48 protein-coding genes and 2 pseudogenes (2 of these 50 only partly in view) are annotated in these 57671 nt (G+C 68.9%); 37 read left to right on the top strand and 13 right to left on the bottom strand.

Annotated elements, in window-relative coordinates:
* The 12 genes from AB0H84_RS02890 to AB0H84_RS02835 form a co-directional block, all read left to right on the top strand.
* On the top strand, positions 1 to 122 hold the 3' end of the coding sequence (locus AB0H84_RS02890) for an NADH-quinone oxidoreductase subunit D (RefSeq protein WP_357597165.1). 1204 nt of this gene lie to the left of the window's left edge; 122 of the gene's 1326 nt are visible here — the last part of the coding sequence; its start codon lies off the left edge, out of view; its stop codon occupies positions 120 to 122.
* Positions 119 to 775, top strand: coding sequence for an NADH-quinone oxidoreductase subunit NuoE (nuoE, locus tag AB0H84_RS02885; RefSeq protein WP_357597162.1), 657 nt, complete (start codon positions 119 to 121; stop codon positions 773 to 775). The genes AB0H84_RS02890 and nuoE overlap by 4 nt, the downstream gene beginning before the upstream one ends.
* On the top strand, positions 772 to 2061 hold the full coding sequence (gene nuoF, locus AB0H84_RS02880) for an NADH-quinone oxidoreductase subunit NuoF (protein ID WP_357597160.1): 1290 nt from the start codon (positions 772 to 774) through the stop codon (positions 2059 to 2061). Before nuoE ends, nuoF begins: the two co-directional genes overlap by 4 nt.
* Entirely contained in the window at positions 2058 to 4445 is a 2388-nt protein-coding gene (locus tag AB0H84_RS02875; RefSeq protein WP_357597158.1) for an NADH-quinone oxidoreductase subunit G, read from the top strand. The genes nuoF and AB0H84_RS02875 overlap by 4 nt, the downstream gene beginning before the upstream one ends.
* A complete protein-coding gene (gene nuoH, locus AB0H84_RS02870) occupies positions 4442 to 5743 on the top strand; it encodes an NADH-quinone oxidoreductase subunit NuoH (protein ID WP_357597155.1) in 1302 nt (433 codons plus the stop codon). The genes AB0H84_RS02875 and nuoH overlap by 4 nt, the downstream gene beginning before the upstream one ends.
* Positions 5730 to 6245: an NADH-quinone oxidoreductase subunit NuoI gene (nuoI, locus tag AB0H84_RS02865; protein ID WP_357597153.1), complete on the top strand. Its 516-nt coding sequence runs from the start codon at positions 5730 to 5732 to the stop codon at positions 6243 to 6245. Before nuoH ends, nuoI begins: the two co-directional genes overlap by 14 nt.
* Positions 6238 to 7050, top strand: coding sequence for an NADH-quinone oxidoreductase subunit J (locus AB0H84_RS02860; RefSeq protein ID WP_357597150.1), 813 nt, complete (start codon positions 6238 to 6240; stop codon positions 7048 to 7050). Before nuoI ends, AB0H84_RS02860 begins: the two co-directional genes overlap by 8 nt.
* A complete protein-coding gene (nuoK, locus tag AB0H84_RS02855; RefSeq protein WP_344998565.1) occupies positions 7047 to 7343 on the top strand; it encodes an NADH-quinone oxidoreductase subunit NuoK in 297 nt (98 codons plus the stop codon). Before AB0H84_RS02860 ends, nuoK begins: the two co-directional genes overlap by 4 nt.
* 73 nt (positions 7344 to 7416) lie before the next feature.
* On the top strand, positions 7417 to 9261 hold the full coding sequence (gene nuoL, locus AB0H84_RS02850) for an NADH-quinone oxidoreductase subunit L (protein ID WP_357597900.1): 1845 nt from the start codon (positions 7417 to 7419) through the stop codon (positions 9259 to 9261).
* Entirely contained in the window at positions 9261 to 10820 is a 1560-nt protein-coding gene (locus AB0H84_RS02845; protein ID WP_357597147.1) for an NADH-quinone oxidoreductase subunit M, read from the top strand. Before nuoL ends, AB0H84_RS02845 begins: the two co-directional genes overlap by 1 nt.
* A complete protein-coding gene (nuoN, locus tag AB0H84_RS02840) occupies positions 10817 to 12400 on the top strand; it encodes an NADH-quinone oxidoreductase subunit NuoN (RefSeq protein WP_357597145.1) in 1584 nt (527 codons plus the stop codon). Before AB0H84_RS02845 ends, nuoN begins: the two co-directional genes overlap by 4 nt.
* Positions 12401 to 12410: 10 nt before the next feature.
* Positions 12411 to 13400, top strand: a complete 990-nt coding sequence (locus AB0H84_RS02835) for a polyprenyl synthetase family protein (protein WP_357597142.1) — start codon at positions 12411 to 12413, stop codon at positions 13398 to 13400.
* On the opposite strand, the gene rarD is transcribed toward AB0H84_RS02835, so the two are convergent.
* Positions 13368 to 14291 carry an EamA family transporter RarD gene (gene rarD / locus AB0H84_RS02830; RefSeq protein WP_357597139.1) on the bottom strand — a complete coding sequence of 308 codons (924 nt, stop codon included), beginning with the start codon at positions 14289 to 14291 and terminating at the stop codon, positions 13368 to 13370. The genes AB0H84_RS02835 and rarD overlap by 33 nt on opposite strands.
* 122 nt (positions 14292 to 14413) lie before the next feature.
* Here rarD and msrA point away from each other — a divergent pair, with 122 nt between their 5' ends.
* The 3 genes from msrA (at position 14414) to AB0H84_RS02815 (ending at position 17333) form a co-directional block, all read left to right on the top strand.
* Positions 14414 to 15076, top strand: coding sequence for a peptide-methionine (S)-S-oxide reductase MsrA (msrA, locus tag AB0H84_RS02825; RefSeq protein ID WP_357597137.1), 663 nt, complete (start codon positions 14414 to 14416; stop codon positions 15074 to 15076).
* Positions 15077 to 15264: 188 nt separating this feature from the next.
* Positions 15265 to 16692 (top strand): AAA family ATPase, encoded by a 1428-nt coding sequence (locus AB0H84_RS02820; protein ID WP_357597134.1) that lies wholly within the window; start codon positions 15265 to 15267, stop codon positions 16690 to 16692.
* Complete coding sequence (locus tag AB0H84_RS02815; RefSeq protein ID WP_357597131.1) at positions 16689 to 17333, top strand: hypothetical protein; 645 nt, start codon at positions 16689 to 16691, stop codon at positions 17331 to 17333. The genes AB0H84_RS02820 and AB0H84_RS02815 overlap by 4 nt, the downstream gene beginning before the upstream one ends.
* 343 nt (positions 17334 to 17676) lie before the next feature.
* Here AB0H84_RS02815 and AB0H84_RS02810 read toward each other — a convergent pair whose 3' ends face one another.
* The 3 genes from AB0H84_RS02810 to AB0H84_RS02800 all read right to left on the bottom strand — a co-directional run bounded on the left by AB0H84_RS02810 (position 17677) and on the right by AB0H84_RS02800 (position 19701).
* Positions 17677 to 18459, bottom strand: coding sequence for a transposase family protein (locus tag AB0H84_RS02810; protein ID WP_357597129.1), 783 nt, complete (start codon positions 18457 to 18459; stop codon positions 17677 to 17679).
* Between the two features lie 123 nt (positions 18460 to 18582).
* Positions 18583 to 19002, bottom strand: a complete 420-nt coding sequence (locus AB0H84_RS02805; RefSeq protein ID WP_357597126.1) for a hypothetical protein — start codon at positions 19000 to 19002, stop codon at positions 18583 to 18585.
* Between the two features lie 201 nt (positions 19003 to 19203).
* Complete coding sequence (locus AB0H84_RS02800) at positions 19204 to 19701, bottom strand: helix-turn-helix domain-containing protein (RefSeq protein WP_357597123.1); 498 nt, start codon at positions 19699 to 19701, stop codon at positions 19204 to 19206.
* A 974-nt stretch (positions 19702 to 20675) separates the two neighbouring features.
* Between AB0H84_RS02800 and AB0H84_RS02795 the strand changes: the two genes are divergently transcribed.
* Genes AB0H84_RS02795 through AB0H84_RS02785 form a run of 3 tightly spaced genes read left to right on the top strand, consistent with a single transcriptional unit; the run spans position 20676 to position 22909 of the window.
* Positions 20676 to 21917 (top strand): helix-turn-helix transcriptional regulator, encoded by a 1242-nt coding sequence (locus AB0H84_RS02795; RefSeq protein WP_357597120.1) that lies wholly within the window; start codon positions 20676 to 20678, stop codon positions 21915 to 21917.
* A 7-nt stretch (positions 21918 to 21924) separates the two neighbouring features.
* A complete protein-coding gene (locus tag AB0H84_RS02790) occupies positions 21925 to 22401 on the top strand; it encodes a hypothetical protein (protein ID WP_357597117.1) in 477 nt (158 codons plus the stop codon).
* A 52-nt stretch (positions 22402 to 22453) separates the two neighbouring features.
* Positions 22454 to 22909: a hypothetical protein gene (locus AB0H84_RS02785; RefSeq protein WP_357597114.1), complete on the top strand. Its 456-nt coding sequence runs from the start codon at positions 22454 to 22456 to the stop codon at positions 22907 to 22909.
* 143 nt (positions 22910 to 23052) lie between these two features.
* Here the strand turns inward: AB0H84_RS02785 and AB0H84_RS02780 are convergent, their stop codons facing one another.
* Entirely contained in the window at positions 23053 to 23949 is an 897-nt protein-coding gene (locus AB0H84_RS02780; protein ID WP_357597111.1) for a LysR family transcriptional regulator, read from the bottom strand.
* A 36-nt stretch (positions 23950 to 23985) separates the two neighbouring features.
* Between AB0H84_RS02780 and AB0H84_RS02775 the strand changes: the two genes are divergently transcribed.
* The 7 genes and pseudogenes from AB0H84_RS02775 to AB0H84_RS02745 form a co-directional block, all read left to right on the top strand.
* Complete coding sequence (locus AB0H84_RS02775; RefSeq protein WP_357597108.1) at positions 23986 to 24723, top strand: SDR family oxidoreductase; 738 nt, start codon at positions 23986 to 23988, stop codon at positions 24721 to 24723.
* A 73-nt stretch (positions 24724 to 24796) separates the two neighbouring features.
* A complete protein-coding gene (locus AB0H84_RS02770; RefSeq protein ID WP_357597105.1) occupies positions 24797 to 25720 on the top strand; it encodes an NADP-dependent oxidoreductase in 924 nt (307 codons plus the stop codon).
* Positions 25721 to 25879: 159 nt separating this feature from the next.
* A pseudogene (locus tag AB0H84_RS02765) lies at positions 25880 to 26059 on the top strand (helix-turn-helix domain-containing protein); the annotation flags it as partial.
* A gap of 304 nt (positions 26060 to 26363) precedes the next feature.
* Complete coding sequence (locus AB0H84_RS02760; RefSeq protein WP_357597102.1) at positions 26364 to 27038, top strand: DUF2306 domain-containing protein; 675 nt, start codon at positions 26364 to 26366, stop codon at positions 27036 to 27038.
* Positions 27039 to 27213: 175 nt separating this feature from the next.
* Positions 27214 to 27522: a type II toxin-antitoxin system prevent-host-death family antitoxin gene (locus tag AB0H84_RS02755; RefSeq protein ID WP_357597099.1), complete on the top strand. Its 309-nt coding sequence runs from the start codon at positions 27214 to 27216 to the stop codon at positions 27520 to 27522.
* 3 nt (positions 27523 to 27525) lie between these two features.
* A complete protein-coding gene (locus tag AB0H84_RS02750) occupies positions 27526 to 28044 on the top strand; it encodes a type II toxin-antitoxin system RelE/ParE family toxin (RefSeq protein ID WP_357597096.1) in 519 nt (172 codons plus the stop codon).
* A 21-nt stretch (positions 28045 to 28065) separates the two neighbouring features.
* Positions 28066 to 28173: pseudogene (locus AB0H84_RS02745) on the top strand (peptide-methionine (S)-S-oxide reductase); the annotation flags it as partial.
* A 16-nt stretch (positions 28174 to 28189) separates the two neighbouring features.
* On the opposite strand, the gene AB0H84_RS02740 reads toward AB0H84_RS02745, so the two are convergent.
* On the bottom strand, positions 28190 to 29008 hold the full coding sequence (locus AB0H84_RS02740; RefSeq protein ID WP_357597094.1) for a DeoR/GlpR family DNA-binding transcription regulator: 819 nt from the start codon (positions 29006 to 29008) through the stop codon (positions 28190 to 28192).
* Between the two features lie 318 nt (positions 29009 to 29326).
* Between AB0H84_RS02740 and AB0H84_RS02735 the strand changes: the two genes are divergently transcribed.
* The 6 genes from AB0H84_RS02735 to AB0H84_RS02710 are packed head-to-tail and all read left to right on the top strand — an operon-like array spanning position 29327 to position 35485.
* The gene (locus tag AB0H84_RS02735; RefSeq protein ID WP_357597092.1) at positions 29327 to 30595 is read left to right on the top strand and encodes a sugar ABC transporter substrate-binding protein; all 1269 of its coding nucleotides are present in this window, start codon (positions 29327 to 29329) and stop codon (positions 30593 to 30595) included.
* 55 nt (positions 30596 to 30650) lie between these two features.
* Positions 30651 to 31592: a sugar ABC transporter permease gene (locus AB0H84_RS02730; RefSeq protein ID WP_357597089.1), complete on the top strand. Its 942-nt coding sequence runs from the start codon at positions 30651 to 30653 to the stop codon at positions 31590 to 31592.
* A gap of 5 nt (positions 31593 to 31597) precedes the next feature.
* Complete coding sequence (locus tag AB0H84_RS02725; RefSeq protein WP_357597086.1) at positions 31598 to 32443, top strand: carbohydrate ABC transporter permease; 846 nt, start codon at positions 31598 to 31600, stop codon at positions 32441 to 32443.
* A gap of 33 nt (positions 32444 to 32476) precedes the next feature.
* A complete protein-coding gene (locus AB0H84_RS02720; RefSeq protein ID WP_357597083.1) occupies positions 32477 to 33340 on the top strand; it encodes a ketose-bisphosphate aldolase in 864 nt (287 codons plus the stop codon).
* A gap of 1 nt (position 33341) precedes the next feature.
* Positions 33342 to 34538 (top strand): ADP-dependent glucokinase/phosphofructokinase, encoded by a 1197-nt coding sequence (locus tag AB0H84_RS02715; protein ID WP_357597080.1) that lies wholly within the window; start codon positions 33342 to 33344, stop codon positions 34536 to 34538.
* On the top strand, positions 34535 to 35485 hold the full coding sequence (locus AB0H84_RS02710) for a class I mannose-6-phosphate isomerase (protein ID WP_357597078.1): 951 nt from the start codon (positions 34535 to 34537) through the stop codon (positions 35483 to 35485). Before AB0H84_RS02715 ends, AB0H84_RS02710 begins: the two co-directional genes overlap by 4 nt.
* Positions 35486 to 35491: 6 nt before the next feature.
* On the opposite strand, the gene AB0H84_RS02705 is transcribed toward AB0H84_RS02710, so the two are convergent.
* Positions 35492 to 36979 carry a hypothetical protein gene (locus AB0H84_RS02705; protein ID WP_357597076.1) on the bottom strand — a complete coding sequence of 496 codons (1488 nt, stop codon included), beginning with the start codon at positions 36977 to 36979 and terminating at the stop codon, positions 35492 to 35494.
* Between the two features lie 353 nt (positions 36980 to 37332).
* Between AB0H84_RS02705 and AB0H84_RS02700 the strand changes: the two genes are divergently transcribed.
* Positions 37333 to 42792, top strand: coding sequence for a carboxyl transferase domain-containing protein (locus AB0H84_RS02700; protein WP_357597074.1), 5460 nt, complete (start codon positions 37333 to 37335; stop codon positions 42790 to 42792).
* Between the two features lie 7 nt (positions 42793 to 42799).
* Here the strand turns inward: AB0H84_RS02700 and AB0H84_RS02695 are convergent, their stop codons facing one another.
* From AB0H84_RS02695 to AB0H84_RS02675, 5 genes are all read right to left on the bottom strand, one after another.
* Positions 42800 to 44215: an EF-hand domain-containing protein gene (locus AB0H84_RS02695; protein WP_357597071.1), complete on the bottom strand. Its 1416-nt coding sequence runs from the start codon at positions 44213 to 44215 to the stop codon at positions 42800 to 42802.
* Positions 44212 to 44949 carry a polyprenyl diphosphate synthase gene (uppS, locus tag AB0H84_RS02690; protein ID WP_357597068.1) on the bottom strand — a complete coding sequence of 246 codons (738 nt, stop codon included), beginning with the start codon at positions 44947 to 44949 and terminating at the stop codon, positions 44212 to 44214. Before uppS ends, AB0H84_RS02695 begins: the two co-directional genes overlap by 4 nt.
* 52 nt (positions 44950 to 45001) lie before the next feature.
* A complete protein-coding gene (locus AB0H84_RS02685) occupies positions 45002 to 46099 on the bottom strand; it encodes an FAD-dependent oxidoreductase (protein ID WP_357597065.1) in 1098 nt (365 codons plus the stop codon).
* Positions 46100 to 46101: 2 nt separating this feature from the next.
* On the bottom strand, positions 46102 to 47493 hold the full coding sequence (locus AB0H84_RS02680; protein ID WP_357597062.1) for a cytochrome b N-terminal domain-containing protein: 1392 nt from the start codon (positions 47491 to 47493) through the stop codon (positions 46102 to 46104).
* 105 nt (positions 47494 to 47598) lie between these two features.
* Positions 47599 to 48750, bottom strand: coding sequence for a methyltransferase (locus tag AB0H84_RS02675; protein WP_357597059.1), 1152 nt, complete (start codon positions 48748 to 48750; stop codon positions 47599 to 47601).
* Positions 48751 to 48956: 206 nt separating this feature from the next.
* On the opposite strand from AB0H84_RS02675, the gene AB0H84_RS02670 reads away from it, so the two are divergent.
* From AB0H84_RS02670 to AB0H84_RS02650, 5 genes are all read left to right on the top strand, one after another.
* Positions 48957 to 49889, top strand: a complete 933-nt coding sequence (locus AB0H84_RS02670) for an ABC transporter ATP-binding protein (RefSeq protein WP_357597056.1) — start codon at positions 48957 to 48959, stop codon at positions 49887 to 49889.
* Complete coding sequence (locus AB0H84_RS02665) at positions 49886 to 50578, top strand: ABC transporter ATP-binding protein (RefSeq protein ID WP_357597053.1); 693 nt, start codon at positions 49886 to 49888, stop codon at positions 50576 to 50578. The genes AB0H84_RS02670 and AB0H84_RS02665 overlap by 4 nt, the downstream gene beginning before the upstream one ends.
* A gap of 16 nt (positions 50579 to 50594) precedes the next feature.
* Positions 50595 to 53891 (top strand): FtsX-like permease family protein, encoded by a 3297-nt coding sequence (locus AB0H84_RS02660; protein WP_357597051.1) that lies wholly within the window; start codon positions 50595 to 50597, stop codon positions 53889 to 53891.
* Positions 53888 to 56722: an ABC transporter permease gene (locus AB0H84_RS02655; protein WP_357597048.1), complete on the top strand. Its 2835-nt coding sequence runs from the start codon at positions 53888 to 53890 to the stop codon at positions 56720 to 56722. Before AB0H84_RS02660 ends, AB0H84_RS02655 begins: the two co-directional genes overlap by 4 nt.
* Positions 56723 to 56864: 142 nt before the next feature.
* Positions 56865 to 57284: a VOC family protein gene (locus AB0H84_RS02650; RefSeq protein WP_357597045.1), complete on the top strand. Its 420-nt coding sequence runs from the start codon at positions 56865 to 56867 to the stop codon at positions 57282 to 57284.
* A 35-nt stretch (positions 57285 to 57319) separates the two neighbouring features.
* On the opposite strand, the gene AB0H84_RS02645 is transcribed toward AB0H84_RS02650, so the two are convergent.
* On the bottom strand, positions 57320 to 57671 hold the end of the coding sequence (locus tag AB0H84_RS02645; protein ID WP_357597042.1) for a serine/threonine-protein kinase. Its footprint extends 3269 nt past the window's final position; 352 of the gene's 3621 nt are visible here — the last part of the coding sequence; its start codon lies off the right edge, out of view; it ends in the stop codon at positions 57320 to 57322.

The following is a 57671-nucleotide window of genomic DNA, read 5'->3' as shown; positions in this document are numbered from 1 at the left end:
TCCGCGAGCCGTCCTTCTGCAACCTGCAGGGCTTCCCCGCGATGGCGGAGGGCGGCCAGGTCGCCGACGTGATCGCCGCGGTGGCTTCTATCGACCCCGTCATGGGAGGTGTGGACCGGTGACATATTCACCGGAAATCCGTGAGCGTCTCGAAAGGGACGCCAAGGAGATCATCGGGCGCTACCCGAAGACGCGGTCGGCGCTGCTGCCGCTGCTCCACCTCGTGCAGTCGGAGGACGGCTACGTCTCCGACGACGGGCAGGAGTTCTGCGCGGAGATGCTCGGCATCAGCAAGGCCGAGGTCACGGGCGTCGCGACCTTCTACACCATGTACAAGCGCAAGCCCGCCGGCGACTATCACGTCGGCGTGTGCATCAACGCGCTGTGCGCGGTCATGGGCGGCGACCAGATCTGGGAGGAGCTGTCGGAGCACGTCGGCGTCGGCCACGACGAGGCGACCCCGGACGGCAAGATCTCGCTGGAGCGCCTCGAGTGCAACGCGGCCTGCGACTTCGCCCCGGTCATGATGGTCAACTGGGAGTTCTTCGACAACCAGACCCCCGAGTCGGCCAAGCAGCTCGTCGACGACCTGCGTGACGGCAAGGAGGTGCGGCCGACCCGCGGTCCGAAGAAGCTGTGCACCTTCAAGGAGGCCTCGCGCGTGCTCTCCGGCCTGCCCGACGACCTGGCGGGCGACGGCCCGTCGGCCGCCGGCGCCTCACTCGAGGGCCTGAAGGTCGCCAAGGCCAATGGATGGAAGGCCCCCGAGGCATGAGCACGACTTTGACTCCGGTCCTGACAGCGAACTGGGACCAGCCCAACTCCTTCACCCTCGACGTCTACGGCGAGTACGAGGCGGCGAAGAAGGCCCTGGGCATGGAGCCCGACGCCGTCATCCAGGCCGTCAAGGACTCCGGCCTGCGCGGCCGCGGCGGTGCGGGCTTCCCCACCGGCATGAAGTGGGGCTTCATCCCGCAGGGCGACGGCAAGCCGCACTATCTCGTCGTCAACGCCGACGAGTCGGAGCCGGGCACCTGCAAGGACATCCCGCTGATGATGGCCAACCCGCACGCGCTGGTCGAGGGCATCATCATCACGTCCTACGCGATCCGGGCCAACCACGCCTTCATCTACGTGCGCGGCGAGGTGCTCCACGTCATCCGGCGGCTGCACGCGGCCGTGCGGGAGGCGTACGAGAAGGGCTACCTGGGCGCCGACATCTTCGGCTCCGGCTTCGACCTCGAGCTGGTCGTGCACAGCGGCGCGGGCGCCTACATCTGCGGCGAGGAGACGGCGCTGCTCGACTCGCTCGAAGGCTTCAGAGGTCAACCGCGACTCAAGCCCCCGTTCCCCGCCGTGGCGGGCCTGTACGCCTCGCCTACTGTGGTGAACAACGTCGAGTCGATCGCCAGTGTTCCCTCCATCATCGCCAACGGCGCCGACTGGTTCGCCGGGATGGGCACGGAGAAGTCCAAGGGCTTCGGCATCTTCTCGCTGAGCGGCCACGTCACCAGGCCCGGCCAGTACGAGGCGCCGCTCGGCATCACGCTGCGCGAGCTCCTCGACATGGCGGGCGGCATCAGGGCCGGCCACCAGATCAAGTTCTGGACGCCGGGCGGATCGTCCACGCCGATCTTCACCGACGAGCACCTCGACGTGCCGCTCGACTTCGAGGCGGTCGGCGCCAAGGGCTCCATGCTCGGCACCCGCGCCCTGCAGATCTTCGACGAGACCACCTGCGTGGTCCGCACGGTGCTGCGCTGGACCGAGTTCTACGCCCACGAGTCCTGCGGCAAGTGCACGCCCTGCCGCGAGGGCACGTACTGGCTCAAGCAGGTGCTCAAGCGCCTGGAGAAGGGCCAGGGCACCGAGGACGACCTGACCACGATCACCGACATCGCGGACAACATCCTGGGCCGGTCGTTCTGCGCCCTGGGCGACGGCGCGACCAGCCCGATCCACTCCTCCGTGAAGTACTTCCGCGACGAGTACCTCAAGCACTTCGAGATCGGCGGCTGTCCGTTCGACCCGAAGAAGTCCACTCTCTGGGGTGAGCAGTGACAGTCGTAGAGACCGAGACGAACCTGGTGACCCTGACCATCGACGGGTTCCAGGTCAGTGTCCCCAAGGGCACGTTGATCATCAGGGCAGCCGAGCTGCTGGGCATCCAGATCCCCAGGTTCTGCGACCACCCGCTGCTCGACCCGGCGGCCAACTGCCGCCAGTGCCTCGTCGACATCCCCGACGCGGGCAACGGCCGCGGCTTCCCCAAGCCGCAGCCGTCGTGCGCGATCGAGGTGGCCGAGGGCATGGTCGTGCAGACGCAGCTCACCTCGCCGGTCGCCGAGAAGGCGCAGCGGTCGGCGATGGAGTTCCTGCTGCTGAACCACCCGCTCGACTGCCCGGTCTGCGACAAGGGCGGCGAGTGCCCCCTGCAGAACCAGGCCATGTCGAACGGCCGCGGCGAGTCCCGGTTCCAGGAGCAGAAGCGGACCTTCCCCAAGCCGCTGCCGCTGTCCACGCAGGTGCTGCTCGACCGCGAGCGCTGCGTCCAGTGCGCCCGGTGCATCCGCTTCTCCGACCAGATCGCCGGTGACCCGCTCATCGAGTTCTTCGAGCGCGGGGCCAAGGAGCAGGTGCGGACCGCCGACGGCAAGCCGTTCAACTCCTACTTCTCCGGCAACACGGTGCAGATCTGCCCGGTCGGCGCGCTGACCGGCGCCGCCTACCGGTTCCGGGCCCGCCCCTTCGACCTGGTCTCCACGCCGAGCGCGTGCGAGCACTGCGCCTCCGGCTGCGCCCAGCGCACCGACCACCGGCGCGGCCGCGTCACCCGCCGCCTGGCGGGCAACGACCCGCAGGTCAACGAGGAGTGGAACTGCGACAAGGGCCGCTGGGCCTTCACCTACGCCCAGCAGCCCGACCGGCTCAAGACGCCGCTGATCCGCAACGAGGAGGGCGTGCTGGTGCCGGCCTCGTGGCCGGAGGCGCTCGCGGTGGCCGCCGAGGGCCTGGCCAAGGCGCGCGGTAAGGCCGGCGTGCTGGTCGGCGGCCGGGTCACGGTCGAGGACGCGTACGCGTACGCCAAGTTCGCCCGGATCGCCCTGCACAGCAACGACATCGACTTCCGCGCCAGGCCGCACTCCGTGGAGGAGGCGCAGTTCCTGGCCCACGCGGTGGCCGGCAAGGGCATCGAGATCAGCTACAGCGACCTCGAGAACGCCCCCCACGTGCTGCTCGTCGGGTTCGAGCCCGAGGACGAGTCGCCGATCGTCTTCCTGCGCCTGCGCAAGGCGTGGATGAAGAAGGGGCTCAAGGTCACCTCGATCGCCCCGTTCGCCTCGCTCGGGCTGGAGAAGATGGGCGGCACGCTCATCCGCACCGCGCCGGGCGGCGAGGCCGACGCCATCGGCGAGCTGGTCGGAAAGCTGGCCGAGGGCACGATCGTGCTCGCGGGCGAGCGCCTCGCCACCGTGCCGGGCGCCCTGTCCGCCCTCGTACGGCTCGCCAACGCCTCCGACGCCCGGATCGCCTGGATCCCGCGCCGGGCCGGCGAGCGCGGCGCCATCGAGGCCGGCGCGCTGCCCAACCTGCTGCCGATCGGCCGCCCGGTCGACGACGAGAGCGCCAGGGCCGAGGTCGCCAGGGCGTGGGACGTGACCTCGCTGCCCGCCACGCCGGGCCGCGACACCTCCGCCATCCTGGCGGCCGCCCGCGCCGGCGAGCTGGAGGCTCTGGTCGTGGGCGGCGTCGACCCCTACGACCTGGCCGACCCGGCCGCGGCGCTCGACGCGCTCGAGCACACGCCGTTCATCGTCAGCCTGGAGATCCGCGCCAGCGCCGTCACCGACCGCGCCGACGTGGTGCTGCCCGTCGCTTCCGTCCAGGAGAAGAGCGGCACGTTCGTCAACTGGGAGGGCCGGGGCCGCTCGTTCGAGGCGCCGCTCAAGGTGCCGGGGCTGCTCTCCGACCTCGCCGTGATCGGCAACCTGGCCGACCGGATGGACGTCCACCTGGGCCTGCCGGACGCCAAGGCCGTGCGGCGCGAGCTGTCCGGCCTGGGAGCGTGGCGCGGCACCCGCGTCGCCGCCCCGTACACCGCCACCCGCGCCCAGGCCGCCCCGGCGGCCGGCGAGGCGCTGCTGGCGACCTGGCACCTGCTGCTCGACGAGGGCAGGCTGCAGGACGGCGAGCCGTACCTCGCGGGCACCGCCCGCGCCGCCGAAGCACTGGTCTCCGAGAGCACGGCAGCCGAGCTCGGCGTCGTCGACGGCGACAAGCTCGTCGTCGGCGGCCCAGGAGCCGACACTGTGACGCTGCCCGTGCGCGTCGCGGACCTGCCGGACCGCGTGGTCTGGGTGCCCACGAACTCCGGCGGCTGCTCGGTCACGCGCGACCTGCGCGCGGTGGCCGGCGACATCGTCACGATCGGGAGCGCCTCATGACCCACGTTCTCGCGGCCGATCCCACCCTTGCCGACTTCGGCAAGGACCCGCTGTGGATCACGATCATCAAGGCCGTGCTGATCTTCGTCTTCCTGATGCTGGGCATCCTGTTCGGCGTCTGGTTCGAGCGGAAGCTCATCTCCAGGATGCAGAACCGCTACGGCCCCAACCGGGCCGGCAAGTTCGGCCTCCTGCAGTCGGTCGCCGACGGCCTGAAGATGGGCCTGAAGGAGGACCTCTTCCCGCGGACCGTGGACAAGGTGCTCTACCTGCTGGCGCCGGTCATCATGGTGGTGCCGGCGTTCCTAGCCTTTTCGATCGTGCCGTTCGCGCCGATGGTCAACCTGTTCGGCGTGCGCACGCCGCTGCAGCTGGTGGACCTGCCGGTGGCGGTGCTGTTCATGCTGGCCATGGGTGCCGTGTCGGTCTACGGCGTGGTGCTGGCCGGATGGTCGTCGCGCTCGCCGTACGCGCTGCTGGGCGGTCTGCGGTCGGCGGCTCAGGTGGTCTCGTACGAGATCGCCATGGGCCTGTCGTTCGTGGCCATCTTCCTGTTCGCCGGGACGCTGTCCACCTCGGAGATCGTCAAGGCGCAGGGCGACACCTGGTTCGTCTTCCTGCTGATCCCGTCGTTCCTGGTCTACGTGATCTGCATGTTCGGCGAGGCCGCGCGCATCCCGTTCGACCTGCCCGAGGGCGAGGGCGAGCTGGTCGGCGGCTTCCAGACCGAGTACTCCTCGTCGCTGAAGTTCGCGCTGATCATGATGGGCGAGTACCTGCACACCTTCACCGCCTCCGGCATCGCCGTGACGCTGTTCCTCGGCGGCTGGCGGGCGCCGATCCCGATCTCCTGGTGGGACGGCGCGAACCAGGGCTACTGGCCGGTGCTGTGGTTCCTCATCAAGTTCGTGCTGACCTTCAGCTTCATCATCTGGGTACGGGCCTCGCTGCCGCGCGTGCGTTACGACCAGCTGATGTCGCTGGGCTGGAAGGTGCTGATCCCGGTCAACCTGGCGTGGATCCTGATCGTGGCCGGCGTACGCGGCGTGGTGATCAACAAGGACGCCCGGATGATCGCCCTCGGGATCACCGCGGTCATCGTGATCGGGGCGCTGGCCATCTGGATGCGGTTCGACACCGTCAACCAGCGGCGCAAGGAAGCCAGAAAGGCCCAGGTCGAGGCCGAGTTCCAGGAACTGTCCGAAGAGCCTACGGCCGGCGGCTTCCCGGTGCCGCCGCTCGATCTGCCGCACTACCACGGGGTGCAGCACAAGGAGATTCCCAGTGGGACTAACTGATTGGCTGAACCCCGTCAAGGGCTTCGGGGTCACCTTCCACACCATGTTCAAGAAGCCCGTCACGGTGAACTACCCGGAGGAGAAGCGGCCGACGGCCCCTCGCTTCCACGGGCGTCACCAGCTCAACCGCTGGCCCGACGGGCTGGAGAAGTGCGTCGGGTGCGAGTTGTGCGCCTGGGCGTGTCCGGCCGACGCGATCTACGTCGAGGGCGCGGACAACACCGAGGAGGAGCGCTTCTCGCCGGGCGAGCGTTACGGGCGCACGTACCAGATCAACTATCTGCGGTGCATCCTGTGCGGCCTGTGCATCGAGGCCTGCCCGACCCGCGCGCTCACCATGACGAACGAGTACGAGCTCGCCGACACCACGCGTGAGAGCCTCATCTACACCAAGGAGATGCTCCTCGCGCCCCTGACCCCGGGCATGGAGCAGCCGCCGCACCCCATGCGGCTCGGTGAGACCGAAGAGGACTACTACCGGCTGGGGCGGACCAATGGGTGAGACCGTCACGTTCTGGGTCCTCGCCGTCGTCTCCGTCGGCGCGGCACTCGGCATGGTCTTCAACAGGAAGGCCGTGTACTCCGCGCTGATGCTCGGCACGGTGATGCTCTGCCTCGCGGTCCTGTACGCCGTGCAGGACGCGCCCTTCCTGGCCGCGGTGCAGATCATCGTCTACACCGGCGCGATCATGATGCTCTTCCTGTTCGTGCTCATGCTGGTGGGCGTCGACTCCTCCGACTCCCTCGTCGAGACGCTGAAGGGCCAGCGCTTCTGGGCGGCCATCGCGGCCGTCGGCTTCGTGGTCCTGATCGTCCTGGCCATCGGCAACGCGATGTTCGCCGACCAGGCCGGGCTGGCGCAGGCCACGGCGCAGGGCGGCTACATCCGCTCGATCGCGCTGCAGCTGTTCACCAGGTACGTGTTCGCGTTCGAGATCACCTCGGCGCTGCTGATCACGGCGGCGCTGGGCGCGATGGTGCTGGCGCACCGCGAGCGGCTCACCGACAAGCCCACGCAGAAGGACCTGTCCCGCGCCCGGTTCCTCGGCGACCGCCCGTCGCCGCTGCCGGGCCCCGGCACCTACGCCAGGAGCAACGCCATCGACATGCCGGCGCTGCTGCCCGACGGGACGGCCGCCGAGTCCTCGGTCAACCGCTACATCGCGCGCTACGACGTCGAGCACGGCCACCTGCCCGAGGACCCGAGGCTCGCCGAGGCCATCCAGCACACGGCCGAGGAGGACGCCGACGAACGCGGCAGCATCGAGCCGCGCGGCGTCGAGCAGAACAATGAGGTGACCAAGTGACGACGCACTACCTCGTACTGTCCGGCCTGCTGTTCGGCATCGGCGCCCTGGGCGTGCTGATCAGGCGTAACGCGATCGTGGTGTTCATGTGCGTGGAGCTCATGCTCAACGCCTGCAACCTCGCGTTCGTCACCTTCTCCAGGCAGGTCGGCAACCTGGAAGGCCAGATCATCGCGTTCTTCGTGATGGTGGTGGCCGCGGCCGAGGTCGTGGTCGGCCTGGCCATCATCGTGACGATCTTCCGAACCCGCAGGTCCGCGTCGGTCGACGACGCGAACCTGCTGAAGTACTAAGAGGTGACTGGTGGAATCTCATGTTGCTGAGATCGTCCAGCACACCGGCGGGGTGATCGGCAACGCCTGGCTGATGATCGCCTTCCCCTTGGTGGGGGCGTTCATCCTGCTGGTGTTCGGCCGGTTCACGAACCGCTGGGGCCATCTGCTGGGCGTGGCCATGTCCCTCGCCTCGTTCGTCGTGGCGGTGCTGGCGTTCTTCCAACTCATCGGGTTCGGGGAAGAGGAGCGCCGGCGGGCCGTCGAGCTGTACGACTTCATCCCCGGCCTGGTCAAGATGGGGCTGCTGATCGACCCGCTGTCGATCAGCTTCGCGCTGCTGATCACGGGTGTGGGCTCGTTGATCCACATCTACTCGATCGGCTACATGGCCCATGACGAGCACCGGCGCAGGTTCTTCTCCTACCTGAACCTGTTCGTGGCCGCGATGCTCCTGCTGGTGCTGGCCGACAACTACGTCGGCCTGTTCATCGGCTGGGAGGGCGTCGGTCTGGCTTCTTACCTGCTGATCGGGTTCTGGCAGTTCAAGCCGTCGGCGGCGGTCGCGGCCAAGAAGGCGTTCATCGTCAACCGCGTCGGCGACTTCGGCCTGCTGGTCGGCATGTTCGTCATCTGGACGACGTTCGGCACGCTCGCCTTCAAGGACCTCGCGGCCAAGACGACCGGCGTCGAGAACGGCACCACGCTGGCCATCGGCCTGCTGCTGCTCCTCGGCGCGTGCGGCAAGTCCGCGCAGCTCCCGCTGCAGTCCTGGCTCCTCGACGCCATGGAGGGCCCGACCCCCGTGTCGGCCCTGATCCACGCCGCGACCATGGTGACCGCCGGTGTCTACCTGGTGGTCCGCTCCGGAGCGTTCTTCTTCCACCCCGGCTCGGGCGCGGCGCTCGCGGTGTCCATCGTCGGCGCGGCCACGCTGCTCGCCGGTGCGATCATCGGTTGCGCCAAGGACGACATCAAGAAGGGCCTGGCCGGTTCGACGATGTCGCAGATCGGCTACATGATGCTCGGCGCCGGCCTCGGCCCCGCCGGGTACGCGTTCGCGATCGGCCACCTGATCACGCACGGCTTCTTCAAGGCCGACATGTTCCTCGGCGCCGGCTCGGTCATGCACGGCATGAACGACGAGGTGAACATGCGGAAGTACGGCGCGCTCCGCAAGGTCATGCCGGTCACCTTCATCACGTTCTTCATCGGCTACCTGGCGATCATCGGCTTCCCGCTGCTGTCGGGTTACTTCACCAAGGACGGCATCATCGAGACCGCCGTCGAGCACAACCAGGTCCTGGGCTGGCTGGCCGTGCTGGGCGCGGGCATCACCGGCTTCTACATGTCGCGGATGGTCTTCATGACCTTCTTCGGCGAGAAGCGCTGGGCCGAGGACGCCCACCCGCACGAGTCGCCGGCCGTCATGACCTGGCCGCTGATCATCCTGTCGATCGGCTCGATCTTCCTGGGTGGCTACCTCATCCTGAGCAACCGGCTCATGGACTTCCTCGCCCCGGCCGTCGGGGCGCCGGAGGAGCGGCCGGTGTTCCACTTCGCCAGCACGCCGGGTCTCGCCACCCTCGCGCTCGTCGCGGTCGGCGCGGCCTTCGCCTGGATGAAGTACGGCCGGGCCGAGGTACCGGTCGTGCAGCCGCGCGGCTCGTTCCTCACCACGTTCGCCCGGCGCGACCTGTACGGTGACGCGCTCAACGAGTCGCTCTTCATGCGTCCCGGCCAGTGGCTGACCCGGATCGCGGTGTTCTTCGACAACCGCGGCATCGACGGTCTCGTCAACGGCCTGGCCGCGGGCATCGGCGGCAGCTCCGGGCGCCTGCGGAGACTCCAGACGGGCTTCGCCAGAACGTACGCGCTGTCCATCTTCATCGGTGCCGCCCTGCTGACCGGCGCCCTGCTCCTCGTTGGGAACATCTGATGTCACCCTGGCTTCCGATACTCATGGCGGTGCCCGTGGTGGGCGCCATCGTGGTGGCCCTGCTTCCCAAGGGCAGTGACAAGCTGGCCAAGCAGGTAACGCTGCTGGTCTCGCTGCTGACGCTGGTCCTCACGGGCGTCATGGCCGCCGGGTACAAGCCGTCGGGCCCTCGGTTCCAGTTCACGGCCGAGTACAACTGGATCCCGAGCTTCGGCGTGAAGTTCGGGGTCGGTGTCGACGGCGTCGCGCTCGTGCTGATCGCCCTGTCGGTGGTGCTGGTGCCGCTCGTGGTGCTGGCCTCCTGGCACGACGCCGACGGCGTCAAGACCGCCGACGGCACGCTCATCACGCCCAAGCGGTCGGTGAAGACGTACTTCTCGCTGCTGCTGGTGCTGGAGACGATGATGATCGGCGTCTTCGCGGCGACCGACATCTTCCTCTTCTACGTCTTCTTCGAAGCCATGCTGATCCCGATGTACTTCATGATCGGGTCGTACGGTGGCGCCCAGCGGTCCTACGCGGCCGTCAAGTTCCTGCTGTACTCCCTCTTCGGCGGCCTGCTCATGCTGGTCGCGGTCATCGGGCTGTACTTCGCGGCGGCCAAGGGAACGTTCATGTTCCCCGAGCTGATCGGGGCCATCAAGGACCCGGGCATGCAGAAGTGGCTGTTCGGCGGCTTCTTCATCGCCTTCGCGATCAAGGCCCCGCTCTGGCCCGTGCACACCTGGCTGCCCGACGCGGCCGCGCAGGCTCCCGCCGGCGCCGCCGTGCTGCTGGTGGGCGTGCTGGACAAGGTCGGCACGTTCGGGATGCTCCGCTTCTGCCTGGAGCTCTTCCCCGACGCCTCCAAGGCGTTCACGATGCCGATCGTCGTGCTGGCGGTCATCAGCATCATCTACGGCGCCATCGTGGCCATCGGGCAGACCGACATGAAGCGGCTCATCGCGTACACGTCGATCTCGCACTTCGGCTTCATCGTGCTCGGCGTGTTCGCCATGTCGTCCGTGGCCCAGTCCGGCGCCACCCTCTACATGGTCAACCACGGCTTCGCCACCGGCGCGCTGTTCCTGGCCGCGGGCTTCCTCATCGCCAGGCGCGGCTCGCCGTTCATCGGCGACTACGGAGGCGTGCAGAAGGTCGCGCCGCTGCTCGCCGGCTTCTTCCTGGTCGCCGGTCTGGCCGGTCTCTCGCTGCCCGGACTCTCGTCGTTCGTGAGCGAGTTCATGGTCATGATCGGCACGTACTCCAGCCAGGCCCACGGCTCGGGGGCTCTGACGGTGGCCGCGGTGGTCTCCGCGGTGGCCGTGATCCTCGCCGCCGTCTACATCCTGTGGATGGTCCAGCGCACCCTGAACGGTCCCACGGCCGAGCCGGTCAAGGCGTTCAAGGACCTGAACGCCCGCGAGGTCTGGGTCCTGGCTCCGCTGGTCGCACTGATCATCGGGTTCGGCTTCTTCCCCAAGCCGCTGCTCGACGTGATCAACCCGTCGGTGCAGCAGACGCTGACCAACGTGCACGTGCCGACCTCCACCATCGCTGAGAAGGGGACAGGTCAGTGAACTCCATCCCAGCGCCGACGATCGAGTACGGCACGCTGGCGCCGCTGCTGGTGGTCTTCGGCGCGGCCGTCATCGGCGTGCTGGTCGAGGCGTTCGCGCCCCGATACCTGCGCAAGTCGATCCACGTCCCGCTCACCCTGCTGAGCCTGTTCGGCGCGTTCGTGCTGGTGCTCGTGCAGGTCCTGCGCGGCAACGTGCCGACGGCGCCGGTCGCCATGGGCGCGGTCGCGGTGGACGGGCCCGCGCTGTTCATCTGGGGCGTCATCCTCGTCCTGTCGTTCGTGTGCGTACTGCTGATCAACGACGAGGGTCACTTCGTCGCCTCGGCCGCGGCCGTGCCCGGCAGCGCCGACGAGGAGGAGGCCGAGGCCGAGGGCGGCGGGCACACCGAGGTGTACCCGCTGGTGCTCTTCGCGGTGGGCGGCATGCTGCTCTTCCCGGCCTCCCACGACCTGCTGATGATGTTCGTGGGCCTCGAGGTCATGTCGCTGCCGCTCTACCTGCTGTGCGGCCTGGCCCGCCGGCGCCGCCTGCTGTCGCAGGAGGCGTCCATGAAGTACTTCCTGCTGGGCGCGTTCTCCTCGGCCTTCTTCCTGTACGGCACCGCGATGGTGTACGGCTTCGCGGGCACCGTCTCGCTGCCCGGCATCAACGCGGCCATGGCCAAGAGCGCCTCGCTCGACCCGATCCTGATGCTCGGGCTCGCGCTGCTCGGCGTGGGCCTGCTGTTCAAGATCGGCGCAGCGCCGTTCCAGGCCTGGAAGCCGGACGTCTACCAGGGCGCTCCGACCCCGATCACCGCTCTGATGGCCTCCGGCACGCTGGTCGCGGCCGTGGGCGCCGTCCTGCGGGTGTTCTGGGTGGGTCTGGGCAACCTCGACTGGAACTGGCGGCCGATCATCTGGGGCGTCGCCGCGCTCACCATGATCGTCGGCTCGATCCTGGCGATCACGCAGACCGAGATCAAGCGGATGCTGGCGTACTCGTCCATCGCGCACGCGGGCTTCCTGCTCGTCGGCGTAATGGCCACGTTCGGCTCCGCGGACCAGAACGTCGTCTCCCTGAAGGCGATCCTGTTCTACCTCGCGGTCTACGGCATCACCACGGTGGGCGCGTTCGCGGTGGTCACGCTCGTACGCGACCCGGGCGGTGAGGCCGGGCACCTGTCGCGCTGGGCCGGGCTCGGCAAGCGCGCGCCGGTGCTGGCCGGAGTGTTCGCGTTCTTCCTGCTGGCCTTCGCGGGCATCCCGATGACGAGCGGCTTCTTCGGCAAGTACGCCGTCTTCGCGGCCGCCCTGAACAGCGGGACGCAGCCCGGCGACTCGATGGGCGGCTGGATGGCCGGCCTGGTCGTGGTGGGCGTGGTGGCCTCGGCCATCGCCGCGTTCTTCTACGTCCGCGTCATCGTGCTGATGTTCTTCAGCGAGCCCGCGGCCGACGGCCCCGCCATCGCGGTGCCCAGTATGGGGACCGTGGCCGTCATCGCCATCTCCCTGCTGGTTACCGTAGGGGTGGGGCTCTACCCGGAGTCCGTGCTCGGTGTTGCCAACGACGCTGCTCGCAGCCTGTTCATCAGATAAGGGGTCCTGTATGTCTGCGCCTCCCGTGGTTGACCTTCCCATCGAGGACGAGCGGTTGGCGCAGGATCTGGCCACCGGAATGGCCGCGGTCGAGAAACTCCTGCGCTCGTCCGTGGAGAGCGAGGACGCCTTCGTCACGGAGGCGTCCAAGCACCTCATCGAGGCCGGCGGCAAGCGGTTCCGTACGCTGATGCTGCTGCTCGCCGCGCAGTTCGGCGACCCGTCCGCGCCGGGTGTCGTGCCCGGCGCGGTGGTGATCGAGCTGACCCATCTGGGCTCGCTCTACCACGACGACGTCATGGACGAGGCCCCGGTACGCCGGGGCTCTCCCTCCGCCAACGCCCGGTGGGACAACACCGTGGCCATCCTCACCGGCGACTACCTGTTCGCCCAGGCGTCCGACCTCCTGGCGGACCTCGGCCCCGAGCTGATCCGCATCCAGGCGCAGACGTTCTCCCGCCTCGTGCAGGGGCAGATCCGCGAGACCGTGGGCCCGCGTGACGGTGAGGACCCGATCACCCACTACCTGGGCGTGCTGGCCGACAAGACCGGCTCCCTGATCGCCGCCTCCGGCCGCTTCGGCGCGCTGCTGTCCGGCGCCCCCGCCGACGTCGAGGAGCGGCTCAGCCGGGCGTGCGAGGCCATCGGCGTGGCCTGGCAGCTCGGCGACGACCTGCTGGACGTGGCCTCCACCGGCGCGCAGTCGGGCAAGACGCCGGGGACGGACCTGCGGGAGGGCGTCAAGACCCTGCCGGTCCTGTACGCGCTGGCGTCGGACGCCTCTTCCCGGCTGGGTGAGCTGCTGTCGGGGCCGGTGGCGGAGGAAGATGTGGACGAGACGCTGACCTTGCTCCGCGCCCACCCCGCGATGGGGCAGGCGCGGGCGGAGCTGGAATCGTGGGTGGACCGGGCTCGTACCGACATCTCCGGCCTCCCCGACATTCCCGCCAGGTCCGCATTTTTGGCGCTATGTGACTACGTGGTCGAGCGTTCTGGCTGACAGCCGGACGCGCCGGGCGGCGCGAGCCGCCCTGATGCTGTCGTACGTGAAGATCGCCAAGGCCAGCCAGACGATCGAGAAGCCGATCCACCGGCTGGACGGCATCGTCTCCTTGGCGATCAGCACGCCGCAGGCGAACTGCAGGACCGGCGCGATGTACTGCAGGAGCCCCATGGTGCTGAGCGGCACCCGGATGGCCGCCGCCCCGAACCAGATCAGCGGCACGGCGGTGGCCACCCCGCTTCCGATCAGCAGCAGAGCGTGCCCGAGTCCCTGTCCGGCGAACGTTCCCTGCCCGCCCGTCTGCAGGAAGAGGATGTAGCCGAGCGCGGGAAGGAACAGAACCAGGGCCTCGATGGCGAGACCCTCGGTGGCCGCCACGTTGGCCCGCTTCTTGACCAGCCCGTACACGCCGAAACTCGTGGCCAGCGTGAGCGCGATCCACGGCAGCCGCCCGTAGTCCAGCGTCAGCACCACCACCGCGAGCGCCCCGAACCCGACGGCCGCCCACTGCAGCGGCCGCAGCCGCTCCCGCAGCAGCACCACGCCGAACAGCACGTTGACGAGCGGGTTGATGAAGTAGCCCAGAGAGCTCTCGACGACGTGCCCGCTGTTGACCGCGTAGATGTAGACGCCCCAGTTCACGGTGACGAGCACGGCGGCCAGCGCGAGAAGCCCCAGCTTCGCGGGCTGTCTGACGAGGGGGCGGAACCAGGACCAGTGCCGCCGGACAGCCAGCACGGCGGCGACCACGACGAGCGACCACACCATGCGGTGCGCCAGGATCTCGACGGCGCCGGACGGCTTGAGGAGCGGCCAGTAGAGGGGGAACAGGCCCCACAAGGTGTAGGCGGCGATCCCGAACAAGACACCGCGCCGAAGATCAGGCATGAAACCCATTTTCGGGCATAGCAACCTTTAAACACAAATTTCGTCCGCTATATGGAATTGTGTAGCTGCTCTAAAGCGTTGGCGGCTATGTACTCTGGGACGAGACCTACTGGAGGTTTGCCATGGGCTGGCTTTTCGGCGGAAACAAGACATCGATGGTCCGACCCGAGGACGCCCTCCCTGGCCGCCAGGACCCGATATCCATCCCCTCCCGCCACGCGGTCCTCGACGCCCCCCTCACTCCACCCCCGGGCCTGGAGATCGCCGACTTCGGCCTCGGCTGCTTCTGGGGCGCGGAGCGCAAGTTCTGGCAGACGCCCGGGGTCGTCACGACGGCGGTGGGCTACCAGGGCGGCTACACCCCCAACCCGACGTACGAGGAGGTCTGCAGCGGCCTCACGGGCCACGCCGAGGTCGTCCGGGTGGCGTTCGACCCGGCTCAGGTGTCGTACGAGGAGCTCCTGAAGGTCTTCTGGGAGGCCCACGACCCGACGCAGGGCATGCGCCAGGGCAACGACGTGGGGACGCAGTACCGTTCGGCCATCTACTACCACTCGCCGGAGCAGCAGAAGGCGGCGGAGGCGTCGCGGGAGGCTTACCAGGAGGTGCTGAAGGCGGCCGGCTATGGTGAGATCACCACGGAGGTCGCGGCGGCGGGTCCCCTTCCGTTCTACTACGCCGAGGACTATCACCAGCAGTACCTCCACCGCAACAAAAACGGCTACTGCGGAATCGGCGGAACGGGTGTCGCCTGTCCGGTCGGCCTGACCTCCGGCGAGGCGTAGATCTACGCCCGTCGCAATCAGTCACGAGAATCGCTGAATGACCATGGGTCAGCAGGCTCGCGGAACTGGTAGTGGGCCGGAGCGCGTGGAGTTGCGACTCGGCAGGCCGCGCGCTCAAGCGGAGGGAAGAGACTGCCGTGGCCTCATCGTGCTTCGCATTCTCCCCAAAGCCCGCTAGTCTTATATGCATGCTTACACGGTTGGAAGTACGGGGCTTCAAGAACCTCCTGGATGTCCAAGTGGACTTTGGCCCCTTCACGTGTATAGCCGGAGCCAACGGCATCGGAAAGTCGAATGTTTTCGATGCGATTGAATTTCTTTCATCAATGGCGAGCGAGCCCTTGATGGAATCTGCCCAGAAGGTCAGAGGTGCGTCGGGCGTTCGTGGTGGCGACCCCCGTGATCTTTTTTGGGATGGGTACAGGGAGCATCCGAGAGAGATGCATCTTGCAGCGGAAATGATCGTTCCGCCTATAGTGGAGGATGATCTAGGGGCAGTTGCAGATGCGACGACGACGTTCCTCCGTTATGAGGTAAGCATTCGCTACGCTCCTCCGAGTGGCGAGAGTAGCATCGGGCGCCTGGTGCTCACCCGCGAGGAATTGCGGCACATCACCAGAGGCGATGCACCAAAGCATTTGAAGTTTCCTCTAAGTGCAAAGCGGTTTCGTAGCTCCGTTGTAACTGGACAGAGGCGTGGTGGAGCCTTTCTTTCGACGGAGGAGCGCGAAAGTGGCACCGTCATCAATGTTCATGGAGACGGGGGTAGTTTTGGGAAGCCTCAGCCGCGGGCGGCCGCGAGGGCTGGACGTACGGTTCTAAGTACGGTCACCACGAATGACTATCCAACGATTCTCGCTGCGCGTCGTGAAATGCAGAGTTGGAGACGCCTTGCTCTTGAGCCTTCTTCGCTTAGGGCCCCTGATGATTTCTCTGCACCCAGATTTATGTCGGCTAATGGTCGGCATCTGGCGGCCGCACTCTTTCGTATAGCCACTGAAAGCGGACATGAAAGTCGCGATTCTGATCCGGCTGCAGTATACGCGCGCGTTTCGAGTCGGTTGGCCGACCTTGCCGGTCTAGGTGTAGAGGGCGTGTCTGTGGAACCTGATCCCGTCCGGGAGGTCTTCACGCTGTTTCTGCAGGAAAAGGGTGGGTTGCGCCTGCCGGCCCGGGCGCTATCCGAGGGAACGCTACGCTTCCTGGCGCTATGCGTGTTGCTAGAGGATCCGACGGTGTCGGGCTTGATATGCATGGAGGAGCCCGAGAATGGAATTCATCCCGCAAATCTTCCTGCTATCGTCGAGCTCGTCCGAGATCTCGCGGTGGACCCTCAGGAGAGTCCGGGCTTGGAAAATCCTTTCCGTCAAGTCATAGTCAATACCCATTCTCCAGGTGTCGTGCAACTATGCGATCCTGCTGACCTTCTGTTGGCTGCGGTGATTCCGCAAAAGACAGTAGATGGAACTGTCGCCTCATCCCTATCTCTGCTGCCGTTCAGAGGTTCCTGGCGGACTTCCGTAGATAAGCCCGCTTTCTCGGAAGCTGACCTTATAGAATTCTTGACTCCGCCTCCGGGGCGGCACATTCAGCTGCCTCTTGATCTAGCGATATGAGCACAGGCGTGCATGCGGGAGTTTTCATTGGTGAAGGTAGCTCCGATGCGCCTTTGGCTGGCATCGTCGAGAGCCTTTTTGCCGATAGAGGGGTTGCGCTGAGACTAAGTGCCCCAGATTTCGATCGCTTGGGAAAAGTCGGCAAGGATGTTGCTTCCCGTGTAGAGGCAGCGATCAAACTAATGGGTGGGGCTGAGCCAGACGTCGTTGTGGTGCATAGAGATGCCGATAATGCAGGCATAGATGCTCGTCGGAACGAAATAGCTGATGCTATACGGTGTGTGGGATTCTCTCGTGCGTTCGTTCCGGTTATTCCGGTGCGTATGACCGAGGCTTGGCTTCTTCTCGATGAGCAGGCGATAAGGCATGTTGCTGGAAATCCTCGTGGCCGTGTGCATCTCGGATTGCCCAAGAAACATGAAGCGGAGACCTTAGCGGATCCGAAGTCCTTCCTGCGTGATTGCCTCTTGAAGGCAGCTGACGTGCGTGGTCGCCGTCGTGAAACTCTTACGAAGAGATTTCCCCAGCACCGGAGGCAGCTACTGGACCGGTTAGACCGTAATGGGGATGTAGCCAAGCTAAACGGATGGATCGCTCTGTTAGCGAGCGTCAATGAAGCGGTCACAAGACTTTCCGGTTGAACACCGTTCTTGCTTGCGCATGGGATCGGCTCACAGACTGCGTGGCTAGAGCAAGAGCATCGCCGCGTGTCTTCCTTGGTGCCTGACACCTCTGCGCGCCCCTCAGCGGAGGTGGCGGTTAGTGATGTCGGCGACAAGTTCCACTACAGGGTCAAGGGCGTGCCGCCTGCGGCGGCCCGCCGCGCGTCGGGCGGTCGCTGGACCGCGCTGCGGCCTGGGGGCCGGCCGCGGCCAGCACCGCCCACGCGGCACCCGAGGCGCACCTTTCAGACGGCCGGGCAACCTAGCACTGGACGGCCTGGCAGTGAAATCAGCCTGATCGCCGGGCCACAGTGAGCGCTTTTCATCCTGAGTAGCGGCCTTCTTCGATGAGCTGCAGGACGAGGATGGCCTGCACGATCGGGGTGGTGCGGTGCGGGCAGCAGCGCAGTTGGGCCAGGACCTTCCAGGTCTTCAAGGTGGCGACGGCGCGTTCGCCGCGAGCGCGGATGCGGGCGTGAGCGCGGTTGACCGATCGCTGGTGGCGCGACAGCGGCGGCCGGAGCCGGTGGCGCTTGAACGGGGTGCGGATGGTGCCGCCTGCGCCCTGGTATCCCTTGTCGGCGAAGGTCTTCACCTTCGCGGTGGTCAGCGCGTCGATCAGGCCGGTGGTGCGTGCCGCGGTCAGGTCGTGGGTGGCGCCGGGTAGGGCGGGCGAGGCCCACACCAGCCGGCCCGCCGGGTCGGCCAGGACCTGGGCGTTCATATCGTGGCGTTTATGTTTTCCGGAGTAGTACGGCCGCTCGTCGGCCAGCCGGTCGATCGGGATCAGGGTGCCGTCAAGGATGGTGTAGGCCAGCCGGCAGGCGCGTAAGGCGGCGGCGGTGACGTCGGCGGCGAGCGTGGCAAGCAGATCGACCGCCTCGCGGACGTAGCGCCAGGCGGTGCTGGTGCCGATGGCGAACCCTGCGGCCAGACGTGCGTAGGTGTCGCCATTGCGCAGGTGGGCCAGCACCAGCAGGGCTTGCCGGGCTGCATCCAGGCGCCGCCACCGGCAGCGCCGTTCGGCCCGGCGGTCGCGGATCAGCTCGGCCAGGCGGATCAGGGTGTGATTGGACAGCGGTATCGCGGCGGGGTAAGACAGCAACGAGGCTCTCCGGTAGAGGCATCGGATCTTGGTCGACGGCTGTCTTACCGGAAGCCTCTTCTTCTTCTTCTCCTCCGCCGCCGCTCTTCAGCCTTCTGAGGCCGAACCCTCAGGATGGAAGGCTCAGTAGCTGTCGCTCCAGCGATACCAAGGACCCTGGATGTGCTCGAAGGATGAAGCGACCGACGGGTTGGAGTCGTCGACCGGTGCGCGGTTAGGGCTCCAGACGTAGCCGTAGGGGTCCACGCCGGGCGCGTTCTCGCCGACCTTGAAATAGACGCGGTCGCCCTCTCGGTAGATGGCCTGAAACTCGATCTCCCCGATCTGCTGCGCCTGACTTGTTACGCCGTCGTCCGGTCCGGCCGTCTGGGCCACCTGCTCCATCTCGGCGAAGGAGCGCACGATTCGTTGATCTTCGCTGTGCCCGCAGGACGTTAGCGATGCCAGGGCGAGACAGGCGACCAGTTTCCTCACGCTTTGATTGTCCCCGTCTCGAAAGGTGCCGGCGGCGCCGTTGAGGAGGTCGTGCAGCGCGACGAACATCGTTGGACCGCGTCACCTGCGGCCCAGGCGACCGTACGCGAGACATCATCCAGATGGGAAGCAGCGACTCGGATCCTCCAGATAACGGTTGATCTTGGTCGACGCCCTTTCTACTCGAGAGCTCCTCTACCCGGCGATCAAGTCCTCCCACACGGCATGCCAGCGACCTGCGGCTTCAGGTTGGAAAACGCTCAGTGACCCTCAAAAAGCCTCACCGAGGATCTCAAGTCTCATAATCTCGAGCCGGTTCCACTGATCTTCTGAAAGACCGTAGATCGGAGTGAGCTTCTTAAGATCACTATTATTCGGAATGATCTGTGCTCGCTCGAAGCCGTCGATAGTAGATTCGTCGATTCCCGTCTGCGTACTTACCTGATTTTTGGAGAGACCACTATTCAGCCGTGCGGTGCGAAGGGCTTCAGCGAGGCTCCCTATAGGGCCAGGTGGAAGCGCTGCTGGAGCGGCGACTCCCCGGCCCGGTGCAGCCTCGACATCAGAGGTGCTCGGCGAGGAAGTCGCGCCAGCGGCGATGCCTCCAAAGATGGCTGCGATGACGAGCATCGCGACTGTCAGAAGCCAGATCGGGCTAAGTGAGTCGGAGTCGGACTTCGAGCGGGAGCCAGGGGCACTTCGTACGTACGCCTTAACTCGGACCAGCTTGCCATTCACTCGTTTCACATACGAGCTGACACGAACCATGGAGCGAGGGTAGGCCGTGGTTCCGACATACTTTCGACAGAATCAGGAGAAGTAAGAAGATTCGAGCGTTAAGGGAATATATGGCTTACTTTACAGAGAGCATGCTTGGTGTTAAGGGCGTCCCCTACTGTTATTAGGACCAGCCGCAAGGTAAAGGGTTGTGCGGATAGAGGATCCTCGGGGCTGCTCGGGTGAAGGAGGGACACAGGGAAGGCTGTTAGTGCCCGTAGCCGCGCGCTGACTGGGCCCCGCGATGAGGAGTGTTCGAGAGACTGCCGCCCCGCTTCCGGTGCTCGGGCCTGGACGCCCTGCGCTCCGGGTCGGGTTGCCATCGAATTACCTGCCTACCGCAGGCTGCCGCGACTTCTGGTGCCTGATCTCGGCGTGTAGATTTCCGGCCAGTTCCTCCAAGGTCTCTCCGCAACGCACGTTGGAGAGACCGCTGTTCTTGGACACGAAATTGACTCGCATGGCGACCCAGCCTCCGGACATGTCGATGATCTGCCAGCCAGGGAATCTGCTGAGTATTTGCTGCACGGTCAGAGACACTGCTGCACCCCGGCGATCAGTGGCGAGAGGGGATGTGACATGCGCAGTTCCGTGTAGCGAAGGGTGACTCGGTGGGCCGCGCGGGCCGGGTCAGTGAAGGGGTGGCCTGCGTAGATCGCTCGGTGTCTCCGCGGGTTCCAGCCAGTGCGCCACCAGTACATGCCGTCCTCGCACCATACGATCAGGCCGACCCAGACCGACACCATGGGCGTGCCGTAGTCGTGATGGACGTCGGTAGTGATTCCTTTCTCTGCAAGAGCAGCGGCCAGCCGTTGTGCGCCGGCCAGGGGCTGAGGCGGTAGTGCATTCATGTACCGAGCGTCGCCGTCGCGAAACCGTAGGTGAACGGCCTAGTGCTGCTGGTGGTACGGGTATTCCCGTCACGAATATCGGTACGGCCGAGGGCAGCGGCTTAACCTAGCGTTGTGACCCAGATACCGCCGCAGTTCTGGTCCGGGCCAGTTGTGGCCGCCGCTCTCGCCGAGTGCGATCTACCAACCATCCTCGAAGAGGTGCGGCGGGCGCACGGTTGGACGCAGGGCCAGTTCGCTGAGGCGGTCGGCTACTCCCAGAGCTGGGTGTCCAAGGTGTTGCGTGGCCGTCAGCCGCTCACCGTGGACCAGGTTCGGGAGATATCCATCCAGATCGGGGTGCCGCTTCACTTGCTTCGATTCGGAGCCCGAGGGGATGACGATCCAACGAAGCGCAGAGATTTCGGCAAGGCCGTGGCGTTGACCGCGCTGGCGGGGGTGGCCCTGCCCAAGCGTTCCGATGTGGACGAGACGACAGCCGCCACGCTTACCAGCATCACGGGCGCCCAGCGTCGATTGGAGGCGGTCACGCCTGCGCGCGAACTCGCCAGGCCGGCTGTAGCGCAGGTCGATCTCGCAAGGCGCGTTCTCGGCCGCGCGTCGCGGTCTCCGCAAGCTGATGAGATCCGGGCCGGTCTGAGCGAGGCGGCAGGCTTCGCGGCCTGGGTGCATGCCGATATGCAGGACACCGGTTCGGCGCGGCTCTACTACCGTCGCGCCGTCGACAGTGCACGACAGGCCAACCATGCGCTGCTGGCGGCGTACATGATCGGAAGTCTGGCCGCGTTCGAGATCGACGGCGACGATCCGCTGATCGGACTGAATCTCTTGGCGCGGGCGCGGCGGGAGATCGGGGAGCGGCCCCCGGCCATCGCCCGCGCGTGGCTGTCGAGCCTCGAAGCGCTCGGCCATGCGACCGCGCGAGACGAGGCGGCAGCGCTTCAGGCGTTGAGCGCGGCTGAGGCGGCGGTACGGGCTGGTGAGCGGGCCGCTGCACCGCCCTGGCCTTGGGTGTTCCCGTTCGATCACGCCAAGCTGGCGGGGTATCGGGCCCTGGTGATGGTACGGCTCAAGCGGCCGATTGAAGCCGTTGCCGCGTTCAATGAGTCGCTTTCGTCGGCCCAACCCGGTGCGAAGCAGCGGGGTGTGCTCATGACGGAGGTGGCGACGGCTGAGGCCATGTCGGGACGCTACGACGAGGCGCTGTATCTGGCGTCCAATGCGCTCACCGTGGCTACGACGTATGGCTCCGAGCGTGTCCTGCACCGGGTCAAGAACTTCCGCCGCTCGTATGCCGGACCGTCGTCCGGTGCTCTGCGCTCGTTCGACGAGCGTCTTCACGCCACTCTGATCTAGGGGGATCATGGTTCGCATCGCTGTGTCCGGTCATCGGGGCTTGCCGGAGGAGACCGCCGTACTGATCGACGGGGCGGTACGTGAGGCGCTTGCTGAGTACGGTCCTGGAGTCACCGGGTTGTCCTGTCTGGCGGACGGGGCTGATCAGATCTTCGCTCGTGCGGTACTCGATCTCGGGGGTGTGCTGGAAGCCGTGATCCCGGCCAAGGACTATCGGGACGGGCTGCCGGGCGAGTGCCATGCTGCGTACGACGAGTTGCTGGGCCGGGCGGTCCGGACTCACCGGCTGGACTCTGTGGAGTCCACCGCGGCATCGCACATGGCGGCCAGCGCGCGGATGCTGGACGATGCCGAGGTCTTGTTCGCCGTCTGGGACGGGCAGCCTGCCCGAGGTTACGGCGGGACTGCTGATGTGGTGGCCGAGGCGCGGCGGCGAGAGGTGCCCGTGCGGGTGATCTGGCCCGACGGGGCCCGGCGAGATTAGGAGCCTCCAGTGTGGTGGCCAAGAACCTTCACCGGATCTCTACCCTTATCGCATGACCACGGAAGATCGACTCGCCACTGTCGATGACCTGCTGGCCCGCCCTTTCCCGAGCGAAGAACGAACGGTGCCGGCCAGAGGGACTTGGGAGGGCTATCACTCCAGCGGACAGCGCCACCACATGTGCGTCCTGAAGGCCAGCAGGGACTTTTGGGACGACCGCAGTGAGGATGTCGTCGAGGCGGCAGAGGAAGAGATCGCCGCCGCCTTCGAGGCGCTGGCCACCGCCCTGACGTCGCGCTGGGGCGGACCTGAGGTGGTCGATCTGCGGCCTTACCTGGAGAATGAGATCCCAGCGCCTGAGCCGATAAGCGAGCTTTGCCAGCTCAGCGGCGAGATGTTCGTCTGGCATCCGGGCGCCGGCCGATGGGTTGCACTCGCGGTCGGTCAGGCTGATTCGGAGTTCCCGATCCTGCTGCTCGCAGCCGTTGGTGAAAGGTCGCTTCTGTAAATGTCGTGCATCCCAAGGCCGCCCGGTGAACCTTTGTGGTCACCGCACTAGACGTTGCTGGCCATGACGTTGTCGTCGGTGGTGGTCACGGCTGAACTTCGCCAATCCGGCGTGAGCGGTCGGATCTTGTCGCCAGGTATCGGCTACAGGCGGGTCGCGGTGCGGACGAGGTCGGCGACGGCTTTGGATCTGCTGTGTGGCGGCGAGGCGATGACGGTCGTGACGGCCGGTGCGTCCGGCACCGGCACGATGGCATGGTCGTCGCGTAGCTGGTCTCGGAGCGACTCGGGTACGACGGCGCAGGCCAGTCCGAGCGCGATCAGTTGGAACAGTTGGGTATGGTCGCGCACCTGCGGGCCGGGGCCGTCCGGGTGGCCGCCATCCGGTCCGGGCCAGCGCGGCAGGGGCAGGTCCGTCTGGGCGTTGACCTCGACCAACGACAGATGCGCCCGGTTGGCGAGGGGATGACCCTTGGGCAGGACCACGACCTGCTGTTCGGTGTGCAGATCCTCGGTGTCGAATCCGGCTGTCGTGTCGTAAGGCCGGTGGAGCAGAGCAACGTCGGCACGCCCGGTGCGCAGCAGACTTTCCGGCTCGCCCGGTCCGCACAGCATCACCTCGACGGCCACGGCGCCCGGTTCAGCGGCGTAGGCGTGCAGAAGCTTCGACAACAGTTCCCTGGACGCTCCTGCCTTGGTGGCCAGGACCACACCGGGCTGGTCAGCCGCGGCGCGGCGGGTGCGGCGCTCGGCGGCTTCGACCGCGTCGAGCGCGAGCCGGGCCTCCCGTAGCAGCACCGACCCGGCCTCGGTCAAGGCGATGGCGCGAGGGGTACGGTGCAGCAGAACGACTCCGAGCCGCCGTTCCAGCTGCTTAATCGCCCGCGACAGTGGTGGTTGCGCCATCGAGAGCCGTTGTGCCGCCCGCCCGAAGTGCAACTCCTCGGCTACGGCGACGAAGTATCGCAACTCCCGCGTCTCCATCAGCTCATCGTATTCGGCGCTGACCACGACCGATACCCGTGCGGTATCGCCGCCCACCTGACTGGTCTTGGACGGCCCACCCGAGTCCGCAACATGATCGACGGCATGAGTGAACGTACGATCGCGCTGGTGACCGGCGCGAACAAGGGGATCGGATATGAGATCGCCGCAGGCCTGGGCGCCCTTGGCTGGCGAATCGGTGTGGGCGCGCGGGATCGACAACACCGCGACACCGCGGTCGAGAAGCTGCGCGCGGCCGGGACCGATGCGTTCGGCGTGCCGCTCGACGTCACTGACGACGCAAGTGTCGCCGCCGCGGCCGAGCTGGTCGCCGGCCATGCCGGAGGGCTCGACGTCCTGGTCAACAATGCCGCGATCGCCGGCGGTATGCCACAGACACCGACCACGGTCGAGCCCGCGACCGTGCGAGCCGTCGTGGAAACCAACGTGATCGGCGTCATCCGGGTCACCAACGCGATGCTGCCGATGCTGCGCGGCTCGGCATCACCGCGGATCGTCAACATGTCCAGCAGCGTCGGCTCGCTCTCCATGCAAACCACCCCCGGCATCGACATGGGCCCGGTTCCCGCCGCCTACTTGGCATCGAAGACCTTCCTCAACGCCCTCACCATCCAGTACGCCAAGGAACTGAGCGACACCAACATCCTGATCAACTCCGCCTGCCCCGGCTTCACCGCCACCGACCTCAACGGCTTCCAAGGCGTCCGCACACCACAACAGGGCGCGGCCATCGCGATTCGCCTCGCAACCCTGCCCGACGACGGACCGACCGGCGGATTCTTCGACGACGCCGGAACGGTGCCCTGGTAACAGTCACACCGGGCACGAACCATTCCCTTCTCGGCGTCAGCCGCGCATCGCGCGCCACAGGAGAAGCAAGACAATGACAAAGGCAGTCAGATACGACGAGTTCGGTGGAATCGAGGTGTTGCGGGTCGACGAGGTCGACCGGCCAGTGCCCGAGAGCGGGCAGGTCCTCGTGCGGGTCAAGGCCGCAGGCATCAACCCCGGTGAGGCGGCCATACGCACCGGCGCGATGGCCGACATCTTTCCCTCGACCTTTCCGCCCGGGCAGGGCAGCGACCTCGCCGGAGTTGTCGCCGAGGTCGGCACCGGAGTCGACCGATTCGTGGTCGGCGACGAGGTGATCGGGTTCTCCGAGCAGCGGGCAGCACAGGCCGAGCTGGTCCTGGTCGACGTCGACAACCTCACACCCAAGCCGGACAGCATCTCATGGGAGGTAGCGGGCGGCCTGTACGTCGCCGGAGTGACTGCGTGGCGGGCAGTGCATTTTCTACAACTCGACATCGGGGAGACCGTCGTCATCTCCGCAGCAGCCGGAGGAGTCGGCTCGCTCGCCGTTCAGCTCGCGCGCCGTGCCGGAGCCACGGTCATCGGTCTGGCGAGCGAGCACAACCATGAGTGGCTGCAAACACATGGTGTGATCCCGGTCGCATACGGAGACGGCGTCACCGACCGGATCAAGGCCGGCGCACCGAGCGGCATCGATGCCTTCATCGACACTTATGGCGGCGGGTACGTCGAAATGGCCCTTGCCCTCGGCGTCGCAGTCGAGCGGATCGACACCATCGCCGATTTCGCGGCAGCCGCGAGGTACGGAGTCAAGACCGAACCCGGAACCAACGCCAGGCCCGGCGTCGAGGTACTTGCCGAACTGGCCGCCCTGATCGCCGACGGACACCTCGAAGTCCCGATCGCCAACGTCTACCCGCTGACGCAGGTCCGCCAGGCCTACACCGAACTCGAACGCCGACACACCCACGGCAAGATCGTGCTCAAACCCTAACCGGCACCATGCAACGCAGCGCCCTCGAGGCTCTGCTCAACCGCAGGATGATCCCCGTCGGGGCTGTCCGGTCGGCCACCTGATTGGCCGCGACAACCCGGACGACACCTCCGATATTCGGCAGAACCGCAAGCAAACCTCGCAAGAAGTTCAGACAGAAGCGCCACGGCGTCGAAATGGGTGAATCGATCCCGGCAGTTCGGCGACCTCGGGTTAGTCGACCGGCCCCCGACGCCGCACCGGCACCCCACCGCGACCCCAGGCGACGTTGTCGTACAGATCGAAACCATGCGCCGCAGCCACAAGTGGTCGATGGCACGGATCGCCTTCGAACTCAGCCAGCTCCGGTCGGCCTGACTTCCGGTGAGGTGTGATCGGCCGCCTCTGAACCACGCTGCATCCTCACTGGGTGAGATTCTTGCGGGCGGTCCGGCGGTCCGGCGGTTCGACGGCGTCTTGTGTTCTGGACGGCTGCTGGACGTGGAAAACGCCATGCGGGACGACCGTGAAGGTGGTGGGGGTCGGAGACTGCCAATCGCGACGATCTCAGCCGAAAGTACGACTGATCGGTGGTCGATCGGACGACTCGGGTCGGGCTCTTCGGCTGAAGAACTCCCATGGCGTCGGCCGTCACCATCAGGACATGACCGACGAGAGCATGGCAGTACGATCCGCGCGTTCGCCGCGCGGCCGCGTGCGGGGTGGGTGGCAGGTCCCTGCCGGGTTGATCGCCCTCAGTCTCATTCCCCTGATCGCAGGTGCCCTACGCCTGACTGAATTGGCCGGTGGTCCCGCGATCATGCCGGAGACCGCGGCCCTGGCGGCGCCTCTGCCCCTGGGGTTGCACATTGTCAGCGTCAGTGCGTACAGCATCCTGGGGGCCTTTCAGTTCGTCCCTCGATTGCGGCGCCGCAGAAACGGCTGGCATCGGAGAGCTGGGCGGCTGCTCGTCGGCTCCGGGCTTCTCGCGGCGCTCACAGGTATGTGGATGGCGCTGTTCCATAGCCGTCCCGGGGATGGCGGTCTCCTGCTCGGCTTCAGGCTCGTGTTCGGTGGGGTGATGGTCGTTTCGATCGTGCTCGGGTTCGTCGCGATCCGGCGGCGGGACGTTGCCGGGCACCGGGCCTGGATGGTCCGGGGTTATGCCATTGGCATGGGGGCCGGCACGCAGGCGCTCACCCAGTTGCCCTGGATTCTCATGCTCGGGGCGCCGGAGGGGCTCCCCAGGGCGTTACTCATGGGTGCCGCGTGGATGATCAATTTGCTCGTGGCCGAATGGGTCATCCGGCGGTGGCGCATCCAGGCGGCGCTCCTCTGAGAGCAGCTTTGTTACGTCGATCGGGACGGCTGGTCGTGAGCGAAGTTCCTAATGGGTACTGCGGCATCGGCGGGATTGGAGTCGTGTGTCCAGTGGGTCTGACGTCCGGCGACGGGTGAGGCGATGCTCGGGCAGGGGCGCCGCGGTTCTATACAGAAAGATGTACAGTTGATGCATGGCTGTTCTGCACGACCCTACTGAGCTGACCGTCACAGAGGCGGCCCAGCGAGGCGTTGCCCGCCTGGTGGCTGATGCGGAGCAGGGGACCGATCTGGTGGTCACCCGTCGGCATCAGCCAGTGGCGGCCGTGGTGAGTATTCGTCGGCTCAATGAGCTTGAGGAAGCGGCGGCTGATTTGCGTGATCTGGCGCTTGTGCTCGCCCGGTCGGTCACGGACACGGGGGAGCGGGTCTCGCTCGATGAGGTGCTTGCCGCTTTCGGGCATACTCGCGAGTCGCTGTCCGCCATACCGGACGATGAGTGAATCGTGTCCGACGTCGTCTTCACGGCGCCGGCGGTCGACGACCTTCGGCGCATTGGCCCAGACGCGGTGCCCAAGGTACTCAAGAAGATCCTCCTCCTGCTGGACAACCCCGAAGCCGGCTACCCGCTCGGCGGGGAACTGAGCGCTTTCCGGAAGCTGGTGGTCGGTCGCAACACCTGGCGTGTCGTCTACCGCATCACCGAGGACAAGTCGGTGGAGATCTGCGAGGTTTGGGCTGTCGGTGAGCGGGCCGACGCGGAAGTGTACGCGGAGGCGACGGCGAGGGTTCGCAAGGCGGGCACAGACCGTCCCGAGATCGTCCAGCTCGGCCAGGTGATCGAACGCCTCGGCGCGCTGTCCGATCACATGCGCGTGGAGAAAGCACCTCCAAGGGAACCGGTTCCAGACTGGCTTGCGGACCGGTTGATCTACACGGCCGGGATGGCGCGTGAGGACGTTGCCGCTCTTGATCTGCAAGAGGCGGTTGACGCGTGGGCTGAGTATCGATCCAAGGCTCATTAGGTCGTGCACCTATTGCCTGAAGCGAAGCGCTACTACCAGCAGTACCTTTTCAAAGTGCCGAACGGGTACTGCGGGATCGGCGGCACCGGGGTGGCCTGTCCGGTCGGGTTGACGTCCGGTGCGGTCTGACAAGCTCTTCTGAGCGCTAGGGCTTGGCCACGGGGGTGAGCACCTCCACGCCGCTCGCCTTAAGGGCGCCCCGCAGGTCGGGTGGCGGTGCGGTGTCGGTGATCAGGTAGTCGGCCGCGCCGAGTTCCGACACCTGGGCGAACAGGCGGCGGCCGAACTTGGAGGAGTCGGCGAGGATCGCCACGCGGGCCGCACGGGAGATCATCTCCTGCATCATCGCGGCCTCGGCGAGGTTGCTCGTCGTGTAGCCGGCGTCGGCGGCGACCGCGCCGACGCCGATCAGCGCCAGATCGCAGCTGATGTCCAGCTCGGCGCCGGTATTGGCGCGGAAGCTGACCGGGCCGATCGTGGCGAGGGTGAGCGCGCGCACCGCGCCGCCGAAGACGTAGATGTCGCGGATGGCCGTAGGCGGGAGCGCGCTCGGCACCAGCAGATTGTTCGTCGCCACCGTGAGGTCGCGGTGCTGGCCCAGACTGCGGGCGAGCGCAAGGGTGGTCGTCCCGCCGTTGATCATGATAGTCGAGCCGTCCTCGACCAGCGTCGCGGCCAGTGCCCCGATCTTCTCCTTCTCCTGCTCCTGCACGGCAAGCCGCTGGTCGACGGCGCGGTCGGTGCGGGAGACCGTGGACAGGCTGACAGCGCCGCCATATGTACGCACGAGGATGCCCTCGGCGGCCAGCTGATCGAGATCGCGTCGCACCGTGTCGATGGAGACGCCGAAGCGCTCGGCCAGCTCGCCCACTGTGACCTGGCCGGTGTCGGCCACGTACGCAGCCAGCTGAGCTTTGCGCCCGGCGGGTAGGTGGCGCTGCCGCTCGTCCTTGTCAACGCTCACTGATTCCCCCTTGTCAGTGCGGCAGTATGCCACAAGTCCGCGCCTTCTGAGCTGATTGCCGCATAGAGCTGCCAAGAGTCGCAAGAGTGGGCAGGGCCGACCGGAGGCCGGTAACGGCTGGGGCCCCTACAGCTCAGAGGGCTGCGACGGAATGCCAGATCATGCGTCATGGCTCCACAGTATGCCGTACTTCGCAGCTTTTTGCTGTTCTTCTCTTGTTTGAGTCCGTAACCCGCTGCTAACGTGACGGCCAACACGGCAGAGGGCGGAAAGATCTCGATATAGAAGGAGCCCGTCATGGCGGTTGGTGCAACCCGGGTGAGACGAGTGATAGGGGCAGCGACAGCGGCTGCGACGGTCGCGTTCGTGGCGGCGTGCGGCTCGGGCGCCTCGGGGGACACCGCCTCGGACGGCAGCGTGACGCTGGAGTTCGCCCAGTGGTGGGGGGCTGAGCTCCCGGCCGGGGAGTTCGACAAGATCATTAACGATTTCACCGCACAGAACCCGAAAATCAAGATCAAGCTGCTGAGCGCGCCGTACGCTTCGACGAAGCAGCAGCTGATCACCGGCGCCGCGTCGAAGACCCTGCCCGACGTGGTGGGCCTCGACGGCGCCTGGGTCAACGACTTCGCCAAGCAGGGCGCAATCACCGATCTGTCCAAGCTGATGGCCGACGCGAAGTACGACGCCGGCGAGCTCGCCAGTCAGGTGCAGGTCAAGGGCAAGACCTACATGATCCCGGTGGTCAACTTCGTCTACCCGCTCTTCGTCAACAAGGACCTGCTCACCAAGGCCGGCGTCGCCAAGGTGCCCACCACGCGCACCCAGTTCCTCGACGCGGCCAAGAAGATCAGCGCGTCCGGCAGTGACGTGAAGGGCTGGGCGCTCCCGCTCGACAGCGCCGTCCCCAACGGTATCCAGAACGACGTCATGTCCTGGCTCTGGGCGTCCGGCGGCAGCATGCTGGCCGACGGCAAGCCGAACCTGACCAGCGCGCAGGTCAAGAGCGTGGTCGAGTACGTGAAGAGCCTGAACGATGCGGGCGTCATCGCCCCCGGCTCGCTCACCATGAAAGAGCAGGACAAGGTCGAGAAGTTCATCAACGGCCAGGTCGGCATGATGATCGACTCGCTCGCGCACATCAACCTGATCAAGAAGAACAAGCCGGATCTGAAGTTCGAGGTGGCGGCCCTTCCGGCTGAGGACGGCTACACCGGCAAGCGTGGCATCCCGTACGCGTCGTGGGGCATCGGCATCTCCGACTCCACCGAGCACAAGGCCGAGGCGTTCAAGTTCGTGTCCTACCTGCTCAGCAAGGAGACCAACGCGAAGCTGAGCACGATCGCGAACGGCTTCCCGGGTAACAAGAACGCCCAGCCCGACTTCAGCAACAGTGACCCGCTGTTCAAGACCGCTTTCGACATCTACCAGCAGGGCTACCCCGCCAACGAGTTCGTCGGCCTGCCCAAGTCCGAGGACCTGATGCGCAGCTTCGACGAGCAGCTCCAGCTCGTGATGACCGGCAAGACCAGTGTCGACGCCGCCCTCGCCAAATCGCAGGAGTCCTGGTCCTCGGTGATCGGGTAGCCCGCCCGGGCGCCGTGCCGGTCCCCCGGCGCGGCGCGCGATCAAGGAGAAAGCGATGACATCCATGACGGCACCGAAGACGGCGCCGCCCACCGAGGAACGGGTCACACCCGGCCGGACCCGCTCTACCCTGGCCCGGCGCCTGATCCCGTACGGCTATCTGTCCCCCACGGTGCTTCTGATCGTGGTCCTGATGGTGGTCCCCATCGTCATGGTGATCAGCTACTCGTTCCAGGACAACGTGATCGTCCAGGAGAACCCGGTGTTCGCCGGGTTCGCCAACTACACCAAGGTGCTCACCGACCCGGACTTCCTGGCGGCGCTGGAGAACACCGCCATCTTCATCTCGGTCAGCACCGTGGCCCACCTTGTCCTCGGCCTGGCCTTCGCGATGATGCTCAACACCCAGTTGCTGGGCGGGGTCGCCAAGGCCGTTTTCCGGATCGTCTACATCCTGCCCTGGCTGTTCACGATCGCGGTGATCGCCGTCATCTGGCGGCTGCTGCTCGACCCGTCCGGCGTGGTCAACTACGTGCTGCACGCGTTGGGTCTCATTCAGGAGGGCGTGAACTGGCTCGGCGACCCGGGCAAGGCGCTCTGGGCGGTCACGTTCGTCAACATCTGGTCCGGCTACCCGTTCTTCATGATCAGCCTGCTCGCCGGCCTGCAGGGAATCCCCAACGACCTGTACGAAGCGGCCGCGATGGACGGGTCGAACTGGTTCCAGCGGTTCATGCACGTGACGCTGCCCCAACTGCGACCGGTGATCGTCAGCATGGGAGTGCTCGACCTGATCTGGACATCCCAGCAGTTCGCACTGATCTGGATGACGACCGGCGGCGGGCCGCTGCACGCCACCGAGATGCTCAGCACCTACACCTACAAGCAAGCCTTCAGCGAGTACGAGTTCGCTACCGCGTCCGCCGCCGCCGTGATCGTGCTGCTGCTGACGATGATCCTGGCCTTCTTCTACGTACGCCAGCAAAGGGAGCGGTGAGACGCATGGCCACCACCATCAAGACCCGTCGCACGCTCGCCAAGGCCGGCGTCATCACCGGCCTCGTCATCGGCGGGCTGTTCGCCGGCCTGCCGGTCCTGTGGCTGCTGTCCACCTCGTTCAAGAGCAACGGAGAAGTCTTCCAGAATCCGCCGAAGCTCATCACCAACAGCTTCTCGTTCGACGCCTACTGGGAGATCCTGGGCAACGGTACCCAGCTGCGGTACTTCCTCAACAGCTACATCGTCGCCTTCGCGGTGACCATCCTGACGCTGCTGGTGGCCGTCCTGGCCGGGTTCGCGTTCAGCCGCTTCACGTTCCCGTTCCAGAAGACCATCAACGCCGTGATCGTCAGCGTCCAGGCCGTGCCGCCGATCACGCTCGTCATCCCGTACTTCGGGCTCGTCGTCGGGCTCGGGCTGTACAACACCTATCCCGGCCTGATCCTCACGCACATGGTGTTCACCCTCCCGTACGCGATCATCATGATCACCGCGTACCTGAACACGCTGCCACGAGAGCTGGACGAGTCCGTCAAGGTCGACGGCGGCACCGGCTGGACCGCGCTGTGGCGGATCCTGGTGCCGATCTCGGTGCCCGGTCTGATCGCGGTCGGCGTGTACACGTTCATGATCTCGTGGAACGAGTACCTGTTCGCGCTCACTCTGACCCGTACCGACGACATGCGCACCGTGCCGATCGGCATCCAACTGCTCATGGGCCAGCACTCGTACGAGTGGAACCAGATGATGGCGATGAGCATCCTCGGGTCCATTCCGGTCCTCCTCCTCTTCCTCCTGTTCCAGCGACGGTTCATCGGCGGGCTCACCGCCGGCGCCGTCAAGGCCTGACACACCCAGCACGCAAAAGGAGAGAACGCACAAATGCTGACGACCGGCAAGGCGATCCTGGACGTCGCCAACGAACACAGCTTCGCCGTGCCCGCCTTCAACATCAGCGACTGGGCGATGTTCAAGGGGATCGTGGAGATCAGCGAGGAGACGAACGCCCCCCTGATCGTCGGGATCCACCCGGACGAGGTGCGGCACATCGGCCGCGAGATGATCACCGGCATCGTCGAGCGGTCGCACAACTCGAGCGTCCCCATCGCGATCCACTGGGACCACGGCGCCACCTATGAGCAGATCCTGCAGGCGATCCAGTACGGCTTCACCTCCGTGATGATCGACGGGTCGCTGAAGCCGTTCGAGGAGAACATCGCGATCACCAAGAAGGTCACCGACTCCGCGCACGTTCTCGGCGTGTCGGTGGAGGGCGAGCTCGGCACGATCGGCGGGAACGACAGCTACGCCGAGGCGGGCGCCGCCGAGATCATCTACACCGACCCTGACGACGCGGTCACGTTCGTCGAGCAGACCGGCGTGGACAGCCTCGCCGTCGCGATCGGGACGTTCCACGGCCTCTACCCGGCCCACCTCAAGCCCGAGCTGAAGCTCGACCTGCTCAAGGAGATCAAGAGCCGGGTGCAGATCCCCCTGGTGCTGCACGGCGGCTCCGGCAACCCGGACGACGAGATCCGCGAGGCGGCGCGGATCGGCATCAACAAGATCAACATCTCCACCGACATCAAGGTCGCCTACCACGACAAGATGCGCGAGGTGCTGGGCAACGACCGGAAGATGCGCGAGCCGAACGCCATCCAGCCCGCCTGCATCGATGCCATGAAGGTGGTCGCCGCCCAGAAGATCGAGCTGTTCGGCGCCGCCGGCAAGGGCTCGCTCTACTGACATGGCCGACGCGTCCCGGACAGTCCTGGGCCTCGGCGGTTGCGTCGACTACGAGTTGAAGCTGACCACCAGCGTCCTGGAACAGCTTGTCGCCGAGTACGGCATCGTGGCCGCGGAGCTGACGTCGCCGGCCACGGTGACCAGTGAGCGGGACCTCGTGGTGTCGATCCTCGGGTACGTCGCCCGCGGGGGAGGCGGTGAACACTTCGTCGCCTCCGCCCCGGCGCTGTCGACCTTCGCGAACCGCTTCCCGCATCGGGAGACTCTGGGCGGCACCTCGGTGCGGGCCGGGATCGTGATGAGCCGGCTCGGCGTGCCATCCACACTGCACCTGGTCAGCGTCAACAACACCTTCCGCCGGCTGCTGCCGGCGGACTGCGAGTACATCAACAGCGGTGCCGGGGACACCTTCTATCCACACCTGATCGTCCAGTACGACAAGGGCCTGCGGGTCCGGGCGGGCGACATCGACATCGTCGCGCCGTTCCCGAACCGCCTGATCTACGTCAACGACTCGGCGAACGCTGCCATGCTGCTCACCGACGATCTCGGCGACCGGTTGGGCAGGGCGGACATCTTTCTGATCTCCGGATTCAACGCCATGCGCGACGAGGCGGAGCTCGACGAGAGGCTAGCCGCCCTGAAAGAGCACATGCGGCAGCTGCCGTACGGGGCGGTGGTCTATTTCGAGGACGCGGCATACCATGAGCCCGCCTTCAGCCGCCGGGTCCGGGACGCGCTGCTCGACGAGATCAACGTGTACGGAATGAACGAGGACGAGCTGCAGTCGTACATCGGGCGCCCGGTCGACCTGCTCTCGGCCGAGGATGTCGCGGAGGCGCTCACGGCGGTGCACGAGCTCGTCCCGGTGCCGACGCTGGTGCTGCACACGAAGTACTGGGCTGCGGCGCTCGGCGCAGGCGATTACGCCGACGCCCTCGACACCGGCACGGTCATGGCCGCCACCCGCTACTGCCACGGCGACGAGTTCAGCGAGGAGGACGTCGAGCGCGTGCGCCGACTGGCCCGGCGGCCCGAGTCCGTCGCCTTCGCGGCGGCGCTGCGCTCGCGCATGGGGACGACTGTCGACTGTGTCCCCGGCTTCGCACTCGACGTCCAGAATCCCACCACCGTCGGGCTCGGCGACACGTTCGTCGGTGGCTTCCTCGCCGAGCTGGCCCTCAAGGGACGTCGATGACCGTCGAGGTACTGCCTGCCAACCAGCCCGAGACGTTCTATCGCGGCGCCGGCGGGATCGCCGAGTTCCGCAACATGCCGGGGCTGCCCGACCGCCCGGAGGACTGGGTGGGCTCGGTGACCTCCAGGTTCGGGCTCGCCCCATCCGGGTTGTCCACCCTGGCCGACGGCCGCGTGCTGGCCGAGGCGATCGCCGCGGACCCGCGCTGGTGGCTCGGCCCAGAACGCGCCGACACCGGCGTGCTGGTGAAGCTGCTCGACGCCGGCCAGCGGCTGCCATTGCACGTGCACCCTGACCGCCGCTTCGCCACCGCGCACCTCGCCTCGCCGTACGGGAAGACCGAGGCATGGGTGATCGTCTCCGCGCGGCCCGGCGCGTACGTCCATCTGGGTTTTGCCCGTGACGTGGAGGCCGCCGAGCTGGCCGGCTGGGTGGACGGGCAGAAGACTGAGGCGATGCTCGCCGCCACCAACAAGATCCCGGTTGCGGCCGGCGACGCGATCCTCTGCCCGGCCGGGCTGCCGCACGCGATCGGCGACGGCATCCTGCTGGTCGAGGTCCAGGAGCCGACCGACTTCTCGGTGCTGCTGGAGTACGAAGGTTTCGGCCTTGCCGGCGGCCACCTCGGCCTCGGCTACGACCTGGCCCTGCAGTGCGTCGACCGCGGCGCCTGGACGCCATCACGCCTCGACGGACTCCGCGGTACTCCGGCGCGACTGCTGCCCGAGGCCGCGGACGAGTTCTTCGCCGCTCGCCGCCTGTATGGCGGCGAACGCCTGGAACGTGGCTTCAGCGTGCTGGTCGTGGTGGCCGGAGAGGGCAGGTTGATCGGCGACAAGGACGACCTGTCGCTCCGGCGGGGAGACACGCTGCTGGTTCCGTACGCCGCCGGCCCGGTCCTTCTGGACGGCTGGGTCGAGGTGATCCGCCTCTCGGCGTCCGCCTGACTGCCCCTATGCGTTGATGTTGATCCCCTGCGTGGGTCTCGTCGCGTCGGTCGTGGGACGGGTGATCGCTATCCCGCCGCTGGTGACCAACTGACAGCGGCCTTCCGCCGCCGGCGCCTTGGACAGAGGAGCCCGGTGGCGGTCGCCGTACGCCAGGAGCCATGCGCGGGCGAGCACCTGCCGGGCCAGGGCCAGCAGTGGGGGAGCGATCAGATAGCAGGCCACGCAGAGCCCGTACAGCAGGTAGATCTGCTGACCGACGGTCAGCTCCTGCGCATGGATGAACGGGACCCAAAGAGCGCTGAACTCGGGCGTGTAGTAGCACAGCGGCGCCTCGAAGATGTAGAGGCCGGCCGGCTCCAGGCAGACTTCGCGGGCGGGGGCGTCGCCGAAGACGGCCCCGTTCAAGCCGACCCAGAGGGAAAGGCCGAGTGCCAGGACTGTGATCGCGTTGGTCAGGATCGACGGGTCCTGCCGGTGCAGGCGGACCGCGAGTGCAAGGCAGGCGGGGATGGCGGCGAAGAGCAGGTAGCGGGGTCCCCAGAAGGTCGAACCGCTCCACGACCAGTAGGTGGAGTAGAGCAGGACCAGGCCCACGACGAACGCCATCCACATCCGGTAGAGCGCCGTCAGGTCCACGCCCGCGCGGCCGGGGAGGGCGGCGATCCTCCGGCGTACGGGCAGGAACAGGCCGGGTGCGAAGAACAGCAGTCCCTTGCCGAATGACAGCAGCAGCGACAGGAGCCCGAAGAAGATCGGATAGCTGAGTCCGGGCTGGCCGGAGAACGGCATGATGGTTTTGGGCCCTCTGTCGTCCCCGTATCCGGTCTCGAAGGGGTTGCCTCTGCGGATCCAGGCTTCGAGCAGGACGACCGCGACGGCCGCGGCGACGGCCAGCCCCGATCGCAGTCGCCGCGTGGCCACTATGCGTTCGGCGGTCAACAGCATCATGGCGGGCAGGGTGGCGGGGGTGTTGGCGACGCCGAGCACGATCGCCGTCCATCCGCGGCGGGTGGTGACCAGAAAGACGGTCCCCATGCCGACCAGGACCGCGGTGAATACTTCGCCCCAGTAGAAGAGCAGATGATTGGAGAACATCGAGGCGAAGGTCAGCAGGAGCAGAAAGCGGCGTAGCAGGCGGCGCGGCACGTGGTCGCGGAGCATCCAGTAGAAGATGAACAACCCGGTGGCGAAGACCAGCGCGTTGTACTTCTCGCACCACCATTCGGGCGACCGGTACACCAGGCCCAGCTGCCAGAGCGGGGTGGAGAACAGGGGGCCGATCAGCGAGTACTTCTCCTCGCTCAGGTGTCGCTCGGCCAGCAGCCTCCAGAGGTACATGAAGCGAAATCCGCCGTCGCCCCAGAGCAGCCCATGGGGCAGCAGGAAGGTGATTCCGGCGAGGCCGCCGACGATCATGCCGATCTCGAGCCGCGCGATCGCGCGGGATTCAGGTTTCCCCGAAACGACAGAGTCCACTGTTCTGTTCGACATGCCTGGTTCCCCCACCCTGTCCCCAGCGGGCCACAGGATGCGGTCGCCGGTCATGAATCGAGGATGAACGGCCGATGTCAGCCACTTGCGGTGCGTTGCGCAAAGTGTCGGCCAGCGCTTCGCCTGATCGGTAATAGGCGTGACGGGCCTTTGAAGGGCGCCGCTGCGCTGTTCGGGCATGCCCGTTCGGGCGCGGACGGCCGACGGTCTTTGATCGGTTTCTACAACTGGAGCCGCCGAGCATGCGATGTCAGCTACATGGCGCTTCCGGCCGGTAGACGGAAAGGTGGACAGTGCCGGGAGTAGCTGTGGCCCGGCGCGCGCATCGTTCGTCTGCAGGAAGGCTTGGTCGGGTGTTCCGTCGTGTCGCCATCGTCAACCGGGGTGAGGCCGCCATGCGGCTCATCCACGCCGTACGGGACATCGCCGCGGAGACCGGGACGCGGATCGAGACCGTCGCCCTGTACACCGACGTCGACCGCACGGCCACCTTCGTCCGTGAAGCCGACCTGTCCTACGAGCTCGGCCCCGCGTCCGCCCGCCCGTACCTCGATCTGAAGGTGCTGGAGCGCGCGCTGGTGGAGACCGGAGCCGACGCCGCATGGGTCGGCTGGGGCTTCGTCGCGGAGGACCCCGCCTTCGCGGAGCTGTGCGAGAAGATCGGAGTCACCTTCGTCGGACCGAGTGCGGACGCCATGCGCAAGCTCGGCGACAAGATCGGCGCGAAGCTGATCGCCGAAGAGGTCGGCGTGCCGGTCGCGCCGTGGAGCCGCGGCGCCGTGGAGACCCTGGACGCGGCCCTGGCGGCGGCGGCCGAGATCGGCTACCCGCTGATGCTGAAGGCGACCGCGGGCGGCGGCGGGCGCGGCATCCGCGTGATCACGAACGACGCCGAGCTCGCCGACGCCTACGAGCGCACCAGCCAGGAGGCCGCGCGGGCGTTCGGCAGCGGCGTCGTGTTCCTGGAGCGGCTGGTCACCGGTGCCCGGCACGTCGAGGTGCAGGTCATCGCCGATGGCGAGGGCACCGCGTGGGCGCTCGGCGTCCGCGACTGCTCGGTGCAGCGGCGCAACCAGAAGGTCATCGAGGAGTCGGCGTCGCCGGTGCTCAGCCCCGTGCAGGCGGCCGAGCTCAAGGCGTCGGCCGAACGGCTGGCTGTCGCGGTCGGCTACCGCGGCGCGGCGACCGTCGAGTTCCTCTACCACCCTGGCGACAAGATCTTCGCGTTCCTGGAGGTCAACACCCGCTTGCAGGTCGAGCACCCGATCACTGAGATCACCACCGGGTTCGACCTGGTCAGGGCCCAGCTGTGGGTGGCGTCCGGCGGCAGGCTCGAGGGCGAGCCGCCGGTGGAGCGCGGCCACGCCATAGAGGCCCGGCTGAACGCCGAGGATCCCGACCGCGACTTCGCGCCCTCCCCGGGCCGCATCGCGCGGCTGGACCTGCCCGTCGGGCCGGGCATCCGCGTCGACACCGGCGTCAGCGAAGGCGACACCATCCCCGCCGACTTCGACTCGATGATCGCGAAGATCATCGCCTACGGCCGCAACCGCGACGAGGCGCTCGGCAGGCTGCGCCGGGCGATGGCGCAGACCAAGGTGATCATCGAGGGCGGCGCGACGAACAAGAGCTTCGTGCTCGACCTGCTCGACCAGCCCGAGGTGATCGACGCCGGCGCGGACACCGGCTGGATAGACCGCGTCCGCGGCGAGGGCAGGCTCGTCTCGCACCGGCACTCCGCCGTCGCGCTGGCGGTCGCCGCCATCGAGGCGTACGAGGAGGAGGAGCGCGCCGAGCGGCAGCGGCTGCTGTCGACGGCGTTCGGCGGGCGCCCGCAGGTGCAGCACGAGAGCGGCCGGCCGCTGGACCTCAAGCTGCGTGGCGTCGCCTACCGGGTGCGCGTCGCGCGGGTCGGCGCGCACCGGTTCCGGGTCGGCCTCGAAGCAGGTGACGCCGTCCGCACCGCCGACGTCGAGCTCGACCGCTTCGACCGGCACACCGGGCAGATCGTGGTCAACGGCACCCGATACCACATCCTCACCGGCACGCACGGGCCGATCCACCTGATCGAGGTGGACGGCGTGGCGCACCGGGTCAGCCGCGACGAGGGCGGCGTCGTCCGCTCGCCCGCGCCCGCGCTGGTCGTCGCCACGCCGCTGGAGATCGGCGCCGAGGTCGAGGCGGGCGCGCCGGTGCTGGTGCTGGAGAGCATGAAGATGGAGACGGTGCTGCGGGCGCCGTTCAAGGCGCGGCTGAAGGAATGCGCCGTGACCGTGGGCAGCCAGGTGGAGACCGGCGCACCGCTGCTGCGGCTCGAGCCGCTCGCCGACGGCGCCGAGGCGGAGGGCACCTCGGCCGCCGGCTCCGTCAAGCTGGACCTGCCCGCCGCGCCCGAGAGGATCCCGGCGCGGGAGCGCGCCACGCGCGGCCAGGAGGACCTGCGCAGCCTGCTGCTGGGCTTCGACGTCGACCCGCACGACGAACGCCGGGTGCTCGACGAATACCTCGCCGCCCGCCGGGCGGCCACCGAGGACGGCCACCGGCCGCTGGCCGAGGAGCTCCGACTCGTCGACGTGTTCGCCGACCTCGCCGAGCTGAGCCGTAACCGGCCGGCCGGCGACGACGGCGGCGCCGGCCACGTGCACAGCGCCCGCGAATACTTCCACACCTACCTGCAGAGCCTCGACGTGGAGCGGGCCGGCCTGCCGGAGGCGTTCCAGGGCAAGCTCGCCAAGGCGCTCGGGCACTACGGCGTCACCGCACTGGAGCGCTCGCCCGAGCTCGAAGCCGGCGTGTTCCGGATCTTCCTCGCCCAGCAGCGCGCCTCCGCCAACGCCACGGTCGTCGCGACGTTGCTGCGCGCGTGGCTGCGGGAGCCGCCGCCGGACGAGACGCTGCGTGAGCGCGCCGGTCTCGCGCTGGAGCGGCTGCTGGCGGCCACGCAGGTCCGCTTCCCCGTGGTCTCCGACCTCGCCCGCGGCGTGGTGTTCGCCTGGTTCGGCCGGCCGCTGCTGCGCCGCAACCGCGCCCGCGTCTACGCCGACGTCCGCAAGCACCTGCGCCATCTGGACGCGCACCCGGACGCGCCGGACCGCGCCGAGCGCATCGCCGAGATGGTACGCACCACCGAGCCGCTGGTGCGGCTGCTCGGCCAGCGACTGGTCCGCGACGACCTCGACAACGCGGTCATGCTGGAGGTGCTGACCCGGCGCTACTACGGCAACAAGGGTCTCACCGGCGTCCGCACCAGCGAGGTCGCGGGCTGCACGTTCGTGGTCGCCGAGCGCGCCGGCTCCTGCTTGGTCTCCTCCGCGGTGAGCTTCGAGGCGCTGGGTGGCGCGCTGCGCGGGCTCGCGGAGCTGGCGAGCGGTGAGCAGGCCATCGACGCCGACATCTATCTCGGCTGGGAGAACCAGCCGGAGGACTCCGACGCGATGGCGGCCGCGCTGCACGAGGTCGTCAGCGCGCACCCGCTGCCGGAGCAGGTCCGCAGGCTCACCGCCACCGTCGCGGGCAGGGGCGGCGCGGTGATGCACCACCACTTCACGTTCCGCCCGTCGGCCGCCGGGATGACCGAGGAGCGGCTGATCCGCGGCCTGCACCCGTACATCGCGCAGCGGATGCAGATCGAGCGGCTGGGCAAGTTCGACCTCACCCGGCTGCCGTCGTCGGACGAGGAGGTGTACCTCTTCCAGTGCGTGGCGCGGGAGAACCCGTCGGACGACCGCCTCGTCGCGTTCGCGCAGGTGCGCGACCTGACCGAGCTGCGCGAGCACGACGGCAGACTGGTCGCGCTGCCGACGGTCGAGGACACCATCGCCACCTGCCTCGACTCGATCCGCCGCGCGCAGTCGCGGCGGCCGTCGAAGAAGCGCTTCAACACCAACCGGATCGTGGTCTACGTCTGGCCGCCGAGCGACCTCACCCGGGCGGAGATGGAGATGATCGCCGGGCGCGTGCGGCCGACGACCGTGGGCGCCGGGCTGGAGGAGATCCTGTTCATCGCGCGGCAGCGCGACCGGAAGACCGGCGAGCTGACCAAGATCGCCGTACGCATCTCCTTCGACGCCACCGGCGGAGCGGAGCTGACCGTCGGCGAGCCGTCGGACGAGCCGGTGGAGCCGGTCGACGACTACCGGCTGAAGGTGCTGCGGGCGAGCAGCCGCAACACGGTGTACCCGTACGAGCTGACCGGCCTGCTGGGTGACTTCGTCGAGTACGACCTCGACGACGAGCACGTGCTGGTGCCGGTCGATCGGCCGAAGGGGCGCAACACCGCGGCGATCGTCGCGGGCGTGGTCAGCACGCCGACCCGGCGATACCCGGAGGGCGTCACCAGGGTCGTGCTGCTCGGTGACCCGACGAAGTCCCTCGGCGCGCTGTCCGAGCCGGAGTGCCGCCGCGTGATCGCCGCGCTGGACCTGGCCGAGCGGATGCGGGTGCCGCTGGAGTGGTACGCGCTCTCCGCCGGCGCCCGGATCTCCATGGAGTCGGGCACCGAGAACATGGACTGGGTGGCCGCGGCCCTCAAGCGGATCGTCGAGTTCACCCAGGACGGCGGCGAGATCAACATCGTGGTCGCGGGCATCAACGTCGGCGCGCAGCCGTACTGGAACGCCGAGGCGACGATGCTCATGCACACCAAGGGCATCCTCGTGATGACGCCGGATTCGGCGATGGTGCTCACCGGCAAGCAGTCACTCGACTTCTCCGGTGGCGTCTCGGCCGAGGACAACTTCGGCATCGGCGGCTACGACCGGGTGATGGGCCCGAACGGGCAGGCGCAGTACTGGGCGCCGGACCTGTCCGCCGCCCGGGACGTGCTGATGTCGTACTACGACCACACGTACGTCGCACCCGGCGAGAACGCGCCGCGGCGGGCGACGACCACCGACCCTGTCGACCGTGACATCTCCGACTTCCCGCATGCGTTGGCGGGCAGCGACTTCACCACCGTCGGCGAGATCTTCTCGGCCGAGGCCAACCCGGACCGCAAGAAGCCGTTCGACATCCGGACCGTGATGCGGGCGCTCTCCGACCAGGACCATCCGGTGCTCGAACGCTGGGCGGGCATGGCCGACGCGGAGACCACGGTGGTGCAGGACGTGCATCTCGGCGGCATGCCGGTGTGCCTGCTCGGCATCGAGTCACGGTCGGTGCCGCGACGCGGCTTCCCGCCCACCGACGGCCCGGATGCCTACACCGCGGGCACGCTCTTCCCGCGGTCGTCGAAGAAGGCCGCGCGGGCGATCAACGCGGCCAGCGGCAACCGGCCGCTGGTGGTGCTCGCGAACCTGTCGGGCTTCGACGGCTCGCCGGAGTCGATGCGGAAGCTGCAGCTGGAGTACGGTGCCGAGATCGGCCGCGCGATCGTGAACTTCCGCGGGCCCATCGTGTTCTGCGTGATCTCGCGGTACCACGGCGGAGCGTTCGTGGTCTTCTCGAAGGCGCTGAACCCGAACATGACCGTGCTCGCGCTGGAAGGGTCGTTCGCCTCGGTGCTCGGCGGCGCCCCCGCCGCCGCGGTGGTGTTCTCCGGCGAGGTCGACGCCCGTACGGCGGCCGACCCGCGCGTGCGGGACCTGGAGGCCCGCATCGCGGCCGCCTCCGGCACCGACCGCGCCGCGTTGACCGCGGAGCTCGACGAGCTCCGCTCGTCGGTCCGCGTGGAGAAGCTCGGCGAGGTGGCCGCGAAGTTCGACCGCGTGCACGACATCCGGCGCGCGGTCGAGGTCGGCTCCGTCGACGCCGTCATCCGCGCCGCCGAACTGCGGCCACGGATCATCGAGGCCATCGAGTCCCGCCTGCGCTGACCGCCTTCTAGGACAGGAGGGAGTCGTAGGCGACGGAGTGCTGCTGCCCGGACATGAAGGAGAGGAACTGCCTGACGAAAGCGCTGCGCGAGTAGCTGTCGGCGCTGCCGGTCAGGTCGCGGTGGAACGCCGTGCGGAACAACCGCTGGTATTCCTGGGCGTCGATCGCCTGGTCGTCGTCGACATCGGTGACGTCGAACAGCACGTCGGCGACCTTGACCAGCCCTGGGCTGGGCAGCGAAGCGGCTGAGGCGGCGTACTCCTGCCGTGTGACACGCCCGTCGCCGTCGGTGTCGAGATTGGTCTGCAGATCGCGCCACCAGGCGGCGTAGGCGTTGTAGAGCCGCTCCTCGTCCCGCTCGTCCAGGTCGAGCCGGGTGGCGAGCTCTCTGGCCATGGCCGCCAGGTCGGGCCAGGCGAGGTGACCGTCGCCGGTCTGGTCGAGGACCTCGGCGAAGAACCGGTCGGCTGAGCGGGCGGCCTGGCCGACCTTGTCGGGAGCCGGGGTGATGAGCCGGAGCAGGGCCGCGGCCTGCTCCGCCTTGCGGCGTACGGTCCCCCATGGTCCGGAAGCACCGGAGTGGTCGGGGTCCAGCAGGCTCATCAACGAGCCGACGTGCACCCAGCCGTCCGGAAGCAGGCGGATGGCGAGCCCGGCGGTGAGGTAGGCCCCGTGCATGAGCGCCCGCGCCCCCGGGAGGTCGGGCAGGGCGACACGTCGGCACAGGGATTCCGGCAGCGAGGCGATGGTGATCGCGGCGGCCACCGGGCCTGCCACGGCTCGGGCCGCGGCCCACACCGAGGGATGGCCGCGCAGCAGGGGCGGGGCGGGCACGTTGGCGAAGAGCCGGTAGAGGATGACCCGCACCGCCTCGGTGCTCTCCAGGTGATGGTCGATCATGTCGTCGTAGTAGGGCCAGAACTCCTGCAACGTCGCGGGCAGGTGGTCGCTGTTGCCCTCGAGCAGGGTCAGGAACGCATGGAACTCGGCGTAGAGCTGTTCCATCGCGGCCCGGTCGAGCGACTCGCCGCTCAGCCGGTACATCGTCACCGTCGATTCGAACAGGGTCGCGACCACCCAGGCGCGGGCTGCGGCGTCCATCGCGTCGTAGCGGCGGCCTTGCGGGTCAGTGCCCGAGATGCGGGCGTGCAGGCGGTTGAGGCGGGAAGTCTCGCGGTTGCGAACGTGATGATCCGGGTCGAGGACTCGCTGCGTGCTCGCCAACGTGTTGCGCAGCCGCCGCCACGGATGGGTCACGAACGTCGAGTTCTCGATCAACGCTGCGCCGATCTGCGGGTGCGCGGCTTCCAGCACCGTGGCGCGGATCACCGCAAGGCCCCACCGAGGATCGTTGACGAGGCGGCGCAGCATCGAGTCCACGCCGAAGATGTCGGCGCTCTCCTCCGCGATGGTCTGGGTCATCGAGATTCCTCTCCCGTGGTGGCGGTGGACCGGCCGACATCGCCGAACCGGCGCTGGCGCGATCGGTAGATCTCAAGGCATTCCCAGAGGTGGGTGGCGCGGAAGTCGGGCCACAGCACCTGTGGGAAGACCCATTCGGCGTAGGCGACCTGCCAGAGCATGAAGTTGGAGATCCGTTGCTCTCCGGAAGTGCGGATGACCAGGTCCACATCCGGCGTGTCGGAGTAGGGGAGATGCCGGGCGAAGGTGGCCTCGGTGACCTGCTCGGCCGGCACGGCGGCGTGGATCAGCGAACGGGCGGCTGCCACGATGTCGCGGCGTCCCCCGTGATCGAAGGCCACCGTCAGTGTCATGTGCCTGTTGTCGCTGGTCAGCGTCATCAGATCGGTGATGTCCTGGACCAGGGGCGCTGGGATCCGCGGATCGGACATGCCGAGGAACCTGCACCGGACGCCCCGCGCGTGCAACGCCGGTGCGTGCTTGCGGATGGCCCGCCGTACGAGCCTCATCAGGATGTCGACCTCGCCCGCCGGCCTCCGCCAGTTTTCGGTGGAGAAGGCGTACAGGCTCAACCACTTGATGCCGGCCGAGCGCGCCGCCTCGATGATGTCGATCACGGCGGCCTCCGCCGCCTGGTGGCCTGCGGTGCGCGGCAGCGATCGCTGCGCCGCCCACCGCCCGTTTCCGTCCATCACGCAAGCCACGTGCCTGGGCAACCCGCTGATGATTTCCATAGCTGCATGTGACTATAGCATTACTGAGAGTATTGGCAGCTCGGGTTGCGTGTCATGCCACACTCAGAGGCTGCTCCGACGCACGGACCAGGTCCACGATGGACCCGCGGATCCTGTACCGGTACGGCCGGCGCGAGCCGTACCCGAGGGAGGCCGCGACGTTGCCGCCCGCCAGCCCGCCTTGGCGCAGGGCATGCTGCCCGCTCATCGGGGTGACCTTGCCGGGCCTGGTGAGGTCGGGGACGGCGGCCACGTCGCCGCAGGCGTGGATCTCCGGATGGCCGAGCACGGCGAGGTGCTCGTCCACCCTGATCCTGCCCTGCTCGGCGGCCAGTCCGAGGTTGGTCACGAGCGGATCGGGGCGGACCCCGAAGCTCCACACGATCGTGCGGGTGGGGATGAACTCACCGTCGGTGAGCCGCAGCCCTCGGGAGGTGACCTGCCCGAGGGAGGTCTGCGTCCGGACCTCCACCCCACGCGACCGCAACATCCGTGCCGTGGTCCTGGACAGGCGGTGCCGCATGTCAGGCAGCAGCCACTCGGCGGGATCGGCCAGGATCCAGCGGATCGGCTGCTCGCGTAACCGCGGGTCGCGGCAGGCGATCGACTGGGAGAGCGACTGCCCGGCCGAGGCCGCCGCCGTGCCCGCGTATCCCGCGCCGAGCACGACGAACGTGCAGTGCGCCGCGCGTTCGAAGGGATCGGTGCTCTCGGCGGCCATGGCGAGCTGCCGGTGGATGTGGTCGCGCAGACGAAGGGCCTGCTCGACGTCGTGGAAGCCGAAGCTGTGCGCCGAGACCGCGGAGACCTGGGCGACTTCGCTCACGCCTCCGGCTGCGATGATCAGACGGTCGTAGTCCAGCACGCCTCCGTCGTACAGCACGCGCCTGGCGTGGGCGTCGATGTGCGTGACGGTGCCGAGCACCACCCGGACACCCGGCAGCGTCCCGGCCAGCGGCACGCTCACCCGGTCCGGGCTGAGGACGCCCGTCATCACCTGCGGGAGCAGCTCCGGATGGAGTGTCACGCCGCTCCGGTTGACCAGCACGATCTCCGCGCGGTCCCCCAGCCTGCGCGACAGCGTACGGGCCGCCTGGAAGCCGGCGACCCCGGCTCCGACGATCACGACCTGTGGCCTGTTCGATGTCATGGTCATCTCCCTGAGGCGATCGCCGGCTCCCGGCGCTCTTGCCGCGCCGGCGCGAGCTGTTCGTGGAATCCGCCGTCCGGCGACCGCGTGATGATCCCGGTCTCCACTCCGTGCTCGGCCACGTGCTGATCCGCCTGCTGAAGTGCCAGGCAGATCCACCGGGTGCCGGCGAAGGCGATGACGGGGCCGATGACCACGGCGAACCTGAAGAAGATCGTCACAGGTTCGACGGTGAGCTGGAAGTGGTGGGCGATCTGGTCGTTGGCCGCGGCCGCCCACAGCAGGCCGTAGAACGTGACGCCCGCGGCGGCGATGGCTGTCTTCACCGGCGTCTCACGTGGGCGATCGAGCAGGTCGTGCGCGGGCGTCTCGCGGGCCATGCGGCTCCTGCTCTTGGGCCGGCCCAGCGCGTCACGGCGGCGGCGTCGCGAGAGGATGAGGCGCTCGGCCGTCGGGTAGGCGGCCAGGGCGGTGAAGAAGATCCCGGGGATGACCAGCGTGGGGACGAGGACCGCGAGGCTGAGCGTGTAGTCCCCGACGGTGAGTTCCCACCCGGGCATGATCCGCAGGGCGCCGTCGAGGAACCCCATGTACCAGTCGGGAACCGAGCCCGCCGAGATCTGCGTCGGCTTGGCAGGGCCGTACAGCCAGATGGGGGCGATCTGGAACCCGAACCCGAGGATGATCAGCATGCCGATCGTCGCGAGCGCCATCATCGGGCGTGCGCCCTGTCGCGTCGGCAGCGAGGCGATGAACCGGGAGTGGCCGTGCCGCCGCACCAGCAGGCTCCGGGCGATCAGCAGCGCGGCCATGAGGACCGGGATCAGCAGGTGCCCCCCGTACATGACCGGAATGACCCTGTCGCCGGGAAAGCCCGGACCGAACAGCAGCGACATCACCCAGGTGCCCACCACGGGGATGGACTGCACCACCGACGTGATCAGCCACAGGCTCCCACCCGACAGCATGTCGTCAGGCAGGGCGTTGCCGGTCTCGCCCGCGGCCATGCCCAGCGCCAGCAGCGTCACCCAGATCAGCCACTGTCCGGTGCGCGGGCGGCGGAACGCGCCGGTGAGGAACATGCGCAGCAGCTGCAGTACGACGGCCGCCACGAAGACGAGCGCCGCCCAGTGGTGGACCTGGCGGATGAGCAGGCCGCCGCGGACCTCCAGGCTCAGGTGCATGGTCGAGTCGAAGGCCCTGCTGACGAAGAGTCCGCGCAGCGGGCCGTACGAGCCGTCATAGGTCACCTGGGACATGCTGGGGTCGTAGAACACCATCAGCACCGCCCCGGTCACCGCCAGAACCACGAACGACCAGACGGCGATCTCCGCGAACATGAACGACCAGTGAGAGAACTGAAACGAGCGGCGTCCGGCCAACAACGAACGCATGTGAAGCCCCCTAACCTTGCCTACCCATATGACGGAATGGGGCCGGGGGCTGTGACGCCGGCGAGGCGTCGGCGACGGTGATTCGCGTCACCCGTCGGAGTGCGGTCAGCGCTTGACGGCTCGCAGGACGACGAACTTGGGGTTGCTCGCGGCGACCTCGCAATTGCCGAACAGCCGGCGCAGCTTCACGTGGTAGCCGAGGTGGCGGTTGGCGACCACCCAGAGCTCGCCGCCGCGGCGTAGTGCCGCGCGCGAACCGTTGAACATGCGCCAGGCCGTCGCGTCGGTCCGCGCGCGGTGCGTGTGGAACGGCGGGTTGGTCAGGACCAGATCCACCGTCCCTGCCGGTACGCCGGACATGCCGTCGGCCGCCAGGAACGTCGCGGAGCCTATGTCGGTGTTCGCGCGGACCGTGGCCTCCGCCGAGGCCAGCGCCTGGTACGACTCGTCGATGAACGACACCTTGGCGTCGCTGTCGGCCAGTGCCGCGGCGAGACCGATCACCCCGTTGCCGCAGCCCAGGTCCACGACATGCGCACGACCCCGGATCGGCGGCAGGTTCTCCAGGAAGAACCGGGTGCCGATGTCGAGGCGGTCGGCGCAGAAGGTGCCGGCGTGGTTGACGACGGTGCGCCCCGAAACCGCTCCGATCCCGGTGGGGAGGGTGTACGTTCGCGGCCACGGGTTGGCGCGACGGGGCACCTGGGGGTCAGGTGAGCAGAAGATGAGCCGTGCCTTCTTCATCGCCGGTGACGTCTTGGTCGGTCCGAGAATGCGTTCGAAGAGCTGTAGCGTCGAAGTGTGGATCTCGGTGACCATCCCCGCGCCGACGATCACGGTGCCCGCGTGCACGTGCGGTGCGAGACGGTGCAACTGGTCCTCAAGGAGCGCGAGCCCCTTGGGCACCCGGATCAGCAGCACGTCGATCCGGGGCGGTGGCGGATCCATGGTTGTGCAGAGCCGCACCGCGTCCTCGGCGATCTCGTTGCGGCTCAGGTTCGCGCGGGTCGCCTGCTGGGTGAGGTAGGAGTCGGTGATCTGCACGGGCCGGTGATCGGCGAGTGCGGTGACCAGGGCGCCCCAGCGGTCGCCCAGCACGACCACGGTGCCCGACAGGCCGATCGGTTCGCCGTCGACTCCCTCGAGATGCCGCAGCAGATACTCATCGGCGGCGTCCCAGGCGCGTAGCGGGTCACGGGGGTCCTCGGGGAAGCGGGCGAGCCCGAACTCCCCTCTCGACGTCGTCAAACGGTTCATCGTGACTCAGGCTAGCGAGTCGCGCGACGCGCCGGCACATGCCTGCCTCGCCCAGGCCGCCCGTAGAGGATCGGCGCGATGGCGGGCACCGCGCACGTCCGGGGCAGGACCCCGTGGGAGCGTGATCACCCCAGGCCGTTGGCCCTGGCGCATGGGAGCTATAGAGTTCGGCCAGAGATCAGCGCGACGCCGCACCGAGGAGGGGGATGTCCATCACGCCGCTGCCCCTGCCGCAGCCGCCTCCGAAGGCGCCGGAGTTCGGGCGGGACACGCTGATCGCCTGCGAGAGCCTCGTACGGATCTACCAGACCGGATCGGTCGAGGTGCAGGCCCTGCAGGGGCTGGACCTGGTCGTGGAGAGCGGCGAGATGGTCGCCGTCGTCGGGGCGTCCGGGTCGGGCAAGTCGACGCTGCTCTCCATCCTCGCCGGCGTCGACGCCCCCACCGCCGGGCGGGCGCGCGTCGACCGGTGGAACCTGCTGGCGATGTCCCGCGCCGACCGCGTGCACTACCGGCGGCACACCGTCGGTTTCGTACGGCAGCAGACGGCCAGCAACCTCGTGCCGTACCTGACCGCGCGGCAGATGATCGACCTGCCGATGACGGCGGCCCGTACGCCGGCCCGCACCCGCCGCGCCCGCGCCGCCGAGCTGCTGGAGACGTTGGGCATCGCCGGCTGCGCCGACCGGCGTCCCGCGCAGCTGTCCGGCGGGCAGCAGATGCGGGTCGCCATCGCGGTGGCCCTCGCCAACCAGCCCCGCGTCCTGCTGGCCGACGAGCCGACCGGCGAGCTGGACACCGCCACCTCCGCCGAGGTCTTCACGACGCTGCGGGAGGTCAACCGGCAGCTCGGTGTCACCGTCGTCATCGTGACCCACGACCCTGCGGTCAGCGGCCAGGTCGAGCGGACCGTGGCCATCCGCGACGGGCGCACCAGCAGCGAGGTGCTGCGCCGCACCGCCACCGGCGCCGACGGCGACACCGAGGTGATCGCCGAGGAGTACGCCGTGATGGATCGAGCCGGCCGGGTCCAGATCCCGCGCGACTACCGGGAGGCGCTGGCGCTCACCAGGCGGGTCCGGCTGGCGTTGGAGGCGGACCACGTCGCGATCCGCCCCGACCTCGGCGAACGCTCATGAGCGCCGCTCCGCTGCTCACCGTTCGCGGCGTCCACCGGCGCTTCGGCACCGGGCCTGCCGCCGTCCACGCTCTGCGGGACGTGTCGTTCGACCTCGCCCCCGGCACCATGACCGCCCTCATCGGCCGGTCCGGCTCGGGCAAGACCACTCTGCTCAACGTCATCGGCGGCCTGGACCGCCCGGACTCCGGGTCCGTCCTCGTCGACGGTACGGACGTCACGGCCCTCGACGAGGACGGCCTGTCGCGATTACGGCGTGAGAAGGTCTCCTACGTCTTCCAGACGTTCGGCCTGATCCCGGTGCTGTCGGCGGCGGAGAACGTCGGCGCCCCGCTGCGGCTGGCCCGCGTACCGTCGGGGGAGCGCGAGCGCCGCGTCGAGCTGCTGCTCGAGCTGGTGGGCCTGGCCGAGCACGCCGAGCAGCGTCCGGGAGAGCTCTCCGGCGGCCAGCAGCAGCGGGTGGCGATCGCCCGGGCCCTGGCCGCCTCGCCCCGGCTGCTGATCGCCGACGAGCCGACCGGGCAGCTGGACGCCGAGACGGGCCTTTCGGTGATGGGGCTGCTGCGGGGAGTGGTGGAGTCCGAGGGCGTGACGGCGCTGGTGTCCACCCACGACCCGACGATGGTCGCGCTGGCGGACCGGGTGATCCGGATCAACGACGGGCGGCTCGACGGGCAGGCGGCCTCGTGATCTTCCGGAGTCGCTTGTGCTGAGGCTGCTCGCCCGCCGAGCCCGCGCGCAGTGGCCCCTGCTGACAGCTCTCCTGGCGGTCGCCGTGGTCGGCCTCACCCTGCTGGGCACCTGCGCCCTGCTCGTCACCCGCACCGCCGAGCAGGCGCTGGAGAGCGCCGCGTCCCGCGCCACCCCCGAACGGGTCGACGTCACCGCCTACACCGTCACCGTCCGTGCCCAGGACGCGCGATCCGTCGCCGACGACACCCGTCACGTGCTGACCTCGGCGCTCGCTCCGTTCGCCACGACGACGACCGCGCGCGCGTCGTCCGTGCTGCGATCGCTGCCGGCGACGCCCGGCGGCGGGCCCGGCGGGGCGCCGCGCTCCGGTGTCCAGCCCGGCGTCCTCGCCGAGACGTACCTGTCGGGCGTGGAGGACCTGCCGGCCCGTGCGAAGCTGACCACCGGCCGCTGGCCGCGGGCCGCGGCCGACGCCGCGCATCCCGCCGGGCCCCTGGAGGCCGTCGTGCTCGAGCCCACCGCGCGGCAGCTCGGCCTCGCCCTCGGCGCCCGCGTGCGCCTCGGCGCGGAGCTGTTCGGCGACCCCGGCCAGGCGGTGGACGTGACCGTGGTCGGCGTCGTACGCCCGCTGCCGGGCACCGGGTGGGATCGCGACCTCCTCGCCGGCGCCGGCTACGACCTCGCCTACCGCGACGGCCGCTCCGTGCAGCCGGTCCACGCCTACGGGCCGTTCATCGTCGACCTCGGCGACCTGCTCGCCGGCGGCTTCACCGTCGACCGGCTGGAGATCACCGCCCATCCCGACCTGTCCGCTCCCGACCGCCGCGACCTCGACACCGTCGCCGAGGCCGTGCTCGGCGCCGACCGCCGGCTGGCGCGTACCCTCGGCAACCGGGTACGGATCGAACGCGTCGCCACCCTGCTGCCCTCGACCCTGCTGGCCGCCCACGACGAGCAGCAGGTCACCGCGGCGGCCGTGCTCGCCGTCGCCGTCCTCGGCATCGTCCTGACCGCGACCGCCCTCGCCCTCGCCGGCCGGCTCACCGCCGGCGTCCGCGCCGACGAGACCGGCCTGCTGTCCGCGCTGGGCGTCAGCCGCGGCCAGCTCGCCGCCGCCGCCACCGTCGAGGCCGGCGCACTCGCTCTCCTCGCCGCCGCGCTCGCGATCCCCGCCTCGTCCGCCCTGCATGCCGGCCTGACCCACCTGCCGCCGATGGCGGGGGCCGGGCTCGCCGTCCAGCCGGGGGTGACCGGCGTCCAGGTGCTCGCCGTCGCCGGTACCGCGCTGGTGCTCGCGGCGGTGCTGGTCGCCCTCTCGGTGCGCTCCGCCCCCGCCGTCAGCGACCGCCGCCACCGGCGCGAGCTGCTGGCCCGCTCCGGTGCCGACCTGCTGCTCGTGGTGTTCGCCGCCGTCGGCTGGTGGCAGCTGCGCGACCAGCCCACCGGCTCCGGCTCCCCGGCCGACGCCGTACGCGTGCTCGCTCCCGCGCTGCTGCTCACCGCCGGGTCCGCGCTGGCGCTGCGCCCGGTGTGGCCCGCGCTGCGCGGCGCCGACCGGCTGGCGCGCCGCGCCCGCGGGCTGCTGCTGCCGCTGGCCGCGTTCGAGGCCGCCCGCCGGCCGCAGGCGGTCGCCGCGGGGCTGCTGATCGGCCTGGCCTGCGCGGCCGCCACGTTCGGGACCGGCTTCGACGCCACGTGGCAGCGCTCCCAGCACGACCAGGCCGACCTGTCCGTCGGCACCGACCTCGCCATCACCCTCACCACCCCGCCGGAGGCCGGGCAGGGCGTGGCCGTCGGCGCGGCCACCGGAGGAGCGGTGAGCCCGGCCACTGATCGGGGCATCGCGGTCGGGCAGTGGCTCGGCCGCGCCGGCGACGCGCCGCGGCTGATCGCCGTCGACACCGCCCGCGCCGAGGCCCTGCTGCGCGGCCGCCTGGACGACGGCCGCAGCTGGAAGGACGTGGGCGCCGCCCTCGCGCCGCCGAGCCCCGCCACTGGCGCCCTCGCCCCGTCGGCCCGCGTCGCCGGCGTCCCGGTCCCGGCCGGCGCCGCGCTCACCCTGACCGGGACGGTGAGCGGTGCGACTCCGCTCACCGTGACCCCCCGGCTGCTGGTGCAGGACGCCTCGGGCCTGCGGACGCCCTGCACCGGCGCGCCCGTCCCGCTCGACGGCAAGGCGCACGCGCTGCCGGCCTGCGCGACGGCCGAAGGGCTGCGGCTCGTCGCGGTCTCCCTTCCGTTCGCGGTCGACGTGACCGCACCGGGGAACGTCGGCTTCGGCTACTCCGATGCCTCCTCGGAGCTCCCGGCCGGGGCCGACCGCGTCGCCGTCACGCTCACGGTGCCCGGGGCTCCCGCCTCCGGCGGCGCGGCGCCCTGGACCGCCACCTCCGCCGGGCCCGCCCCCGGGCAGCTCGGCTCTCCGGCGGTCGCCCTCGCCGGCACCGCCGCGGGCACCCAGCTGAAGATGACGACGACCGTCGAGTTCAAGGGCCCACCGGACGCCGCCAGAACCCTGGTCGCCACCGCCTTCCCGGCTGCAGGGCCGGTGCCCGTCGCCGTCTCCGCCCGCTTCGCCGCCGAAGCCGGCGCCCGTCCCGGCTCCCGGCTCGACCTCACCGTCGGCCTCACCGCCGTCCCGGTCAGAGTGACCGAGGTGCTGCCCACCGTCCCGTCCGCCCCCGGCGCGGCGGCCATCCTGGCCGACCTGGACGCCCTCTCCCGAGCCCTCGTCGTCAGCGGCAACCTCGACTTCCCGGTGGACGCCTGGTGGGTCGGTCACCCCACCCGGGCGGACGCCGCCGTACGAGCCGCCGGTCTCCACCTCGGCACCGTCACCACTCGCGCGTCCGAGGCGGCCCGCCTCACCGGCGGACCCCTGCGCGCCGGGCTGCCGGCCGCGCTCCGGCTGCTCGTCCCGGCCGCGGCGCTGCTGCTGTTCGCCGGCGTCGTGCTGCACGTGACCTTCGACCTCCGGAGCCGCGCGCTCGAGGTGGCGCGGCTGCGGGGTCTGGGGATGACCCGGCGCGAGGTCCGTGCCGTACTGCTCGGCCAGCACGTCGGCATCCTGCTGCCCCTGCTCGCGGCGGGTGCGGCCGTCGGCGCGCTCGCCACCCGTGCCGTCGCGCCCCTGCTCGTACGCTCCGACACCGGCGCCGCGCCCGTACCGGCGGCCCTGCCCATCTGGCCGTGGGCCGCCGAGGCCGCCCTGCTCGCCGTGCTGCTGGCCGGGTGCGCGCTCGCGGTGACCGCCGTCGTCATCGTGCAGGCCCGCCGCGTCGACGCCACGCACCTGCGGGTGGCGTCATGACGGACCGCGGCGGCGTCGTGAGGTGGCGCGGGGCGCTCGGTCGCTGGTGGCCGCCCGCCCTGCACTGGCCCAGCATCCGCGGCCGCGCCGTCGCCGACGCCGGGCCCCTGCTCCTGGCCGCCGCCGTCGTCGCGGTCGTCACCCTGCTCGCCGGCGCCGTGCCGCCGCTGCTGCGCTCGACCGCCGACGAGTCCGTGCGAGAGGCGGTACGCCACGCGGGCGGCGACGGCGACGTCCTGGTCCACGCCCGGATAGAGCTCGACGACGGGCCCAACGGCGGACGCGTACGCGCTCCGCGCCTCGCCGAGGACGTCGACGACCTGCGCGACAGGGCCGCGGACGAGCTCGGCCCCGGCCTGCGCGCCGCGCTCCGTCCACCCGTCGCCGCCGTCACCAGCCCCGTACTCAAGATCACTGACGGCAGCGTGCTGCGCACCTTCCAGCTCGCCTACCTGGCGAAGGAGCCCGGCGCCGGCGGTGGGCCGCACGTGACCTGGACCGAGGGCGGGCCGCCCCGGCCCGCCGTCTCCGCGGCGGACAGCCGCGTCGAGGTGCCCTACGGCGGGCCGCCCTGGCTGGTGCAGGTCGGGCTGTCGGAGGCGGACGCCGCCGCTCTCGACGTGCGCCCCGGCGCTCGCATCCCGCTGGCGGACGACCGGGGAAACGTGCGGAAGGTCCAGGTCAGCGGGATCTTCCGGGCGACGGACAGCGCCGATCCCGCCTGGCGGCTCGCCCCCTCGCTGCTGCGTCCCGTCTCCGGGGCGGACGGCGTGGGCACCACCCGATTCGGCGGCCTGCTGTCACCCGACTCCCTGCCCGACGCCCGACTCGCCTTCGAGCGGGACGAACTACAGCGCACCGTCTGGTTCACCCCCGACCCGAGCGTGCTCACCTGGGACTCCGCCGAGGCGATCTCCCACAAGGTGGTCGCGCTCAAGGCGGCCTCCGGCTCCTCCGGCGCCCGCGACGGCTCGCTGAAGTGGGAGACGCAGCTCGACGGCGTGCTGCGGAACGTGCGAGGCCAGGTCGGCGCCGCGTCCGCGCAGGCGTCGGTGCTGCTCGCCGGCGTGCTGGCCGCCGCGATCCTGGTCCTGCTCCTCGCCGCCGACCTGCTGGTACGCCGTCGCGCCCCGGCGCTGGCCGCCGCCCGGCAACGGGGAGCCTCCCTGCCCGACCTCTGTGCCGAGCTGCTGCTCGAATCCGCCGTGGTCGCGCTGGCGGCCGCCGCGGCGGGGCTCGCGCTCGCCCGTACGGTGGCCCCGGGCGCCTCCTGGGGATGGGCGGTCCCCGTCGTCCTCGCCGCGGCCGCCGCCGGCCCGGCGTTCGGCACGCTCGCCGCCGCCCGTGCCACCCGTGACCGGCGGGTCCCGGCCAACCGGACCGCCCGCCGCTGGGCCCGGCACACCGTCCAGCTGCGCCGCGCGGCTCTTGAGGCCGCCGTCGTCATCGCCGCGATCGCCGCCTTCGTCGCGCTGCACCAGCGCGGGATACTCCCGGCCGCCTCCTCCGGTGAGGCGGCCGGCCCGGGGCTCGGGCTGGACGGGGGCGGGGCGCTGCCCGCGAGCGCGCCCGCCCTCTGCGTTCTCGCCGGCACGCTCCTCCTGCTGCGGCTGCTGCCCGCCGGCACGGGCCTCGCGCTCAAGCAGGCCCTGCGCTCGCGGCGCCCGCTGGCGGTCTTCGGCGCCGCGAGGGCCGCCGCGACGTCCGCGCGCGTGCTGCCGCTGCTGGTCATGGTGACCTCCGCCGCGCTGGCGTCGTTCGCGTTCACCCTCGACGCCACCGCCGGCCAGGGCCTGGCGGACGGCGCGTGGCGTACCGTCGGCGCCGATGCCCGCCTCGACGTCGTCCCCGCCGCCACGGCCTCCACCCCCGAGCTCGCCCGGCGCGTCGCCGCCGCGCCGGGAGTCCGGCAGGCCGTCGCCGCGCAGGTGACCGACACGGCTCGCGTCGTGGCCGACTCGCTGGTCGTCGCCCCGCGTCTGGTGGTCGTGGACGCCTCCGCGTTCCGGCGGCTGCTGGGCTCCACTCCGCTGCCGGATGCGCCGGACCTCGCCCGGCTCGGGACGACCGGTCACGGCGACGTCCCCGCGCTGGTGCGCTCGGGCGACGGCGGCCTGCGGCCCGGCATGCGGCTGCAACTGCTCCGGGACGGTGGCGCTCCGTCCATCCGGCTCACCGCCGTCGGCACGGCACCCGCCGTCGGCGACGCCGATGCCGTCGTCCTCGTGGACGCCGCGGCCCTCGCCGCCGCCGGCCTGCCCGCCGCCCCCAACACGGTGTGGGCCACCGGCCCGGGAGCGGCGCGGGCGGTCGCCGCGAGCGGCTCGGGCTCCGACGCGGCGCACGCCGTGCTGCGCGAGGACGTCCTGCGCGCCCGCCGCGCGGCGCCGCTGACCTCGGGGCTGCTCTGGCTGGCGGGGGCCTCGGCCGCGATCCTGCTGGCCCTGGGAGTGCTGGGGCTCGCCCTCGGCTCGGCGGCGAGCGCGCCGGAACGGTGGCAGACCCTGACCCGGCTGCGCACCCTCGGCCTGCGGCCCCGGGACTCCCGCTGGGTCGCCGCGGGGGAGTTGCTGCCGCCGGTGATAGTCGCCGCCGTGGCCGGCCCGCTGCTCGGCGTGCTGCTCGCCCGCCTGATGCTCGACTCGCTCGCGCTGCGGCTGCTCACCGGGCAGGCCGCCGGCCCGGCCCTGGTGCTGCCGTGGTGGCGGCTCGGCCTGGTGGCCGTCGCGTTGACGGCGGCGGTCGCCGTCGTCGTGCCCATCGAGTCGGCACTGCGGCGCCGCCGTCGGCTGAGCGAGGTGCTCCGCGTGGGCGACGGACCCAATCCGTGAAAATCTTCAGGGCCTTGTCCGGCAACGCTGATCGATTTGCTGTGTTTACTTCGCCGTCATCCGCATCTTTCATTATGGGAGTCGCGTCCAACCGGCTTGCAGCGGCAGGTGGACAGCGAGCGGCAGAGCAGCGGAGGTATGCATGGACGTACGTCTGGACCATCTCGTCTGCTGGGTCTCGGACCAGCTCGGCTCTTTGCGCTTCTACGAGCAGGTGATCGGTCTGCCCGGGGTGCGGGCCGAGCAATTCCGTGAGGGTAGGGCGGCTTTTCCGAGCGTGCGGGTCTCGCCCGAGACCATCCTGGACCTGATGGCGTACGACGCCTCCAGGGGCGTGGAAGAGGGCACCGGCGTCAAGGGGAGCGCCGGGCATCCGGTCAACCACCTCTGCCTGGCCGTCGGCAAGGAGGACTTCGACGCGCTCAAGGTCAGGCTGAAGCAGCACGGGGTCGAGATCTCCGGCTCCGGGACCAACTCGTTCGGCGCGCAGGGCATCGCGCCGGAGACGATCTACTTCCCCGATCCCGACGGCAACGTCCTGGAGGTTCGCTACTACGAGTGACGCGAAGGCGGGCCCGCGCGGCGCGGACGAGGCTCCTAGGGGCAGAGGTTCCGGTAGGGGACGTCGGGGAGGTACTTCTCCCAGTCCGCCTTCGACAGCGTGTGTCCCACCCGGGCGCACGTCTGCGTCGCGATCCGCTCCGGGCTGACGGGGTACTCGTGCACCCCGCCTGCCTGGTCGGCCACGTACAGCGTGGATCCGTCGGAGCTGAAGGCCAGGCTCAGGACGGCGCCCCCGTACAGGTTGATGGCGGGGCCGAGGCGGCGTCCGGCGGCGACGTCCCAGAGTTGGACACTGCCTTCCTCCCCGCCGGTGGCGAGCACGCGCGCGTCCGGCGAGAAGACCATGGCGCCGAGCCGCTCGACGGCGCCGTGCAGCACCGGCGGG

Origin of the sequence: Nonomuraea sp. NPDC050786 (assembly GCF_040654115.1) — a bacterium.
Taxonomy (GTDB): Bacteria; Actinomycetota; Actinomycetes; order Streptosporangiales; family Streptosporangiaceae; genus Nonomuraea.
Note: the sequence above shows the minus strand (reverse complement) of the source record. Positions and strands in the feature narration are given on the sequence as shown.

Excerpts from the sequence above, each read along its gene's own strand:
- AB0H84_RS02805 (WP_357597126.1), bottom strand. The coding sequence starts at position 19,002 with ATGTTCGTCGCGCTGCACGACCTCCTCAACGGCGCCGCCGGCACCTTT.
- AB0H84_RS02835 (WP_357597142.1), top strand. The coding sequence starts at position 12,411 with ATGTCTGCGCCTCCCGTGGTTGACCTTCCCATCGAGGACGAGCGGTTG.
- AB0H84_RS02680 (WP_357597062.1), bottom strand. The coding sequence starts at position 47,493 with ATGCGTTCGTTGTTGGCCGGACGCCGCTCGTTTCAGTTCTCTCACTGG.
- AB0H84_RS02820 (WP_357597134.1), top strand. The coding sequence starts at position 15,265 with ATGCTTACACGGTTGGAAGTACGGGGCTTCAAGAACCTCCTGGATGTC.
- AB0H84_RS02725 (WP_357597086.1), top strand. The coding sequence starts at position 31,598 with ATGGCCACCACCATCAAGACCCGTCGCACGCTCGCCAAGGCCGGCGTC.
- msrA (WP_357597137.1), top strand. The coding sequence starts at position 14,414 with ATGGGCTGGCTTTTCGGCGGAAACAAGACATCGATGGTCCGACCCGAG.
- AB0H84_RS02815 (WP_357597131.1), top strand. The coding sequence starts at position 16,689 with ATGAGCACAGGCGTGCATGCGGGAGTTTTCATTGGTGAAGGTAGCTCC.
- AB0H84_RS02800 (WP_357597123.1), bottom strand. The coding sequence starts at position 19,701 with ATGGTTCGTGTCAGCTCGTATGTGAAACGAGTGAATGGCAAGCTGGTC.
- nuoF (WP_357597160.1), top strand. The coding sequence starts at position 772 with ATGAGCACGACTTTGACTCCGGTCCTGACAGCGAACTGGGACCAGCCC.
- AB0H84_RS02665 (WP_357597053.1), top strand. The coding sequence starts at position 49,886 with ATGAGCGCCGCTCCGCTGCTCACCGTTCGCGGCGTCCACCGGCGCTTC.
- AB0H84_RS02755 (WP_357597099.1), top strand. The coding sequence starts at position 27,214 with ATGGCTGTTCTGCACGACCCTACTGAGCTGACCGTCACAGAGGCGGCC.
- AB0H84_RS02760 (WP_357597102.1), top strand. The coding sequence starts at position 26,364 with ATGACCGACGAGAGCATGGCAGTACGATCCGCGCGTTCGCCGCGCGGC.
- AB0H84_RS02770 (WP_357597105.1), top strand. The coding sequence starts at position 24,797 with ATGACAAAGGCAGTCAGATACGACGAGTTCGGTGGAATCGAGGTGTTG.
- AB0H84_RS02685 (WP_357597065.1), bottom strand. The coding sequence starts at position 46,099 with ATGACATCGAACAGGCCACAGGTCGTGATCGTCGGAGCCGGGGTCGCC.
- AB0H84_RS02670 (WP_357597056.1), top strand. The coding sequence starts at position 48,957 with ATGTCCATCACGCCGCTGCCCCTGCCGCAGCCGCCTCCGAAGGCGCCG.
- AB0H84_RS02710 (WP_357597078.1), top strand. The coding sequence starts at position 34,535 with ATGACCGTCGAGGTACTGCCTGCCAACCAGCCCGAGACGTTCTATCGC.
- AB0H84_RS02860 (WP_357597150.1), top strand. The coding sequence starts at position 6,238 with ATGGGTGAGACCGTCACGTTCTGGGTCCTCGCCGTCGTCTCCGTCGGC.
- AB0H84_RS02845 (WP_357597147.1), top strand. The coding sequence starts at position 9,261 with ATGTCACCCTGGCTTCCGATACTCATGGCGGTGCCCGTGGTGGGCGCC.
- AB0H84_RS02790 (WP_357597117.1), top strand. The coding sequence starts at position 21,925 with ATGGTTCGCATCGCTGTGTCCGGTCATCGGGGCTTGCCGGAGGAGACC.
- AB0H84_RS02675 (WP_357597059.1), bottom strand. The coding sequence starts at position 48,750 with ATGAACCGTTTGACGACGTCGAGAGGGGAGTTCGGGCTCGCCCGCTTC.
- AB0H84_RS02720 (WP_357597083.1), top strand. The coding sequence starts at position 32,477 with ATGCTGACGACCGGCAAGGCGATCCTGGACGTCGCCAACGAACACAGC.
- AB0H84_RS02775 (WP_357597108.1), top strand. The coding sequence starts at position 23,986 with ATGATCGACGGCATGAGTGAACGTACGATCGCGCTGGTGACCGGCGCG.
- uppS (WP_357597068.1), bottom strand. The coding sequence starts at position 44,949 with ATGGAAATCATCAGCGGGTTGCCCAGGCACGTGGCTTGCGTGATGGAC.
- AB0H84_RS02650 (WP_357597045.1), top strand. The coding sequence starts at position 56,865 with ATGGACGTACGTCTGGACCATCTCGTCTGCTGGGTCTCGGACCAGCTC.
- AB0H84_RS02705 (WP_357597076.1), bottom strand. The coding sequence starts at position 36,979 with ATGTCGAACAGAACAGTGGACTCTGTCGTTTCGGGGAAACCTGAATCC.
- nuoL (WP_357597900.1), top strand. The coding sequence starts at position 7,417 with ATGATCGCCTTCCCCTTGGTGGGGGCGTTCATCCTGCTGGTGTTCGGC.
- AB0H84_RS02785 (WP_357597114.1), top strand. The coding sequence starts at position 22,454 with ATGACCACGGAAGATCGACTCGCCACTGTCGATGACCTGCTGGCCCGC.
- AB0H84_RS02695 (WP_357597071.1), bottom strand. The coding sequence starts at position 44,215 with ATGACCCAGACCATCGCGGAGGAGAGCGCCGACATCTTCGGCGTGGAC.
- AB0H84_RS02655 (WP_357597048.1), top strand. The coding sequence starts at position 53,888 with ATGACGGACCGCGGCGGCGTCGTGAGGTGGCGCGGGGCGCTCGGTCGC.
- nuoH (WP_357597155.1), top strand. The coding sequence starts at position 4,442 with ATGACCCACGTTCTCGCGGCCGATCCCACCCTTGCCGACTTCGGCAAG.
- rarD (WP_357597139.1), bottom strand. The coding sequence starts at position 14,291 with ATGCCTGATCTTCGGCGCGGTGTCTTGTTCGGGATCGCCGCCTACACC.
- AB0H84_RS02715 (WP_357597080.1), top strand. The coding sequence starts at position 33,342 with ATGGCCGACGCGTCCCGGACAGTCCTGGGCCTCGGCGGTTGCGTCGAC.
- AB0H84_RS02730 (WP_357597089.1), top strand. The coding sequence starts at position 30,651 with ATGACATCCATGACGGCACCGAAGACGGCGCCGCCCACCGAGGAACGG.